Consider the following 57,179-nt stretch of genomic DNA (forward strand, 5'->3'; position numbering starts at 1 on the left):
TACTCCTCGGGCAACGCGCTGGTGCGCGACGCCCGCGAACTGGTCGCCGAGGAGTCCCCGGTGGTGCAGCCGCTGCTCGCCCGGGCGGGCGGGACGGTCGAGGGCATCACCGGCCCGCTGGTCACCGCGGCGGCGAAGGACGGCGACCCGACCGCCATCGAGCTGCTCTACGAGGTCGGCACCTGGCTCGGCGTCGGCATCGCCAACCTGGCGGCGGGGCTGGACCCGGGCCGCTTCGTCATCGGCGGTGGCGTCTCCGAGGCCGGCGACCTGCTGCTCGGCCCGGCCCGGGACACCTTCCGGCGCACCCTCACCGGCCGCGGCTTCCGCCCGGAGGCCGGCATCGTGCACGCCGCCCTCGGCAACGAGGCCGGCCTGGTCGGCGCCGCCGACCTCGCCCGCCAGGTGGCCCGGCGCTTCCGGACCATCAAGCGGCGGCGGGTGGAGCGCACGACGGCCGACGGCTGACGGCTGACGCCTTCAGCGGGCGGGGTTCGGCGGGCGCGGTTCAACAGAGTTCAACAAACAGAGTTCAGCGAACAGATGATGAAATCTGTTCGCTGAACTCTGTTCGCCGTTCCCGGTCCGCCGTTTGCTTCCGCCCTGTCAACTACCCGTCGGTAGCCGGGTGATGAGGTTGTCGGATCATCCCTCCTGTGGAACAACTGAGTTGACGTCGACTCAGGAGGACTCGGATGAGGGCTCTGACCCGCCTGGCACCACCCCTGCTGCTCACCACCGCACTGGTGTGGTCCACCGCACTGCCGGCCGGGGCCGCGGCCCCGCCGCCGAAGGTGCCCGAGGCAGTGGGCTGGGGCGGAGCGGTGGCCACCGTCGACGCCGACGCCACCGCCGCCGGGATCGAGGTGCTGCGCAAGGGTGGCAACGCCGTGGACGCGGCGGTCGCCGCCGCGGCCGCCCTCGGGGTCACCGAGCCGTACTCCTCCGGCATCGGCGGCGGCGGGTACTTCGTCTACTACGACCACGCCACCGGCCGGGTGCACACCATCGACGGCCGCGAGACGGCCGGCCGCGGCGCCGACGCCGGGCTGTTCCTGGAGGGCGGCAAGCCGCTGCCCTTCGCCGACGCCGTCACCAGCGGCCTGTCCGTCGGCGTCCCCGGCACCCCCGCCACCTGGGACGCCGCGCTGCGCAGCTGGGGCACCCGCTCGCTCGCCCAGGTCCTCCAGCCCGCCGAGCGGATCGCCGACCAGGGCTTCGTCGTGGACGACACCTTCCGCGGCCAGACCGCCGACAACCAGGCCAGGTTCAAGGACTTCCCGGCCACCGCCAAGCTCTACCTGCCCGGCGGCAAGCCCCCGGAGACCGGCAGCGTCCTGCGCAACCCGGACCTCGCCGCCACCTACCGGCTGCTCGCCAAGGACGGCGTCAAGGCCTTCTACCAGGGGCAGTTGGCCCAGGACATCGTCAACACCCTGCAGCGGCCGCCGGTCGACCCGGCCTCCGGGCGCAACGCCCGCCCCGGCCAGGTCGACACCGCCGACCTGGCCTCCTACCGGGTCCGCGAACAGGCGCCCACCCACGTCGCCCACGGCGCCTACGACGTCTACTCGATGGCCCCCTCCAGCTCCGGCGGCACCACCGTCGGCGAGGCGCTCAACATCCTGGAGGACGGCGGTGACGTCTCCGGCTACAGCGGCACGCAGTACTACCACCACTTCCTGGAGTCCTCCCGGATCGCCTTCGCCGACCGCAACCGCTGGGTCGGTGACCCGGCCGCCGTCGACGTCCCCACCAAGCAGCTGCTCTCCGAGCGCTACGCCGCCTCCCGGGCCTGCCTGATCAACCCCGACCGCGCGCTCACCAGCCCGCTCGCCCCCGGCGACCCGCGCCACCCGGCCGACTGCGCGGACACCGGCCAGGCCGTCGCCGAGCCGTACGAGGGCCCCAACACCACGCACCTGACCGTCGCCGACCGCTGGGGCAACGTCGTCTCCTACACGCTCACCATCGAGCAGACCGGCGGCAGCGGCATCACCGTCCCCGGCCGCGGCTTCCTGCTCAACAACGAGCTGACCGACTTCGACTTCACCCCGCTCGCCCCCGGCGTCCCCGACCCCAACCTGCCGGGCCCGGGCAAGCGGCCGCGCTCCTCGATGTCCCCGACCGTGGTCCTGCGCGACGGCGAGCCGTTCCTCGCCACCGGCAGCCCCGGCGGCGCGACCATCATCACCACCACCCTGCAGGTGCTGCTCGGACGGCTGGACCGCGGCCTGAGCCTGGAGCAGGCGATCGCCGCGCCGCGCGCCAGCCAGCGCAACACCGCGGCGACCCAGGCCGAGCCCGCCTTCCTGGCACTGCCCGAGCGGGCCGGGCTGGAGGCGTTGGGGCACGCCTTCGCGAGCGTGGCCGAGATCGGCGCCGCCACCGGCGTGGAACGCCTGCCGGACGGTCGCTGGGTGGCCGCGGCGGAGCCGGTGCGCCGCGGCGGCGGGTCGGCGGCGGTGGTCCGCCCGGCGCGCTGACCGGGTCGTCAGGGCGCCGACCGGGGTCGGCCCCGGCGGCCGAACGCCGGGGCCGTCCGGATTGTCAGTGCCGGGCGGTATGTTCGGGGTGGGTCTCCCTCGCGAGGGTGGCCCACCCCGTCCGTGCTCCGCCCGTACCCCGTCCGTACCGAACCACCGGGAAGGCCGCCCGCCGTGACCGTCCGCATCGCCACCTGGAACATCAACTCCGTCACCGCGCGGCTGCCCAAGCTCCTGGAGTGGCTGGAGAGCGCCAAGCCCGACGTGCTCTGCCTCCAGGAGCTCAAGTGCGCGGCCGACGCCTTCCCCTACGACGAGGTCCGCGAGCTCGGCTACGAGACGGCCGCCCACGGCACCGGCCGGTGGAACGGCGTCGCCGTCGTCTCCCGGCTCGGCCTGGAGGACGTCGTGCGCGACCTGCCCGGCCAGCCCGGCTACCTCGCCGACGGCGCCCTGCTGCCCGACGTCGAGCCGCGCGCCATCGCCGCCACCTGCGGCCCGGTCCGGGTCTGGTCGGTGTACGTGCCCAACGGCCGCGAGGTCGGCCACGCGCACTACCACTACAAGCTGGAGTGGCTGGAGGCGCTGCGCAAGGCCGCCGTCGAGGACGCCGCCGGCTCCCGGCCGTTCGCCGTCCTCGGGGACTTCAACATCGCCCCGAGCGACGAGGACGTCTTCGACGTCGCCGCCTTCGAGGGCCTCACCCACGTCACCCCGGTCGAGCGCGCCGCGCTGGAGGCCCTCGGCGAGATCGGCCTGCAGGACGTGGTGCCCCGCCCGCTGAAGTACGACCGCCCCTACACCTACTGGGACTACCGCCAGCTGGCCTTCCCCAAGAACCGGGGCATGCGGATCGACCTCACCTACGCCAACAAGGCCTTCGCGGACGCCGTCACCGACAGCTACGTCGACCGCGAGGCCCGCAAGGGCAAGGGCACCTCGGACCACGCGCCGGTCGTGGTCGACCTCGACCTGTGAGCCCCACGGGGAGTCACTCCGGGTGACGGGCCGTAACCCGAACGGTCCTGAGCGCTGGCCGAGCCCGGGGCGCCTCCCTACCGTCGGTGAATGACCGGGTGCAGTTGATCGACCACGTGGACATGGGAGTCCCCGGCTGTGCCCGAGAATCCCGGAGGTTCCGGCATGCGCCCCATGCGTACGGCCGCCGCCGCGCTGATCGGAGCGACGGCGCTGACCGGCTTGACGGCCCCCCTCGCTTCCGCCAGGGACGGCGCGGCCTCGGTCAGCCCGTCCCAGGCCGCGCCGGGCCAGACCGTGACGGTCACGGTCTCCTGCGAGAAGTCGGACAAGCCCGACGCCAAGACGATCACCGCGCACTCCGCCGCCTTCGAGGGCGGTCCCGCGACCCTCACCCTGGGCTCCGACGGCAAGCACACCGGTTCCGCCCGGCTCGCCTCCCAGCACTCCGGGGACAGCAAGGTCGACGGCACCTGCCCGGACGGCGGTGCCTTCTCCACCAGCGTGACGGTCACCACCGTCTCCGCCACCGCCCCCGACAACGGCCTCGGCGACTGGGGCAAGGCGGCGGGGGAGTGGGCCGGGTCGCTCGGGCAGTCCGGTGCCGGCAGCCAGCAGATCGCCCCGCACGGCGCCGTGCAGACCGGCCTCGGCGGCTCGGTCGCGGAGAACCCGGCGGAGCTGGCCGGCGGCCTCGCGCTGGTCGCGGGCGGAGTCGGCGGTTTCTGGCTGCTGCGGAGGCGTGGTGCCTGAAGGCCCTCGCCTCCAAGGCCCCGCGCCGCCGGACCCCTGACGGGACCGGCGGCGCGGCGGTGTTCCAGGACTGCGGGTGGTGTGCCAGGCCTGCGGCGGCGTGTCAGGCCCTGCGGCGGTGTGTCAGGCCGGCTGGAGCGCGTCCCGCTGTGGGAGGCCGCCCGCCCGCTCGGGCCCGCCCTCCTGCTCGCACCGCTCCTCGTGCGCGAGGATGCCACTGGCCAGCAGGTACTGGGCCAGCACATAGGTCGCCATGATCCAGAACTGATGCCCCGGCAGTTCCCGCCACTTCGCCAGCTTGGTGGCGATCAGCGTGTCGGAGAGCAGGAACAGCGCCCCGCCCAGCCCGGTCCGCCAGCCCAACCCGGCCGAGGTGACGGCCGTCGAGGTGAGCAGCAGGCTGTACCCGGCCACCGGGACCTGGAGGTCCCCGAGGTCAGGCCAGAGCCGGCCGACCAGGACCACCCAGGCCGTCGCGTACGCGGCCGCGACCACCAGGGCCCGGCGGCGGTCGGTGAGCGCCCCGCGCTGGACGAACATCGTCACGTAGCAGACGTGCGCCGCCGCGAAGGAGCCCATCCCGGCGAGGAACGCGGGGTCGTTCTTCAGCTGGAGCAGCACGTCCCCGCCCGTGCTCAGCAGCAGGGCCGGCGCCAGCAGCTTCGGCGCCTCCCGCCCGGCCTCCCTGGCCGCTGCCACGCTGTGCGCGGCCAGCAGTGGCATCAGCGCCGGCTTGGTGGCGTTCTGCGGGACCGGGGCCCCGGACAGGATCGAGCCCAGGTGCGCCGCCGAGGTGGCCGCGAAGCCGCCCAGCAGACCGGAGGCCGAGCGCAGCCGCGCACCGAGGACGGCACGGGTGGTCGTACGAATACTCATGCTGGAGCGTCCTCCGACGGTCGGACAGTGGGGATCCGCGCCGACCCCGGAAGAGGCGGACCGGCGGCGGAAGGACAGGTTACCGGTGCGTAACCCGGCCGGCGCCCGGCGGGTGACGATCGGGTCGGGAGGCGCCCCCCGGCGGCCCGCCCGGGAGCCCGGAGGGGAACCGATCGGGGAGCCCGGCCCGGCGGCTCGCCTGGGAGCGGAGGGCGCGCGGCCGGTTCGAGGGCTCTTGCGGAGACTTCCTCAGGAGGACGGTTGCTGCCACCGGGTGACCCGGGCACCGTCTAGTCTGGACCCCGACATGGATCAGCAGGAGTACGCGGTCGGCGCCACCCGGGTGGCCGTCGGCAGGCCGGACGGACGAACGGGCGGGGCAGGTCGGGGAACCGCCGACGCCGTCCTCGCCGTACGCGGAGCCGCGCGGATCGACGCCGACGCTGCCGACCTCCCCGGCCTGGCCGAGGCTGCTGACGCGGTACCTGGCACCGCCCACGCGGGTGGTGCTGACGGCGCGCAGGCCGTCGCTTCCCCGCACGGCGCTCCTCTGGGCGCCCCCGACGACGCGTTCCCCGGCGCCCCCGACGACGCGCTCCCCGGCGCTTCCCACGACGCGCCCCACGGTGCCGCCCTTTCGCCCGATCCCGGCCTGCTGCGACTGGCGCACTGGTTCGCCGCCGCCACCCCCGCCGCGGCCGACGACCTCTGCGCCGCCTCCTTCGGCCTCTACCCCGCCCGTCACCTCGGCGCGTCCGCCGAACCCGCCGACCCCGATATCAGCTGGTGGCACGGCCCCACCGCGCACGCCGCCGCCTCCCCGCGCTCCCTTGAGGCCCGCGCCGACGGCGGCCCGCGCCGCGCCAAGCGCGATGCGGAGGCGCTGCCCGTCGTCCGGTCAGGGGCCAAGCCGGGCAGGCCCGGCAGGCACCGCAAGCCCGAGCGCAGCCCGGTGGCACTCGGGGAGGCCGGCCCCGTCCGCCCCGATCTCTCCCCGGTCGCGCAGGATCGTTCCGGCCAGGAGCTCCCGGCCGCCGAGCGCCGGATCGCTGCCCGGCTGCTGCTCGCCCACCCGCTGGTCACCGCCTCCGGCCCGCACGCCGACGGCTTCCCGCTGATCCGCCGTCACCGCGACTGGCTCGCCGAACGCTTCGACACCCTGCTCGGCTACCGCCTCGACGTCGGGCCCTGGCACGCCCGCCTCTGCAAGGCCGGCCTCGGCCCCGGCGGCGCCCGTCGCCTCGACCACCCCGTCACCGGCGCGCCCTTCACCCCCGGCGGTTACGCCCAACTCGCCCTCGCACTGGCCCTGTTGGTCGACGCGCCGGAGCAACTCGGGCTCCGGCGGCTGCTCGACGCGATGTGCGCCGCCGCGCCCGAGCTGTCCGCTGACCCGGCCGACCTCGCCATGGCGCTGGCCGTGCTGGCCGAGTGGCAGGTGCTCGGGGACCTCCCGGCCGACCCCGCCGACCCCGTCGACGACACCTTCGTCCTGACCGTGGACCGCGAACTCGCCCGCGCCGTCCCGGCCGGACCGCCCGCCCTGGCCGCCGACGCCGCAGACCTGATCCGCCGCGCCGCCGAGGCCGAACCCGCCACCGCCGTACGCCGCCTCCTCGCCGAGACGCCCGCCGTCCTCGCCGCCGACCTCTCCGAGGAGCGCCGCGCCTGGCTGTCCGAGCACCGGCTCAGCGGCCCCGCCGCGCTGGCCGACTTCCTCGGCCTGGAGACCGAACTGCGGGCCGAGGGCGTCGCCCTGCTCGACCCGGCGGCCGAGCTGACCGACCTGGCCTTCCCCGGTGCCGGCACCCTCGCCCAGGCCACCCTGCTGCTGGTCGAGCGCCTGGTCGAGGAGGTCCGCCCGCTGCCCGGCGAGGCGGCGGAGGGTGACGTCCCGATCCCCGACGCGCTGATAGACGGTGTGCTCGGTGACATCGCCGACGAGTACGGCCTCCCGGCCCGCTACCTCTCCGACCGCACCGCCCTGCGCCGTGACGCCCTGGACCTGCTCCACCGCCTCGGCCTGATCACGCCCACCCCCCAGCCCAAGCGCCCCCCGACCTGGCACCTCCGCCCGCACGCCGCCCGCTTCGCCCCCGCCCCCGACCTGCACCCCACCCCGGGCACCGGCCGCCACTCCCGCCCGGCGCCCTTCATCCCCACGCCGCCCGCCCCCCGCACCGAGCAGCGGGCCTGACGGCGGCTGGGTGGGTCCTGGGCCCTCGGGGGCTCGGGAGGGCGGAGGGCCGGCAGTACCCCAACCCCGGCACTGGCCGTCATTCCCGCCCGGCCCTTTGATTCCCTCCTGCTGCGTGCGGCGGGCGTAACGCTGCCCGGAAAGGCGGAAGCACCGCGTCCGCGGTGCGGGGACGGCGGTGCTGGGGACGGGGTGCGGTTACTTGCTGGCGGTGGCGGCGGCGACGGGGCCGTGTTCGACGGTTTCCACGGTGGCGCCGACGCCGAGGGTGCCGAGGGCGATGGAGGCGAGCACGGCGGTGCACGCGAGGAGGCGGCGGTGCCGCTGCGGGAGGGGGAAGCGCGGTTCCTGGTAGGGCGCCTGAGGGCTGGCGTTCATGACAGGGATGCTTCCAGGGCGTCGTGAACGGTCGGTACGCGCGGGTGAAGTCCGGGCGGGGGTTGGGCGTCGGTTGGAGGCATACGCCCCACTCCTCGCGAGCGGGGCGTCTGCGCAGGTCAGCGCGGTGGGCCCGAATCGCCGACGGTGACCCGTACGGCGTCCCGCAGGCCGTGCCGGGGTGGAGGCGGGAGGGCCCGGCCGCCGGGCCCCCGCGGAGCTCCTTCACCGGTGAGACGCACAGCAGCAGCATCCCGCATCACCACGACGAACGGCAGCGCGACGAGGATGGTGGCGTGAGCGCCGCGAGGGCGCGCCGGTCGGACGCGGGGACGGGGCCTACGTCCCGTCAGGCGGCGTGCTCCTCGATCGGGTCGCGCGCGGTGGCGAGGTACTGGGAGAGCACCCGGCGGCTGCGGCTGAGGTCGTCGATCCGGGCGTCCAGGTCGGCGAGTTCGCCGCGCAGGGTGGCGAGCAGGTCCGGGCAGGCCTCCAGCACGGGGACCGGGCCGGTGGCGCAGGGCAGCAGCTCGGCGATGACCCGGGTGCTCAGCCCGGCCGCGAGCAGGCTGCGGACCTGCCACACCCGGACGGTGTCTTCCTCGCCGTACTCGCGGTAGCCGGCCGTGGTGCGGGCCGGCTGCAGCAGGCCCTGTTCCTCGTAGTAGCGGAGCAGCCGGGTGGACACCCCGGTCAGGCGGGCGAGTTCTCCGATGCGCATGACCGGACGAACGCCGCCGCCTGACGGGGTGTTCCCGAGGGCTCAGTGCTCGTCGAGGCCCTTCAGGAACTCCAGCACCACGTCGCGCAGTTCGGGCAGCGCCTCGACGGTCGGCAGGTGCCCGGAGGGGATCCGGACGAGGCGGGCGCCGGGAATGCCCTCGGCCAGCAGGCGGTGCTGGGACGGCGGCACGAGCATGTCCTCGGCGGTGCTGACCACCAGCGTCGGCACGGCTACCGCGGCCAGCTCGGCGCGGACGTCGGTCTCCCCGGCGAGCCGGAACTGCTGCGCGAGACCGGCCGGCTGCGGGGCCTTGAGCGCCTCGCGCAGCCCCGCGAGCTGATCGGCGGGCAGGGCGTCCACCCAGCTCCCGCCGAAGACGACGCCGAGCATCAGCCGGCTGAGGTCCTCGGGCCGCGACTCCAGGTCGACGATCAGCTCGGAGAGCGTCCGCATCCGCGCGGAGCCGCCGGCCACGCCCGCGAGCAGCAGCAGTGAGCGGACCCGCTCGGGGTGGCGGGTGGCGATCCGGACGGCGACGGCGGCGCCGAGTGAGTAGCCCGCCAGGTCGAAGGTCTCCAGCCCCTCCTCGTCGGCGGCGGCCACCAGGCGCTCGGCCAGCCCGTCCAGGGTGAGCGCGCCGGGCTCGTACGGGCTGTCGCCGGAGCCGGGGTAGTCGGGGGCGACGACGGTGCGGTGGGCGGCGAGGTCGGGCAGCAGCGGGCCCCAGTTGTCGCGGGCGCTGCCGCCGGCGCCGTGCGCGAGCAGGAGGCCGGGGCCGGAGCCCCGGACGGTCCTGGCGAGCGGCGCGGACGGAGCGGTGGCGGACGGCATGACGGTGCTCCTTCGTGGACGGTGGTTCCGCCGGTGCTTCCGGTGGTGCTTCCGGTGGCGCTTCCGGCGGTGGTGCCTTCGACACCGGGGACGGTAGGCGTTCACACTGGTGAGAAGGTCAAGTGCGCGGCTCCGCCCCCGATCCGCGGGCGGCCCGGGCCGGGCGCCCTGGTCACGTTCCGCTCCGGAGCGCCTACGCTGAGGGACGGAGCGCGGTTCGGGCACCGTGCGAACGCTCTCCGCCGCCGGGGCGCTCGCCGTGCCCGCGTCGGCCGCGCCGGTGTTGCCCCGGGCCGGGCGGTCGCCGAGGAGGTGTCCAGGCCCCATGTCCGGAAACGTCCCGCCCCGGATCGTCCCGTCCGACGACGCCCCGCCCGCCGTGGTCCCGTCCGACGGTGCCGCGCCCGCCGTGGTCCCGTCCGACGGCGCCGCGTCCGGGATCGTCAAGCCGCTGCCCGCCGAGTGGTTCGTCCGGCACGGCACCAACGCCGAGATGCGCTGGGAGGCCCTGCGGGACGCCGACGGCGCGGCCACCGTCGGGCGGCACGTGCCGGTGGAGCGCTGGTTCGTCCGCAACCACACCCGCACCCCGCTGATCGACCCCGACACCTGGCGGCTGCGGCTGTTCGGCAGCGGACTGCGCGGCGGCCCGACCGCCGAGCGGCCGGTGGAGTTCGACCTGGCGGGCCTCCGGGCGCTGCCCGCGACCCGGATCAGCGCGGTGATCGAGTGCGCCGGGAACGGCCGCGACTACTTCCGCCGCCAGCAGGGCCTGCGGGTGCCCGGGACGCCGTGGACGCTCGGCGGGATCGGTTCGGCGGTCTGGCGGGGCGTCCGGCTGGCCGAGGTGCTGCGGGTGGCGGGGCTCACCGGGGAGGCGGTGGACCTGCTGCCGACCGGTCTGGACGCGGACTACGTGGTCGACGGCGTCAACCACGGGCCGGTGCGCCGCCCGCTGCCCCTGGCCAAGGCGCTGGACGACGCGCTGCTCGCGTACGAGATGAACGACGAGCCGCTGACGCCCGACCACGGCGCGCCGCTGCGGCTGGTGGTGCCCGGCTGGGTGGGCATCGCCTCGATCAAGTGGGTGGGCAGCATCGAGGTCGCCGACCACCCGTTGCACTCGCCCTGGGACACCGACTTCTACCGGATGTTCGGTCCCGGGTACCCACCCGGGGGAAGCGCGCCGCTCAGCGTGCAGGCGGTCCGGAGCGCCTTCGAGCTGGCGCCGGACGCGGTGCTGGAGGCGGGCCGGGACCACCGGTTGCACGGGCGCTCGTGGTCCGGCGCGGCGGCGGTGCGCCGGGTGGAGGTGAGCACCGACGGCGGCCGGACCTGGCGGCGCGCCGCGCTGCACGGCGGCTCGCACGCGGACGACTGGACGCGCTGGAGCGTCGACTGGCGCCCCGAGCGGCCCGGCCGGTACGAGCTGCGCGCCCGCGCGACGGACCGTCTGGGCAACGGCCAGCCCGAGCGGGCGCAGCCCAACCGGGAGGGCTACCTGTTCGGTGCGGTGGTGGCCCACCCGGTGACGGTGGTCCGAGCCCGCCCCGGGGACGGCCGGCCGGCCGGACCCGCCTGAGGGTCAGCGGCCGGTCCGGACCCCGGGCCGGACGGGGGCTCAGCCGGTGGACTGGACCTCGTACGGGGCCGGGTACCGGGTCTCGTACGGGGTCAGCACCAGCCGGACCACGTCCTCCAGTCGACGGCGGGCGTCCCCGAGGGTGGTGCGGCCGGTCACCCAGGCGGTCAGCTCGCCCTGCCAGGCGTGGGCGACGATGTGCCGCACCAGCTCGCTGGACGCGGCCGGCACGTCGGCCGTCACCGCCTGCAGGGCGGTGCTGTCGGCCCGGGCCATTCCCTGCAGGGCCTCGCTGGCGAAGGGGTCGGTGGAGGCGGCGACGGCCACCCGCAGCCGGGCGAGTTCGGGCTGCCGCTGGTAGGCCCGCATCCCGCCCCGGATGAACCGGACCGCCCGGTCGGTGTCCCCCAGCCCGGCCCGGGGCCCGCGCAGCTCGGCCACCAGGTCCGCCAGCAGGCGGCGGTGCCACTCGGCGATCGCCGCCGCCAGGAGGTGGTCCTTGGACGAGAAGTAGCGGTACGCCGTCCCCAGGGCGACTCCGGACCGCTCGCAGACCTGCTTCATCTGCAGCCGCTCGACGCCGATCTCGTTCACCAGGGCGAGCGCGGCCGCGATCAGGCTTTCGCGGCGTTCGAGCTGACGCGGAGACATCGCCTCCACCGGCCGTGGTGACAGGTCAACCTTGGTCACCCGCACCATGATACGGGGCGGGGCCGCTCAGGAGTATGACGCCGACCGGCCCCCTTGCGTTCGCCCGGCCGTCACCGGGCCGGGCGCGCTACGGCTGGCGGCGGATCAGCGCCTCCTGGACGGCCGAGGCGACCAGCCGGCCGCCCCGGTCGTAGAACTCGCCGAGCGCCAGCCCGCGGCCGTCCGAGGAGGACGGGCTGCGCTGGGCGAACAGCAGCCACTCGTCGGCCCGGAAGGGGCGGTGGAACCACATCGCGTGGTCCAGCGAGGCCATCAGCAGGGTGGGCGGTTCGGTGCGCTGGAAGAAGTTCGGCTGCTCGTCCAGCCCGGCGGTGGAGGCCAGGGTGAGGTCGGACAGGTAGGTGAGCGCGGCGGTGTGCAGCAGCGGGTCGCCGTCGGGCAGCCGGGAGGCGGTGCGCATCCAGACGAACTGCTGGAGCAGCCCGGGGACGGACGGCGGCACCCCCGGGGCGCCCGGCGGGACGAAGCGCACGTCGAGGTCCCGGAAGCCGCCGCTGGCGGCGACCATCCGGCGGACCTCCTCGGGTGCGTGGGCGACGGCGTCCGGCAGGGACTCCGGGGCGGGCAGCGGCGGCATCTCGCGGTGCCGGTCGGCGGCCGGTTCGGGGTGCTTGAGCGAGACGGAGAGCGAGAAGATCTCGTTCCGCCTCTGCACCGCCGTCACCCGGCGGGTGGTGTAGGAGACGCCCTCGCGCACCCGCTCGACCACGTAGTCGATCGGTTGGGCCGGGCTGCCCGGCAGCAGGAAGTAGCCGTGCAGCGAGTGCACCGGGCGGCCGTCCTCGCAGGTGCGCCCGGCGGCGACCAGCGCCTGCGCGGCGACGTGGCCGCCGAAGGTGCGCATCGGGGCACCGGCGTGGCAATGGCCCCGGAACGTGTTCTCGTCCAGCTGCTCCAGCCGCAGCAGCTCGGCGAACGGGGAGGACGCGCCGGTGTCCCGGGCGGTGCGGACGGGCGGTTCGGTCAGGTCGGTCACGAGGCCATAGTGGCAGAAGCCAACCGTGTGGTGGTGTGACGTGGGTAACGCCCGCAGGGTCCGGTGGACCGCGGAGTCACGCCGTAGAACATGTTCCAGTTGGCGGGCGCCTCGGGTGAGTGGCGACTTTCAGCGAACAGATTTCAAAGTCTGTTCGCTGAAAGTTGTCTTCTGAAAGTTGTCAGCTGACCTCCGTCACCTGTTCGCGCGGCTCACTCGCCTCCGCCGCTCCGGCCGCCGCTCCGGCCGCCGTCCCCGTCGCCGTCCCCGCGGCCGGCTCCGGCCGGCCGACCAGCGGCCCGATGCCGCGCGGGGCGGCGGCCACGGCCCGCCACCACAGGCGCAGGGCGGGCGGGGCCGCGGGCTCGAAGGGCTTGCCGGGGCGGGGGACCGCGAGCCGGGCGCCGAGCGCCTGCGCGGCGGCGACCACCCGCTCGGCGGGCTCCTCCCACGGGTGCAGCGCCAGGTTGAAGGTGCACCAGTGGATCGGCAGCAGCAGCTCGCCGCCCAGGTCCAGGTGTGCCCGCACGCCCTCCTCGGGCGTCATGTGCACCTCGGGCCAGAAGTCGCTGTACGCGCCGACCTGCACCATCGTCGCGTCGAACGGGCCGAGCCGGCGGCCGATCTCGGCGAACCCGGGGAAGTAGCCGGTGTCCCCGCTGTGGAAGATCCGGTGCCCGCCGCCGGCCACCACCCAGGACGCCCAGAGGAACAGCGCGCTGGTGCGCGGGCCGCGGCTGCAGTAATGGCGTGCCGGGGTGGCGGTCAGGGTCAGCCCGGCGACCTCCGCCGACTCCCACCAGTCCAGCTCGACGATCCGCTCGGCCGGTACGCCCCAGTGCTCCAGGTGCGCCCCGACCCCGAGCGGCACGGCGAACACCGCGTCCGTCCCGGTCAGCGCCCGGACGGTGGCCATGTCCAGGTGGTCGTAGTGGTCGTGGGAGACCACGACGACGTCCACCGGCCCGAGTTCGGACAGCGGCAGCGGCACCGGGTGCAGCCGCTTGGGGCCGGTCCAGCCGAACGGGGAGCAGCGGTCGCCCCAGACCGGGTCGAGCAGGACGCGCCGCCCCGCGATCTCGGCGAGCACGGTGGCGTGGCCCAGCCAGGTCAGCCGCAGTCCGGACTCCGGCGGTTCGGCCAGGTCGGTCGGGAGCAGCCGGTGCACCGGGACGGCGGCGGTCGGGAGGCGGCGGGTCTTGTCCCCGGCCAGCTGGGCGCGGGTGATCTCCAGCGGGCTGCGCTCGTACACCAGGCGGCGGGTGGGCACCGGGTTGCGGAAGGCGCCGTCGGCGAACTGCGGGGAGCGGCGGATCCGGGCCAGCCGCTCGCCGCGGGGTTCGGCGCCGAAGGCGTCGGTCCGGACCCGGTGCCAGGCGGCCCGGGGCAGCCCGGCCAAGCCGGGGACGGCGCGGTCGGCGGCGGGGCCGGCGGCCGGCGGGGCGAACTGCGAGGCCAGACCGGCGAGGCGGGAGAACCACGGGGCGGGGCGGGGCACGGCTCCTCCAAGGACGGTCACGGCTACCGGGCAGGCCGGGGCGCGCACCGCAGCGGCGGGCGGGGCCGCTGCAAGACGACAACCATCTCGTCGGAGGTTACTCGCCGTGGGCCGTCCGGACCTGGTGGAGGGCCCGGCGCGGTCCAATCGGCGTACCCGGCCGGGCCCCGGCCGGCCGGGACCGGGCCGGGAGAGGGCCGGGCGAGGACCCGGTCGGAGCGCGGTCGGGGCCCGGCGGGGCCGGGCTCGGGGGTGGAACGGGGTCAGGCGTAGAAGCGGGTGATCGTCTCGGCGACGCAGTGCGGCTTGGCGCTCCGCTCGCTGGTGATGGTGAAGCGGACCACGGCCTGGACGCCGCCCGGCACCTCGGTGGCGGAGACCAGCTCGGCGGTGGCCCGGATCGCCGTGCCCACGGGCACCGGCGCCGGGAAGCGCACCTTCTCCGAGCCGTAGTTCAGCGCCATCCGCACGCCCTCGACGGCGTAGCACTCCTTCGCCAGCACCGGGATCATCGACTGGGTCAGGTAGCCGTGCGCGATGGTGGAGCCGAACTGGCTCTCCTTGGCGCGCTCCGGGTCCACGTGGATCCACTGGTGGTCGCCGGTCGCCTCGGCGAACAGGTCGATCTGCCGCTGCTCGATGGTGTGCCACTCGCTGGTGCCCAGCTCGGTGCCGACGGCGGCGGTCAGTTCGGCGAGGGAGGCGAAGCTCGTCACGGTGCGCTCCTGGAGGGGGACGGGCCCCGGGGAGGGGCAGGACGCCGGAAGCGTATGCCTACTGCCCGGTATCTGTCAGGAGTCGGGTGCCGGACGACCGTTCACGGCCGCAGCGCGGCGCGCCCCGGGGTGCCCTGCCCGGTGGGGAACAGCCGGCGGCCGCTCACCAGCTCCGGCACCAGGGCGACGAACAGCGGCTCCGGGTCGCCCACCCACGGCCGCAGCCCGGAGCGCAGCACCCGCCGCACCTGCGCGGCGTCACGGACCAGGTCGGCCCGCCCGTGCACCAGCACGCTCCACCCGGTCCGGGTGACCGGGTCCAGCAGATCGGCCTGGAAGGCCACCACCGTGCCGTCAAGCCCGCGCGCGGTGGTACTTCCCCGGCGCACGGCGAGCACCAACCGCCCGTCCAGGACCTCGAAGGAGACCGGCAGGACGGCCGGCAGTGCGTGCTCGGTGTACACCACGCGTCCGACGGGCACGGTGCTGAGCAGTCGCAGGCACTCGGCCTCGCTCAGGGTCTCCACACGGTCCTCACGCTCCATGCGTCCGATCGTCCTCCGGTCGGCGCGCGCGTCGATAGGGCCCATGGTCCCTGAGCGCACGGGCCGGGAGCCCCGTCGGCGTCCGCCCGGGGCGATAGCCTGCCCGGCGGCGGAACGGTGACGCGGGCCGGAGCGGCGCCGCGGACGGTGGGCCGTCCGCGCACCACCCGGCGGGCGGACCACAGCGGCGGGCGGCCCCGGGTGCGCCGGGGCCGGCCAGGAGGGGGGACCGATGGCGGGCGGGGTCGATCTGGTGGTGGTCGGGGCGGACGGCGGGCCGGACCGCGCCTTCGGCGGTGCGGCGTTCGCGCCGGACGGCGCCCGGCTGCTCGCCGAGGTGCTGCCCGGGATGTGCTTCGACACCGGCGCGGCCGGCTGCCGGGTCACCGCGGTGGCGCCGGACGCGGACGCCAACGCGATGCTGACGGCCGTGCGGGACGCGGCCCAGCACCACGGGCGGTGGCTGGTGGTGTGCCTGGTCGGCCAGGTGGTGGCCGATCCGCGCGGGCGCCGGCTCGCGCTGGTCACCGGCGGCAGCACCCCCGACAACGCCTACCGCCGGGGCCTGGCCTGGGACTGGGTGGTCAGCGCGATGGTGCACGGGGACCAGGAGGAGGCGCTGCTGCTGGTCGACGCGGTGGCCGACCGGGACACCTGGGCGGCTCTGGAGCGCGGCGGCGAGGACAGCGCCGGCGAACTGCTGAGCTACTCGCGCGTCCCGCTGTGGGGCCGGATCGGCCGCTACGCCCCGGGCAGACGCGGCCGGGACGCCGTACTGCCGGGTGGCGAGGGCTCGTTCAGCCGGGCCCTGACCACCGTCCTGCGGCAGGGCGTCCCGGGTGCCCCCGCGGCCGTCGCCCCGCTGGACCTCCAGCCCGCCGTGGCGGCGCTGACGGACGGTGGGGAGTCGGCCGGTAGTTCGGGTGCGCCGGGCGCGCGCCTGCTCGTTCCGCCGCAGGGCGGGCGCCTGTTGATGCGCAATCGGGCCGCGGTTCGGGGCGCATTGGCCGGATTGTCGCTTTCCGAAGAACTGTTGGCCGTTCTGTGGCGGGAAAGTGCCCCGACGGAACCGCCTTCCGCGTAAGGTCAGGGGGCCTGAGGTGTTGCCGTGATGGGGTGGGTTGGCGAAGAATCGATCCCCAGCGGAAAGACCGGCGGGACGGCGGAATTCTTCTGGCGGCCGTGGATCAGGGATCGGGTCGGTCGCGACGAGGTGGGGCCATGCGGCAGCGCGGAAATGTGTTGCGCCCTGGGGCGGTTGGGGTCGGTGGGGCGGTTCTGGTGGTGCTCCTCGGTGCTTGTGCGAGCGGTGGTGCCGACGGTTCCGTCGATCATCTCGGGACGGCTGCGCCCACGGTCGCGGGAGTGGCTCCGGTAACTCCTTCGAGTGGTTCGTCAAACGCCTCGATCGCGCCGACCGAGGGCCCGGAGGGCGCGCTGGGCCGGGTGGCCCTGAAGGCGTATCAGGACTGGTGGCAGGTCCAGGCCGAACTCTTCGGGCGATCGGATTCGGACGGATACGCGCTGGAGCAGTACTCCTCCGGGCGGGCGCTGTCCGACGCCCTCTCCGGTCTCCGCCAACTCCACGACGCCAAAGTGGTGATGACCGGAACACCGCGCAATTCTCCGGTGGTGACCTCCGTCGACGTGAAAGCCGATCCGCAGACCGCCGTGATCGAGGACTGCGTCGATCTGACCGGCTGGCACCGCGTCGACGCCGTCACCGGGGCCGCAAAGGATCCGGCCCAGCGCCTGAACAGGTATGTCGCGACCGCGTCGCTGCGAATGTTCCAAGCACATTGGCTGATCTACGAGTTCAAGCGGGAGGTGGACCGGACATGCTGAACGCGCGGAAACCGGCCCGGCGGTTCGCGGTCGTCGCGTCGCTGTCGGCCGGTGTGCTGCTGTCCTCGGCCGTGACGGCGACGGCGGACGAACCGCCGAGCGGCGGCGCCGAGCAGTGTTTCCCGAACGTGATCTGCACGGACGCCAATTCCGGTGGAAAGACCCCCGGGGGCGGCTCGACGAAACCGGGTGGCGGGGGCGGCGGCGGTTCGGAGAGCGGCCCGCAGCTGTGCAGCTACCACGGTGTCCCGTGGGCCTGCTACGACCCGCAGTGGGGCTGGTTCGACAGCGGCGTCGGCTGCTACTTCCGCCAGCTGGACAACCCGCCGGCGGCGGGCGACCCGGCGTGGGAGGGCCACGACCCGAAGGACGGCGCGCTCTACTCGAAGGTCTGCCCGCAGACCGGCGGCGGCCAGGACGGTGCCCAGGTCGTCTTCCTCGCCAACCCGCCGAACGGCGCGGCGACCATGCTGGACGACGCCAGGGCCGTCGAGCAGGCGAAGGAGATGCTCGTCTTCGGGAAGCCGGTGGCCCGGGTGGCGCCCGGCGGCACCGCGGTGGTCAACTCGCCGGTCTGGCTCTGGGCGGAGAACGCCGCCACACCGGGGCCGAAGACGGCGGCGGTGCACGGCATCTCGGTCACCGTCACCCCCAAGCTGGTCGAGGCGGACTGGAGCTTCGGCAACGGCCTCTCGACCACCTGCGCGACGGCCGGAACGCCGTACGACCCCGCGTACGGCGCCGCCGCGTCCCCGGACTGCGGCTTCGTGTTCAAGGCCGCGTCCGGCACACAGAAGGACGGCGCGTACGCCGCCACGGTGACGATGAAGTGGCAGGTCACGGCGGTCGTCGTCGGCGGACCGAACCCGCGGACCTTCACCATCCCGATGTCCCAGACCAGCGCGGTCTTCGCGCTCAGGGTCGCCGAGGTGCAGGTCCTCAACTGACCGCGCCGAACAGGCGATTCGACCACTGACCAGCCGGCAACGTACGAGCGATTCGAGGGAAGGGCGGAACCCGGTGGAGAACCGTACATTCGCGACGCCGGGATCCGGCACGGCCGCGGGCGCCGGGGCCTCCGTGGCCGTCCCGGAGCAGCAGGACCAGTCCGGCGGCCCGGGTAGGGGCCGGGGCCGCGGCCGGGCGGTGCCGCACGCGCCCGGGCGGACCATGGGCGCGCGGAGACGGCGCCCGGCGGTGCTGGCGATGGCGGTCGCGCTGATCGCGGCCGGCGGGCTGGGCGGGGCCGTCCTCTACAACAGCACCGGCCAGCGGGTCGCGGTGCTGGCCCTCGCCCGGGACGTGCCGTGGGGTCAGGTGATCACCGAGGACGACCTGGTGGTGGCCCGGATCGCGGGGGATCCGGCGCTCCACCCGGTGTCCGCCCAGGACCGGGCGAAGGCGGTCGGCATGCGGGCCGCCACCGACCTCAAGCGCGGTGCCATGCTCACCGGCGGCGACCTCGCCCAGGGCCTGACCGTGCAGCCCGGGCAGATCGTGGTCGGCGTGTCGGCCAAGCGCAGCCAGTTGCCGGCCAGCCGGCTGCAACCCGGGGTGCAGCTGGTCGTGGTGTACACCCCGGACAACGGGCGGGCCGACTCGCTGCCCGCGACGGTGATCACCGTCGGCCGGGTGGACACCGACGGCAGCCAGGTGATCGACGTCGCGGTCGGCACCGCGGACGGTCCCCGGCTGGCGCAGTGGGTGGCGAGCGGGCGGATCCAGGTGCTGCTTGCGCCGCGCGGCGCCTCGGCCGGCGGCACGGGCGGCACCGCGCCCTCGCCCGGAGCGCCCTCGCCCGGAGCGCCGTCGGCCGCCGCGCCGTCGGCGGGGGCGTCCTCGGCGGGGGCGCCCCCGACCGGCGCGTCCGGCGCGTCCGGGGCCCCGAGCGCGACGGGGGGCGCCTGATGGCGGTGATCGCGGTGGTCGGCGGCCCGGGCGCGCCCGGCGCGACCACGACCGCGCTGGCCCTGCTGCTGGCCTGGCCGCTCCAGCCGGGCCGCCGGATCCTGCTGGTCGAGGCCGACCCGGACGGCGGCGCGGTGCTCGCCGGCGCCCTGGAGGGCCGGGTCGAGGCCGTGTACGGGCTGCGCAACCTGGCCGTCGCCGACCGGCGCGGACTGCTCGCGCAGACCATCTGGGAGCAGCTGATCGACCTCTCCCCGGACGGCGAGGCCGACCGGCTGCTGCTGCCCGGGCTCACCGACCCCACCCAGGCCCCCGGCCTCGCCTACACCTGGGAGCCGCTGGCCGAACTGCTGCACGGCATCGAACAGCAGGGCTACGACGTCATCGTGGACCTCGGCCGCTCCGGTGCCACCGGTGCGAGCGCGGCGCTGGCCCGCCGGGCCGACGTGGTGGCGGTGACCGTCCGGACCACCCTGCGCGGGCTGAGCTCGATCCGGCCCCGGCTCGCCGCCCTCACCGAGGACCTGGCCTCCGCCGGTACCGGCGCCGACGCGCTGGGGCTGCTGCTGGTCGCCGAAGGGCCGTACACCCGGGCGGAGGTGGCCCGCGAGCTCGGACTGCCGGTGCTCGGGGTGCTGCCGCACGCGCCCCGGACGGCGAAGGTGCTCTCCGACGGCGGCGACACCGCCGACCGGCGGTTCATCCGCTCCGAGCTGCTGCGCACGGCGCGGTCGGCGGCGGACGAGGTGCAGCTGCTGGTCCGGCGGCGGCGGCAGCGGCTCGCGCCGGGCGCGGACCCGGCGGCTCGGCAGGCGGCGGGCCTGCCGGCGGCCTCGGCGGGCGCTCCCGTGGCGGGCGCCGCGGCGGCGCCGGCGGTGGTGCCGACGCCACCGGCGCCGACCCGGCCGATGCCGACGCCCGCGCCGACCGCGTACGCGCACGAGCCGTACGGGCACGAGCCGTACGCGCACGAGCCGTACGGGCAGTCCGGGGCCGGGCAGACCGCGCACGGGCAGACCGCGCACGGGCAGACCGCGTACGGGCAGGTGTCGTACACCCAGCCCTCGTACGGGCGGGCCCCGTCCGAGCAACCGCCGTACGGACAGGTCGCGCAGGGCCAGGCGCCCTATGGCCAGGAACCGTTCGGTCCGGGCGCCCCCGGCCAGGCCGGCTACCCGCGCTCGCCGTACGGCCCGGTGGAGGCCGAGCCGCCGTCGTACACCCCGCCGCAGCCCGTCCCGCCGGTGATCACCACCGGTCCGGTGGCGCCGCTGGCCGGGCTGGCCCCGCAGCCGGCCGCGCCGGCGCCCTTCCCGGCGCACGTGCAGTCGTCGCAGCAGTCCGGCGGGGACGAACAGAACGACCAGTACCCGCTCCAGGAGCCGAGAGTGACGGACGGTCAGTCAGCGGTGAACGGGCAGCATCCGCACAACCCCGGGGAGGTGCTCCGTGCGCGGTAGCCCCCTGCACCAGCGACCCGCGGTCGACCCGGCCGCGCTGCCCTGGACCACGCCCACCACGCCCACCACGCCCACCACGCCGACCACGCCGACCTCGGTGCCGCTGCCGGCGGCCGCCGCGCCCGCCACCGGCCCGGTCGCGCCCGGCCCGGTCGCACCGGGCCCCGTCGCGCCCACCGCGGTGCCGCCCCAGCTGCCCTCGCTGGACGTGCGCGGCGCCGCGACCCGGCCGGCCGTCGATCCGCAGGTCGCCCGCGAGCTCAAGCGCCAGGTCGCCGCCGAACTGCACCAGCAGATCAGCCGGTTGACCGCCGCCTCGGGGTCCGAGCCGGACCGCGCGACCCGCCGCCAGCGCGGCCGGGCGCTGATCGAGGAGTCCGTCGCCCGTTGGTCCGACGCCTACGCGCAGACCCATGGCATCCCGCCCACCCGGGAGCAGGACCGCGCCCTCGCCGAGGCCGTCTTCGACCTGCTGTTCCGGGCCGGGCGCCTCCAGCCCTACCTGGACGACCCGGAGATCGAGAACATCCTGATCAACGGCTGCGACGACGTCTGGGTCTCCAAGGTGCACCAACCCCTGCGCCAGGTACCGCCGGTGGCCGACAGTGACGCCGAACTCATCGAACTGCTGCAGGACTTGGCCCGCCAGCACGGCGGCGGCGAGCGCAGCCTGTCCACCGCCAGTCCGACCCTGGCGCTGCGGCTGGAGGGCGGCATGCGCCTGCAGGCGCTCACCGAGGTGACGCCCCGCCCGTACGTCGCCATCCGGCGCCACCGGGTGGCCTCCGCGACGCTGCCCGCGATGGTCGAACTCGGCACTCTGGACAGCACCTTGGCCGCCTTCCTGGCCGCCGCGATCCGGGCCCGGAAGAACGTGATGATCACCGGCACCCAGGGCGTCGGCAAGACCAGCCTGCTGCGTGCGATGGCCGCGGAGATCCCGCCGGACGAGCGGATCGGCACCCTGGAGTCGGAGTTCGAGCTCTGGCTGCACACCCTCGGCCACCTGCGCCAGGTCGTCCCGATGGAGGCCCGCGAGGGCAACGGCGAACGCGTCGATGGGCGGCTGGCCGGGGAGTTGAGCATCGGCGACCTCATCCCGGCAGCGCTGCGCATGACGCTGTCCCGGATCATCGTCGGCGAGGTCCGCTCCGGCGAGGTCGTCCCGATGCTGCGGGTGATGACCAACGGCGAGGGCGGGTCGATGTGCACCCTGCACGCCCGCGGCCCGCACATGGTGGTCGACCGGATCGCCGAACTCTGCCTGGAGTACGGCTCGCACATGACCGACTCGCTGGCCTACCGGCTCACCGCCAACGCCCTGGACCTCATCGTGCACGTCGCCATGGTCGACGAGACCGCCGTCGGCGGCCGCCGGCACCGTTTCGTCTCCCACGTCCTGGAGGTCACCGGCCTCGGCGAGAGCGGCCGGCCCGCGCTGAACACCGTCTTCGGCCCGCGGCCGGACCTCGGTGAGCCGCGGGCCGTCCCGCACACCCCGCCGCAGTGCCTGGACGACCTGCGCCGGGCCGGCTTCGACGCCGGCCTGCTCGGCTCCCGGTACGGGAGTTGGGCCACCCCGCTGCAGCTGCGGATCGGCGGTGGCGCGCGGTGATGCTGCTGTTCGCGCTGTGCGGGCTGGCGGTCGCCGGCGGCCTGGTCGCCCTGGTGGCCTGGGCCCGCGGCAGTGAGCCCGTCGACGAGGACGCCGAGGCGCGGCCCAACCCGCTGGCCGGGCGCGCCCACGTGTTCTGGTACGGCGCTCCCGGTGCGGCCGCGCCCCGGATGGTGCGGCTGCGCCGGATCCAGCTGCCGCTCGCGCTCGTCGGCGGGCCGCTGGCCTGGCTGTTCACCGGCATCCCGCTGACCGCGCTGCTGGTGCCGCTGGCCGTCTTCGGCCTGCCCTGGCTGTTCGACACCACCCGCCCGGACACCCACCGGATCGAGCGGCTGGAGGCCCTGTCCGAGTGGACCCAGCGGATCGCCGACGTGCTGCTGCTCGGGGTCGGCCTCAACCAGGCCATCGTCACCAGCCGCCGCACCGCCCCCGCCGCCCTGGAGGACGAGATCGGCGAGCTCGCCGCCCGGCTGCAGGCCCGCTGGCGGCCCGAGGAGGCGCTGCACGCCTTCGCCGACAGCCTGGCTGACGCCACCGCCGACAAGGTGCTCGCCGCACTCGTGCTGCGGGCCGGGGACAGCGGGCCCGGCCTGGCCCGCACGCTGTCCGACATGGCCGACTCGGTGCGCGAGGAGGTCCGCCAGCGCCGCGCCATCGAGGCCGACCGGGCCAAGCACCGCACCACCATCCGCTGGCTGGTCGGCATCATCGTGCTGGTCGTCACGGTCGGCTCGTTCAACACCGAGTACACCCGGCCGTACGGGACCTTCCTGGGCCAGCTCGTCCTCGCCGTGGTCGCCGCCCTCTTCGTGGCGATCATCGCCTGGATGCGGGCGCTGGCCTCGCACCCGCCGGTGCCCCGGCTGCTCACGCCGGACCGGCGCAGCAGGAGCGGGCGGCGGACGGGCGCGCGGACGCCCGCGGCGCGGCCGGCCGAGCAGCTCGGGGAGGTCCGGTGATCTCCCCCTGGTCGGTGCTGGCCGGCGCCGTCGCGGCCGGCGGCCTCGCCCTGCTGGTCACCGAGCTGCGGCCCGCGCCCCCGGACCTGCGCCAGGCGCTCGACCGGCTGCACGCCGTCCCCGCCGACCGCGAACAGGACCCGGACGAGCGGCCCCGCTGGTACGACCGGATCGGCGAGCGCTCCGTCCACCTGCGCGGGGTCTCGATCCCGCGCCGCGAACTCGCCCTGATCGGCCGCAGCCCGGCCCGGTTCATGGTGCACAAGCTGCTGTTCGCCGCGCTCGGCCTGGTGCTGCCCGCCTACCTGGGCGCGATGGCCGTACTGATGGACGTCGGCCTGCCCTTCGCCCTGCCGCTGGTCGCCGGGCCGCTGCTGGCCGGTCTGCTCTGGTTCGTCCCGGACGCCGTCGTGCGCGGCGAGGCCAAGGAGGCGCGCACCGAGTACCTGCACGGCATCGCCGCCTACCTGGAACTCGTCGCGCTGGAACGGGCCGCCGACTGCGGGCCGGCCGAGGCACTGCGCCGGGCCGCCTCGGTCGGGCAGGGCGCGGTGTTCCGGCGGATCCGCGACGCGCTGGAGCGCGCGGCCACCGACCGGCTCCCGCCGTGGGCCGGACTCGACGCGCTGGCCGAGGAGTTGGGCCTCAGCCCGCTGCAGGACGTGGCCGACATCATGCGGCTGTCCGGCACCGACGGCGCCGCCGTCTACGACACCCTGCGGGCCCGCGCCAAGGGGCTGCGCGGCGAACTGCTCGCGGAGGACCTCGCCCGCGCCAACGCCGACAGCGAGCGGATGGTCGCGCCGGGGGCGGCCCTGACCCTGCTGATGACCGTCCTGATCGTCTTCCCCGCGCTCCACCAGATGCTCAACTGACCTCCCTTCCGTACCCGTTGAAGAGCAGCCAGCACCACACCACACCACACCGCAAGTCCCCGGGAGAACCCGATGACCGTACGACTCGTCCACCTGGCCGGCCGGGCGCTGAGGCCCGTCCTGCTGCCGGTGCAGTTCGCCCTGATGCTGTTCACGCTGCGGATCGGGCGGCTGCGGGCCGCCCGAGCGCGCGGCGACCGCGGCGCCATCAGCATCGAACTCGCCCTCGCCATCATCGCGTTGGTGTTCGTCGCGGGCGCCGTGGCGACCGCGCTGTACCTGCTGAAGGACAAGGTCGTCCAGAAGGTGCAGCAGGACCCGAACATGCCGGGCGGCGGTGCCGGCGGCGCCACCAAGTGATGCGCCGTCCTCTCCGCCGCGGGGACGACCGGGGGTCGATGAGCATCAGTCTCGCCATCGTCTTCCCGGTCGTCCTGCTGCTCCTGCTGCTCGTCGTCCAGGCCTCGCTGTGGTGGTACGACCGGCAGGTCGCGCTGAGCGCCGCCCGCGAGGGCGTGGACGCCGGGCGGGTGCAGGGGAACGTGGCGGACGAGGTGAAGAACGAGGCGGCGCGGCGCCAGGCCCGGGACTTCCTCGACCGGCAGGGCGCGCACGGCTACACGGTGCGCACCGACGGCAGCACGGCCCAGACCATCCGGGTCACCGTGGAGCTGACGCCGCCGCTGCTGATACCCGGGCTCTCCGCGCCCACCATCACCCAGTTCGCCGAGGCGCCGCGCGAGCGGTTCGTACCTCCGGTGGTGAAGCCGTGAGCCGGGGACGGCCTTCCGCGCGATCCGGTGCGCGCCCCGGTGCGCGACCCGGCCCGCGCCGGTGGCGACCGCGGCGCCGGGACGGGGGCGGGATCGCGATCGAGGCGGCGATCGTCGTGCCGCCGGTGGTCGGGCTGGTCCTGCTGGCGATCGCCGCCGGGCGGGTGCAGACCACGGCCGGCAGCGTCGAGGCCGCCGCCCGGGCCGGCGCCCGGACCGCCTCGCTGCAGCGCAGCGTCGACGGGATGGACCAGCCGGCCAAGGACTCCGCCGTCGCCTCGCTGCGCCAGCAGGGGGTGTCCTGCCGCAACGGCGACGTCCGGGTGGCCAAGGGGGAGCTGAGCCTGCCGGGCGGTCCGGTCACGACCGTCACGGTCACGGTGGTCTGCGACGTCGAACTGGCCGACCTGCTCGGCGGGCCGTCCGGCGTGCCCGTGACGAAGCACCTCGTCGGCGAGTTCACCTCGGTGGTGGACCGCTACCGGGGCACATGACGGCGCGCGGGGCGCGGGACGGCGCGCGTCACCGGCGGGCGGAAAACGGGGGATTGGACGCGGCCCGCGCGGGGGAGACGCAAGCGGAGAGCGCTCGGGGGATGACACAACGGTACCGAGTGGCGCCCGGTGGGGGCCGGTGGGGAGAGCAGGTTGCGGATCGGGGGGAGGGGATGCGGGTGGTGAGCCGTCTTCGGCGACGGGCGTGGCTGCGGGTGGGCCGGCCGGACGGGGCTCGTTCGTCGTCGGCGGGGGTTCGTCGGTCGGCGGGGACGCGGCGGCCGGCCGGGACGCGACGGGCGGACCGGGGCGCCGTGGCCCTCTTCGTCGCGATCTGCGCGGCCTACGTCGTGCTCGTCATCGCCCTGGTGATCGACGCGGGCGGCCGACTGCGGGTCGCCGAGCGCACCGACGCCTACGCCCAGGAGGCCGCGCGGGTCGGCGGCCAACAGCTCGACCAGGCCGCCGTCCTGCAGGGGGCGGGCTTCAAGGTCGAGGAGAAGTACGTCCGGGACGCCGCCGACGCCTACCTCGGCCTCTACGGCCTGCGGGCGGGCGACATCGCGTTCTCCGGTGACGGCAAGGTCGTCACCGTCACCGTGCAGGCCGACTACCGGCCGGTCCTGCTGGGCGCCCTCGGGGAGCGGAAGGTAACGGGCAAGGGCAGTGCGACCCTCGTCCACGGAGTCGAGAAAGCGGAGACCGACTGATGGCCGCGCCACGTGCCAAGGACCAGGCCCGAACCGCCCAGGCCCGCAACGGCCGGGCCGGAGCCGCGCATCGCGCCGACGGGGGCGGGCGACGGCCCGCCGCCCCGGCCCCCCGACCGCCGCGCGGAGGCCGGGGTGGTGGCCGGGGTGGTGGCCGGGGCGGCGCCGTGATCACCGCGCTCGCCGCGCTGGTCACCCTGCTCGTCCTGCTGTTCGGCGTCCCCGCGCTGCTGCTGTACGGCACCCAGGCGGTCGCCGGGATGGGCGAGGTCGCGCCGGGCGGCGTGGGCGAGGCGCTCACCAGCCCGGACGACGGGCGGCTGTTCCTGTGGGCGCTGGTGGTCGTCGGCTGGCTCGCCTGGGCCTGCTTCGCGCTCTCCGTCCTGCTGGAGGTCCCGGCCCAGCTCCGCGGCCGGATCGCCCGTCGGATCCCGGCCTTCGGCTGGAGCCAGCGGCTCGCGGCCGGTCTGGTGGGCTCGGTGCTCGCCCTGCTGCCGGTGGCCGGCTCGGCCTTCGCCGCCGTCCCGGAGCTCGCCCACGCCCCGGCCGCACAGGCCCAGTTGACCCCGGGCGTGCAGCGCGCCGCGCTGCCCGCCGCGCAGTCCGCGCCGGCCCTGACGCCCGCCGCCGAGCAGCAGCCCAGCTACACCGTGCGGGACAGCCGGCCCGCCGACAGCCTGTGGTCCATCGCCGAGCGCCAACTGGGCTCAGGCGAACGGTGGGTGGAGATCGCCAAGCTCAACGACGGCCGGGTGATGGACGATTCGGGCATCCGCTTCGACGCGGACCGGCCGATCCAGCCCGGTTGGAACCTGCTGATGCCGGCCGACGCCAAGCCGGACGAGGCGAGGGGCCCGGCCCCCGCCCCGGCGCCCGCGCCCTCGGGCGACGCGGCGCAAGGGGCCCCGCAGAGCACCCCGGGGACTCCGCAGGGAACCGCGCCGCAGGCCGGAACGGAACCGGGAGCGGGCGCGGGCGGGCAGCGGACCGTCACCGTCCAGGCCGGGGACAGCCTCTCGGCCATCGCCCAGCGGGAGTTGGGGGACGGGGAGGAGTGGCCGAGGCTGTTCGAGGCGAACAAGGGGGTGCAGGCCCCGGACGGGGAGCGGCTGACGAACCCGGACGTGGTGGTGCCGGGCATGGTGCTCACCGTGCCGGGCGCGGCCGCCACACCTGCCCCGGCTCCTGCACCCGCCCCTGCGCCTGCTCCTGCACCGGCGCCCGCGCCCGCGCCCGCTCCGGCCAACCAGACCCCGGCCAACCAGACCCCGGCGCCCCAGACCCCGGCGCCCCAGGCCCCGGCTCCCGCGCCCTCGCAGGGCGCGCCGCAGTCGGCCCCGGCACCGACGAACGCGCCCACCCACGCGCCGGCCCCCGCCGCGCACGCCGATCCGGCCCCCAGCGACGACTACACCGTCGCCCTCACGGCCTCCACCGTCGGCGTCCTGCTCGCCGCCATCATGGTCGGTACCGTCGCCCACAAACGCGGCACCCAGCAGCGGGCCCGCCGCCCGCGGCACCGCATCGCGATGCCCGCCGCCGAGGCCGCCGCCTTCGAGAACGAGCTGCTGGCCCGGCAGGACCAGGCCGGGCTGGAGCTGCTGGACCGCGCTCTGCGCACCCTGGCCCGCAACACCGTGCGCGGCGGCAAGCGCCTGCCCGCCATCGTCGCCGCCCGGATCACCCCCGGGCACACCATCGAGCTGCACCTGTCCGGCCCGGCCACCCCGATCGCGCCGTTCAAGGCCGCGCACGCCGCCAACGTCTGGTGGTGCGGCCCCGACTCCGGCGACATGCTCAGCGCCGCGCAGGCCCGCAAGACCGCCGCGCCGTACCCCGCGCTGGTCACCCTGGGCACCTCGCCCGACGGTTCGGTGGTCCTCGCCGACCTGGAGGCCGTCCGGCTGCTCCACCTCTCCGGCCACCCGGACGACGCCCGCGACGTGCTGCGCACCCTCGCCATCGAGCTCGCCCACAGCCCGCTCGCCGACCGGCTCCACCTGCACCTCGTGGACCTCGCCGAGGAGGTGCCGATCAGCGGCCCGGCCGCCGAACGCGTGCACCGCCACGCCACCCTGGAGGCCGCGCTCGCCGCCCTCGGCCCGCGCACCGCCAAGGCCCGCGCCACCCTGGTCGCCGCCGAGGCCGCCAGTCCGCGCGACGCCCGCAGCCGCGGCCAGGCCGACGAGTCGTGGACCCCCGAGATCGTGCTCTGCGCCCAGCAGCCCGGCGGCGGCATCCCCGCCGAACTCGGCCGGCTGCTCGACGGGCGCCCGCGCACCTGCGTCGCCGTCATCACCCGCGCCCCCGAGCGCGGCACCGGCCCGGTCGCCCGCTGGACCCTCCCGGCCACCGGCCAGGCCGCCATCCCGGGCCTGCACCTGACCGTCGAGCTGCAACGGCTCAGCGGGCAGCAGTACGACCAGGTGGCCGAACTGCTCCGGGTCGCCGACGACACCACTCAGCACCCCGCCCCGGCCTGGACCCTGGACGGGCCCGAGGACGATTCCGACACCGCCGAACTTCCGTCCGCCGTACCGGTGCTGGCGGGTGTCGGCGCCTCGGTCTCGGTGTCGGCCTCGGCCTCGGGTTCCGTCCCGGCGCCGGGCTCGGCATCGGGCTCGGGGTCGGGCTTGGGCGGTGCGGGCGAGGGCGGGGTGGACGCGGCCGGACCGCGCCTGCTCGCCCGGGTGATCGGCACCGGAGCCAGCCCGTTCGCGGGCACCGACCCGGTGACGCCCGCTCCGGCTCCGGCGCCGACCGGGCCGGCGGCCCTCCCGGGCGGTTCGGCCCCCGTCCCGCCCGGTCCCGCGCGGTACGCGGTCAACGGGCAGGGGCGGCACGCGGCGGGCGACGAGACCACCCGCGACCTGCGCCGGCCGGGCGCACCCGAGGGCGAGGAGCCGACCGTCGGGGACGCGGCCGTCGCGGCGGAGCCGTCCGAGCCGTCCGAGCCGTCCGAGCCGTCCGGGACCGCGGACGCGACGACGCAGGCCGCTCCGACGGCCGTCCTCGCCGTCCAGCCGGTCGTCCCGGTCGTCCCGGTGGCCCCCGCCGTTCCGGTCGTTCCGGTCGTTCCGGCGGTGGAGCCGGCTCCCGGGGCCGAAGCCGGGACCGCCCTGGAGGCCGCTCCCGAGACAGCCCCGGAAGCCGCTCCGGAGGCCGTTACCGGGACCGCTGCCGGGACCGTGGACACCCGGACCGCCACCGGTCCGTCCGCACCGTCCGCCGTCGAGCCCGGCCCCGCCGCCGTGGCACCGGTCGCCCCCGTGGCCCGGACCACGTCCGGCCGCACCGACTGCGAGGACCTGCTCGCCATCCTCCGCTCCCCGGAGGCGCACGCCCCGCGCAACGCTCCCCGGATCCGCCTGCTCGGCCCGGTCGACGTCGCCGGTGTCCTCGGCACCGCCGAGACCGCCGCACTGCCCAGGCTCACCGAACTCGCCGTCTACCTGGCGCTGCGCCCCGGCTCCGACCACCACGCCCTCGACCACGACCTGCACCCCGGCGCTGCGCACCTCGACCCGCACCCCGGAACGGACGCCAAGAGCCCGCTGCCGGGCAAACTCGCCGATCTGGCCGCCTGGTTCGGCAGCTCGGCCGAGGGCCGCGCCTTCCTGTCCACCGAAGGCTCCGACGGCTACTCCTTCGCCCCGACGGTCACCTGCGACTGGGACGAGTTCCGCAGCCTCTACCGGCGCGGCATGCGCAGCACCAGTGCCACCGCCGACGCCGCGCTGGCCCACGCGCTGGCCCTGGTCCGCGGCGCCCCGTTCGCCGAGGCCCCGCCCGCCTCGTACGGCTGGGCCGAGGCCGAGCGCCAGGACATGATCGCGGCGATCGTCGACACCGCGCACGAACTGGCCGCCCGCCGCCTGCAGTACGGCGACCACCGCTGCGCCGAGGCCGCCGTCTTCCGCGGCCTCGCCGTCGCCCCGGACGTCGAACTCCTGCACCGGGACCTGTTCTACGCCTACGCCTCGGCCGGCGCCCGCGACCAGCTCCTGCGCGCCGTCAACCGGCTGGACGCCCTCAGCCGCCGCACCGGCCGCGACCTCGACTCCGACACCGTCGCCCTGCTGCGGGACCTGCTGGCCGGCTCCTGAGCGTCCCGCTCCGGGACGGCACCGTGCCGGGGCCGTGCCGGGGCCGTTCCGGGGCCGTGCCGGGGCCGTTCCGGGGCCGCGCGGCATCCGTCGATGCCGCGCGGCGGGGCGGACCGGTCGGGGTGGTCGGCCGGAGCGGACCGGTCGGGGTGGTCGGCCGGAGCGGACCGGCCGGGTAATCGGCCGGCGTCGGTCGGCCGGTTCGTGGTCAGACGGTCCGCAGCCAGGCGTCCAGGGCGGTGAAGTCCTCCTCGGTGAGCCCGCGTTGCGGATCGACCCGGTGGAGGAGTGCCCGGGCGGGCGAGTGCGCCGCGACCCAGCGGCGGTCCGCTGAGGTGATCTCGTCGTCCACCCAGACGAACGGGCGACCGCCGGCCCGGGCGACCAGCGCACGGGTCTTCCAGTGCACCCCGCCGACTTCGTACTCCTCCTCCAAGGGCCAGTCCACGACGGGCAGTTGCGGCAGTCCGAGCCAGGGCGCGAGGCACTCGTTCGCGTCCTCCAGCCAGGTGGTCGCCCACACCGGCTCGCACGGCAGGCCCAGCAGGCGTGGCCCGAGCGCCGGGTTGACGCGCGTCACCAGGGGGTTCCCACCCGGCACCGCGCCGGGCGCGTACGGGCTGCGGTAGGTGGGGTAGCCGCCCGGGGGAGGGGCGCCGAACGGGATGAGGGGACCGTCGACGTCGAGGAAGAGAAGGGGGCGGTCGGCACCGGTCATGACGGCACGATAGTGGGCACTGCGGGCGGCGTGCCGCGCCGATCGGCGACCCGGCCTGGATCGGGTGCGGCGGGATCTCGTAGGGTGGCGCGCACGGAGTGTGGTGGCAAGCGCCACGCAGTCAAGGGCATCAGACGCCGCGGGAGCGGCGGGGCGGGGCGGTGACCAGGAGATGGCGGAGACGACAGCGGTTTCCGGAGGTCCCGACCCGGCTGCGGACTCGGGACCCTGGGACGCCGTACCGCCGCCCCCGCGTGTCCCGTCCGAGGAGCACCCGCCCGGGCCGGCCGCGCTCTACGAGCCGCCGCCCGCGCCCCCGGCTCCGCCGACCGCCGCGCCGGCCGCCGCGCCACCCACCGCGCCGCCCGTCCCGCCGACCGGTTGGACGCTCACCGGCCTGCCCGCAGCGGGTGCGGCCGCCTCGGCCCCGCCGCCGTTCCCGGCCACGGGCGGGGTGCCGGCGTCCGGCGCACCGGGCGCGGACGCGGCCGGTCCGGGCGGGCTCGGGGCCGCGCCGCGCGGGCGGATCCTGGTGATCGAGGGCGGGTACGGCAACTCCGGCCGCCGCACCTGGGGCCGGGGAGGTCCGACCCAGGCGCCGGTGCTCTCGGCGATGCTCGCCGCCGTCTCGCCGCAGGTCCTGCTCGCCGCCGACGCGGTGGACGCCGTCCACCTCCCCGGCGCCAGTGACCCGCACACCGTCCTCGCCCACCTGCGCGCCGCCTCCCGGCACCCGGGGCCGCTGCTGGTGCACGTGGGCGGGCACGTGTCCGCCGACAAGCGCGGTGGCCAGCTCCAGCTGACCCTGCGCGACGCCAAGCAGGACGGCCTGCCCTGGCAGGCCGTCGCCGCCGAGCTGAGCCACCGTCCGGCGGAGTGGCAGACCCTCGTCATCGCCGACCTGAGCGCCGACCAGAACGCCTGGCCGTACCTCCAGGGCACCGTCTCGCCGCTCAGCGAGGGCATCCCGCTGTGGGCGGTGGTCAGCCCGGACCCGGAGCAGATCGGCACCTTCACCCGCGCCCTGATCGAGGCGCTGCACGGCGGCCGGCCCGGCGCGGGCGAGGTGCTCGCGCCCGAGCAGCTGCGGCAGCAGGTGTACTCGGTGCTGCGGCCGGACGTGGTCATCCTGGCCACGCACGCCCCGGACCGCCCGTTCTTCCGCAACACCGCGCGGCGCGGCGACGGCCCGGTGGCCGACCTGCCGCCGGTGACGGACGCCCCGCCGTTCGCGGACTCCGTGCCCTTCGCGGACGCCCGTCCCGCGGAGTTCCCGCCGCCTCCGGCGCCGATGCTGCCGCGCCCCGCGCAGCCGCGGGACGACGCTGCCGGGTGGCCGGCGCCGGGCGCACCCGCCGCCCCGGCGGCCGTCGGCGGCCCGGTGAGCCTGATCAAGCCGGGCGTACCGCCCACCCCGCCCCGACCGGCCCGCCCGGTCAGCCTGCTCAAGCCGGGCGAGTCCGCCGAGGCCGTGGATGACCCCGCGGCGGCTGCGGGCGTGACCCTGCGCAAGCCCGCCCCGGCCGACGCCCCGGCCGTGGAGGCCACGCCCCCGGCGGGCGTCACGCTCCTCAAGGGTCGGCCCGAGACCGCGGACGCCGTCGCCGAGCCCGAACTCCCGCGGGCGGAGGACGTGGTGGAGGACGCGCTGGCGGTGGAGCCCGTAGCGGCCACGGAGGCCGCAGACGCCACGGAGGCCACGGAGGCCGTCGCGGAGGCCGTAGCCGTCGCGGAGGCCGTCGCGGACGTCACGGAGGCCGTCGAGGAAGCGGCGGAGGTCGCGGAGGAGCCGCAGGACGCCGTCCCGGCCGGGTCCGCCCCGACGAACGAGACACCGGCGGACGAGGTGCCCGCCGACGAGGTGCCCGCCGACGAGGAGCCCGCCGACGAGGTCCCCGTCGGTGAGGTGCCCGCCGACGCGCCCCCCGCTGCGGCCGAGACTCCCGCCGAGACCCCGGCGGACGCTCCCGTTCCGGCCCCGGCCGAGCCCGCCGCCGCGCCGGCCGGTCCGCCCCGCGCGGACTACCGCGAGGTGATCGGACGGATCGTCCGCAGCGCCGACGCCGGGGACCACGCCGCCGCCACCGACCTCGCCTTCGCCCTGGAGCTGGAGGCGATCGCCGAGCACGGCGCCGTCTCGGAGCCCGTCCTGCAGGTGCGTCAGGTCCGGGCGCACGTGTGCCGGCTGGCGGGCCGGCCGGCCGAGGCCGCGGACATCTACCGCGAGGTGGCCCTGACGCTGCTGCGTTCGCAGGGCCCGGACCACCCGGAGACCCAGCAGGCGGCCACCAACGCCGAGGCCTGCTGGCGCTCGATCACCGACCGCGCGGAGGCCATCCGGATCGCCCCGGAGATCATCGAGCTGCGCGCCTACCTCCCGGGCCCCGACGGCCGCAAGCTCCGCGCCGCGGAGCGCTACCTCGCCCAACTGGCCGCCACCGGCTGACGTCCGGCAAGGCGCGACCGAGGGCCGACCACCGACAAACCACGGCCGACAGCCGACAGCCGACAGCCGACGGAAAACAGAAAACAGCGGACAGATAACAGATTTCGAAATCTGTTATCTGTCCGCTGTCATGTGTCAGCCGTCAGCCGTCAGCCGTCAGCCGAGCCCCGATCACCGACCGGCGATCGCGTGGACGAACTTGGTGGCGTCGATGGTGCCCAGGCCGCTGGCCAGGTCGTAGCCGGGGGTGGCGTTGTAGCCGGTGACGCCGTTCCAGCCGTTGTCGCCCTCCTTGACGTCCTTGATGCCGCTCCACTGGCTCGGGAGCAGGCTCAGGCCGTACAGGCGCCAGTTGATCTGGCCGAGGCGGTAGCCGGCGAGCTGGTCGGCGAGCGCGACGACGCCGGAGAAGATCGGCGTGGCCTCGCTGGTGCCGCCGGTGAGGTGCCAGCCGACCGCGGTCGGGTCGTAGGACTCGTAGGTCCAGGCCCCGCCGTCGACGGCCGCGCTCATGCTGATGTCGGGCGTGCCGCGGTGGTTGCCGGTGACGTTGGCGACGCCGGTCTGGTACAGCGGGCGCTCGAAGACGCCGGAGACGCCGCCGCCGCCCGCGCCGTAGTTGTCGTGCCACACCTTGTCGTCCGCGGTGCGCTTGCCGGAGTCGTCCAGGGTGAGCTGGGTGCCGCCGATGGAGGTGACCAGCGGGTCCGAGGAGGGCCAGGAGTTCACCTTGAACGGGTACAGGTCGGTGCCGTTCTCCTTGGCGTCGGTCGCGCCGTTGTCGCCGGAGGCGGCGAGCACGGTGACGTTGCGGTCGGCGGCGGCCTTGAAGGCGTAGCGCAGGTCGGTGATCGACTTGAAGTCGCCCTTGTCGAAGCCCGGGAAGGTGTTCTCGGTGGCGCCGAAGCTCTGCGAGATGACGTCGCCGCGGCCCTGCTTGATGAGGCTCTTCTCGGCGTCCATCATCTCGGGCAGGCCGGTGGTGCCCTCGGTCTCGGCGACGCCGGTCTCGACCAGGATGATGTGCGCGTCGGGGGCGACGGCGTGGGCGTACTCGACGTCCAGGGTGGTCTCGCCGGCCCAGCCGGTGTGGTCGGGGTTCTTCGGGTCGAAGACGGGGACGTTGCCCCACTTGACCACCTCGACCTGGGTGTCCGGGATGCCCCACTGCTTGTCGAAGACCTCCAGGTCGTGCTGGATGGTCGGGGAGCCGAAGGAGTCGACGATGACGATCGTGCGGCCCTTGCCGGTGACGCCCTGGTCGTACAGCGGGTTGAGGTTGTACGCCTCGCGGTACTGCAGCGGCGAGTAGCAGTGGATGCCGATCTGGCTGACGCACTGGGTGGTGGTCAGCGGGGCAGGCCGCGCCTGCATGTTGTGGTGCCCGAAGGAGGCGGGGCGGACGTGGACGCCCGCCAGGTCGTGCGACGGGGCGGCGGTCGCGGTGCCGACGGCCGGTACGGCGACGGTGCCGGCGGTCAGAGCGGTCGCTCCGACGGCGAGCAGAGCCAGGGCGCGGCGGAGGGAAGCGGGGCTGCCCATGGAACTCCTTGGGACGCAGGGCCCGACCAGGTCCGGTCGGGTCGGTTGGGCCATCCCATCGAGAGCCACATGATCATGCCATAGTCATTTGGTGGGGTCACCCGACTGGCACCATGGTCATGCTCGGCCACGAGAAAAGGTAAAGGCCGTCTCAGGTGAAGGTAACCGCGCACCTGAGACGGCCATGTGATGACACGTCAGTCATATTCAATGAATATCAAGCGTATCCACTGCCCAGGCCCGGTTCAACCCCCCGGGCCAGCAGATGACCCGGACGGCCAGGTGAACCCGGGCCGCCGGGTGATCCCGGCCTAGCGCGCCCCGCCGTTGACGTAGAGGGTCTGCCCGCTGACGTAGGAGGCGTCCTCGCTCGCCAGGAAGGCCACCACCGACGCGACCTCCTCCGGCTGCCCGACCCGGCGCAGCGGCGTACGGGCGGCGACCTCGGTCTGGTGCTCCTCGGCCGAGCTGCCGACCCGCTCGGCGGTCGCCGCGGTCATCGCGGTGGCGATGTAGCCGGGGGCGACGGCGTTGACGTTGACGTTGAACGGGCCGAGCTCGATCGCCAGGGTCGCGGTGAGGCCCTGGATGCCGGCCTTGGCGGCCGCGTAGTTGGCCTGGCCCCGGTTGCCGAGGGCGGAGCGCGAGCTGAGCGAGACGATCTTCCCGTACTTCTGCGCCACCATGTACTTCTGCGCGACGTGGCTGCAGTTGTACGCGCTGGTCAGGTTGACCGTCAGCACCGCGTCCCAGTCGGACTTGGGCATCTTGAAGAACAGGTTGTCGCGGGTGATCCCGGCGTTGTTGACGAGGATGTGCAGCCCGCCGAGGTCCGCCGCGATCTGCGCGAACACCGCCTCGACGGCGTCGTAGTCGGCCACGTCGCAGCCGTACCCGCGGGCGGTGCCGCCCTTGGCGGTGATCTCCGCGACCGTCCCGGCCGCCCGCTCGGCGCTGAGGTCGACCACGGCGACCGCCGCGCCCTCCTCCGCCAGCAGACGGGCGGTCGCCGCCCCGATGCCCTGCGCCGCGCCGGTCACCACGGCGACCTTCCCTGCGAAACGTGTCACGTCAGCTCCTTCGAAGAGTGTGGGATGACGGGTAGCAGATGACAGATGATGAAATCTGTCATCTGTTACCCGTCGCCTGTCATCTGTCCGTCGTCAGGCGTTCTCGACCAGCACGGCCGTACCCTGCCCCACGCCCACGCACATCGTGGCCAGGCCGCGCCGGGCGCCGGTACGGCGCATCCGGTGCAGCAGCGTGGTGAGGATGCGGGCACCGGAGCCGCCCAGCGGGTGGCCGAGGGCGATCGCCCCGCCGCTGGGGTTGACCAGTTCGTCGGCCCGCTCCGGGTCGAACCCGATCCCGTCGGCGGAGGCCAGCGCCTGGGCGGCGAAGGCCTCGTTGAGCTCGGCGGTGTCCAGGTCGGCGAGCGACCAGCCGGCCCGTCCGAGCACCTTGGCCGTGGCCGGCACCGGGCCGACGCCCATGACGTCCGGGTGCACCCCGGCCGAGGCGCCCGCCACGTACCGGCCGAGCGGCTGCAGCCCGAGGTCGCGCAGGGCCTCCTCGCTGACCAGGACGAGGCCGGCGGCGCCGTCGTTCATCGGCGAGGCGTTCCCGGCCGTGACGGTGCCCCCGGGCCGGAACACCGGCTTGAGCCCGGAGAGCTTCGCCAGGCTGGTGTCCTCACGGATGCCCTCGTCCTGGCTCACCGTCACCCCGTCCGGCCGCCCGACCGGGATCAGCTCGGCGTCGAAGTGCCCGTCCTTGCGGGCGGCGGCGGCCCGCTGGTGGCTGCGCAGGGCGAAGGCGTCCTGGCGCTCCCGGGAGATGCCGTACCGGCTCGCCACCTCCTCGGCGGTCTCGCCCATGCTGAGCACACCGTGCAGTTCGGCCATCCGGGGGTTGGTGAGCCGCCAGCCGAGCCGGGTGTCGAAGGTCTCCATCCGGTGCGGCAGCGCCTCGTCGGGGCGGGGGAGGACGAAGGGGGCACGGGTCATCGACTCGCAGCCGCCGGCCAGGACCACGTCGGCCTCGCCGGAGCCGATGGCCCGGGCGGCGAGGGTGACGGCCTCCAGCCCGGAGGCGCAGAGCCGGTTGACGGTCGCGCCGGGGACGGTCTCCGGCAGGCCGGCCAGCAGGACGGCCATCCGGGCGGCGTTGCGGTTGTCCTCGCCGGCCTGGTTGGCGGCGCCCCAGTAGACGTCGTCGATCCGGGCCGGGTCGAGGGCCGGTACGTCGGCGAGCAGGGCGCGCAGCACGGTGGCCGAGAGGTCGTCCGGGCGGACGGTGGCGAGCGCGCCGCGCAGCCGGCCGATGGGTGTGCGGCGGGCTGCGGCGAAGTAGACGGGACGCACGTCGTCAGGCTCCTTGTCGAGGGCGGAAGGGGCGGAAGGGGCGGAAGGGGGAAAGGCCGGAAGCGGCGGAAGGGGGCGGACGGGAGGGACGGCCGGAGGTGGCTCAGAAGGCGTTGATGCCGGTGAGGGCACGTCCGATGAGCAGCTGGTGGATCTGGCTGGTGCCCTCGTAGAGGGTCATGACGCGCGCGTCGCGCAGGTACTTGCCGACCGGGTACTCGTCGATGAACCCGTACCCGCCGAACACCTGGAGCGCGTTGTTGGCGGCCCGGACGGCGGCCTCGCTCGCGTGGAGCTTGGCGACGGAGGACTCGGTGGCGAACGGCAGGCCGCGCTCGATGTGGTCGGCGACCTTCCAGGTGAGCAGCCGGGCCGCCTCGACGTCCACGGCGATGCCGGCCAGCAGCTCCTGGACGAGCTGGTGCGAGGCGATCGGCCGGCCGAACTGCTCGCGCTCGCCCGCGTAGCGGACGGCGGCCTCCAGGCAGGCCCGGGCGATGCCGACGCAGCCGGCCGCGACCGACATCCGGCCCTTGGCCAGCGCGGCCATCGCCACCGTGAAGCCCTTGCCGACCTCGCCGAGCCGGGCGCTGTCCGGCACCCGGACGTCCTCGAAGGAGAGCTCGGCGGTGGCCTGGCCGCGCAGGCCGAGCTTGCCGTGGACCTCGGTCCGGGTGAAGCCGGGCAGGTCGGTGGGGACCAGGAAGGCGGTGATGCCCCGGTGGCCCTGCTGCTCGGGCTCGCTGCCGCCGGTGCGGGCGAAGACCAGCGCGACGTCCGCCCAGGTGCCGTTGGTGATGAACATCTTGGCGCCGCTGATCAGCCAGTCCGAACCGTCCCGCACCGCGCGGGTGGTGAGGTTGGCGGCGTCGGAGCCGGTGCCGGGCTCGGTGAGCGCGAAGCAGCCGAGCGACTGGCCGGAGGTGAGCCGGGGCAGCCAGTGCCGCTTCTGCTCCTCGGTGCCGAAGGCGTTGATCGACTTGCCGACCAGGCCGAGCGAGACCGAGACGATCCCGCGCACGGCCGAGTCGCCGCGCCCCAGCTCCTCCAGGACGAGGCAGTACGCGAGGTGGTCGCCGCCGCTGCCGCCGTACTCCTCGGGAATGGTCAGGCCGAGGAAGCCGACCTTCGCCAGCTTGCCGATGATCGCGCGGTCGACGGATTCGGCGCGGTCCCACTCGGCGGCGTGGGGCACGATCTCGCGGTCGGTGAAGGAGGCGGCGAGGTCCCGTACGGCGGCCTGTTCCTCGGACAACTCCAGATTCACGTGCCCACCTCGTTAAACTAGCGCTGCAAGTTTTATGAGGGGACTGTAGCCCTGACCTGCCGCGCTGGGAAGGGGCTCCTGTCAGAATCGGTCCCCACCCACCCGACCGGAGGTAGCGACCCGATGGCCCGCCCGCGCACCCCGCTGCTCAGCCGCGACCGCATCGTCGCCGCTGCTCTGCGGCTGACCGACGACGAGGGGCTGGAGGCCCTCTCCACCCGTCGCCTCGCCGCCGAGCTCTCGGTCAGCGGGCCCTCGCTCTACAACCACTTCGCGACCAAGGACGAACTCCTGGACGCGGTGGTGGACAGCGTCATCGGCGAAGTCGACCTGTCGATGTTCAGCACACCGGGCACCCCCTGGCCGGCGGCGCTGCGGGACTGGGCGCGCTCCTACCGCGCCGCGCTGGCCTCCCACCCCAACATCGTCCCGGTCCTCGCCCAGGGCCCCGGTCGGCGGCCGAACGCGCTGCGCCTGGCCGACGCGGTCTTCGGCCACCTGGTCGAGGCCGGGTGGCCGCGCGGCCAGGCGACCCGGATCGGCGCGCTGATGCGCTACTTCGTCACCGGCTCGGCGCTGGCCTCCTTCGCGGCCGGGTTCCCGGCCGACGCCGAGGTCTACGACGCGGCCGACTACCCGCACCTCGGCGAGGCGCACCGGCTAGCCGGGCACCGGGGGACGGTCGACGAGGGCGCCTTCGAGACCGGCCTGGAGGCGCTGCTGGACGGACTCGCCCTGCGCTTCGAGCGCCTCGCCGCCCGCTCGTGATCCGGCCCGCTCGTGACCCAGCCCGCTCCTGACAGCCGACCTGCTCCTGACGGCCCGCGGTCCGGCCGCGGCCCTACCAGGCCTCGCGCGCGACGAAGGCCGGCCGCAGCTCCGGGTCCACCGGGTCGTAGTACCGGTGGTAGACCGGCGTCAGCCCGCCCGAGACCGGGGGCACGATCCAGCTCCAGTCCGCCGGGGTCGGCCGGCCGAGCCGCTTCTCCTGGGCGACGTGCTTGAGGAAGCGCTCCGACTCGGTGTGGTGGTCGGCGATCGTCACCCCGGCCTCCTGGAAGGAGTGCAGCACCGCCACGTTGAGCTCGACCAGCGCGCGGTCGCGCCAGAGCGTGCGGTCGCTGGAGGTGTCCAGGCCCAGCCGCTCGGCGACGGTGCCGAGCATGTCGTAGCGGTCGGCGTCGGCGAGGTTGCGGGCGCCGATCTCGGTGCCCATGTACCAGCCGTTGAAGGGCGCGGCGGGGTAGCGGACGCCGCCGATCTCCAGCGTCAGGTCGCTGATCGCCGGGACCGCGTACCAGCGCAGCCCGAGCTCGGCGAACCAGTCGTGCTCGGGGTGGCTGAGCGGCACCTCCAGCGTGGTGTCGTCCGGCAGTTCGTACCAGGCGGGGGGTTCGCCGGGCTGCTCCTGGACCAGCAGCGGCAGCGCCTCGAAGCGGTCCTCGGCGCATTTCCAGCCCAGCTCGCGGGCGCGGGCGGCGAGGGCGGCCCCGGCCGGGTCGCCGATCACCTCCCCGTCGACCCGGTGGCCGGCGTAGCGGACCAGCTGCTGGTTCAGGATGCGGGCGGCCGGGCGGTCCGGGCGGTCGGGGGCGAACACCGAGATCACCGGGCGGATCCGCCCGCCGTTGCCCGCCAGCCGCAGGTGCTCGAAGCACTCGGCGGCGATGTCGTCGGCCGAGGAGAGGTGGCGCAGGTCGCGGACCACCAGGCTGCGCCAGTACAGCCGGCCGATGCAGCGGGCGGCGTTGCGCCAGGCGAGCTTGGCGCCGTAGGTGAGTTCGGCGTGCGTGTGGAGGTAGGTGCCGGTGCGCTCGATCTCGTCGAGGACGGCGCGCAGCCGCGGCTCGGGGCTCCCGGCGCCGGGCTGCTCGTGGTGGTACCGCCGGATGAAGTCGGCGGCCTGTTCCGGGTCGGTGAACGGCGGCGGCGCGGGCGGCAGCCGCCGCTCCTCGGGTGACGGCGCCGGCGGCCGGGCCGTGGCGGGTGCCGCCGCGGCCGGCGCGGGCACGGCCGGGGTCGGGGAGTCCAGGCCGCCGTGGTTCTGCGGGTGTGCGTGGGCGTGGGCGTACGGGCAGCCGCCGCTCGGGGCGGCGGGCGCGGTTCTGCGGGTGCGAAGCCGGTTGAAGATCAAGGACTCATCCCTCCTGCCGCCCAGGAGTACCGGAGGTGCCCGGTCCGCCGCAGAGAGTGAACGATTCGGCCCCCGCTCCCGCGCTGATCGCGCTAGGGTGCGGGGGCCGAAGGTCCGACTGTCGGATCAGCCGATTACGGCTGTCCGTCAGCCCATGTCCTCCAGTCGGACGCCCTTGGTCTCCTTCAGGTACTTCGCCACGAAGAGCACGGACAGCGCCGCGAAGGCCGCGTAGACCAGGTACGTCGCGGACAGGTTCCAGCGCGACATCGACGGGAACGACACGGTGATCACCCAGTTGGCGATCCACTGCGCGGAGGCGGCGACGGAGAGCGCGGCGGCGCGGATCCGGTTGGGGAACATCTCGCCGAGCATCACCCAGACGACCACGCCCCAGGACATCGCGAAGAACAGCACGAAGGCGTTGGCGGCGATCAGCGCGACGGTGCCCTGGAGGTCCGGCAGCGTGAGGTTGTCGCCGCTGCCGGTGGCCGAGGAGAACGCCCAGCCGGCCGTGCCGAGCGCGACCGCCATGCCGACCGACCCGATCAGGGCGAGCGGCTTGCGGCCGATCCGGTCGACCAGCACGATCGCGATCACGGTGCCGAGGATGTTGATGACCGAGCCGATGAAGCTGATCAGCAGCGAGTTGCTCTGGTCGATGCCGACCGACTGCCACAGGATCGACGAGTAGTAGAAGATCACGTTGATGCCGACCAGCTGCTGGAAGACCGACAGGCCGATGCCGACCCAGACGATCGGCAGCAGGCCGAAGCGGCCGCCGAGCAGGTCGCGGAAGCGCGGGCGGTGGTCGGAGGCGATCAGCGCCTGGATCTCGGCGATCCGGGCGTCGGTGTCCACGCCCTCGCCCTCGACCTCGGCGAGCACCTTGCGGGCGTCCGCCAGGCGCTCGGCCTGGATCAGGTAGCGCGGGGACTCGGGGATGACCGAGGCGAGCACGAAGTAGACCGCGGCCGGGACGACACAGATGCCGAGCATCCACTGCCAGGCCTCCAGGCCGAGCAGCGCGCCGCGGGTGTCGCCGCCGGCGGCGTCCGCCAGCACCCAGTTGACCAGCTGGGATATCGCGATGCCGAGCACGATCGCGGCCTGCTGGAAGGAGGCGAGCCGGCCGCGGTACTTGGTCGGCGCGACCTCGGCGATGTAGGTCGGGGCGATCACCGAGGCGATGCCGATGGCCGCGCCGCCGAGGACGCGCCACAGGGCGAGGTCCCAGGCGGAGAAGGGCAGCATCGAGCCGACGGCGCTGACCGCGAACAGCAGCGCGCCCGCCTTCATGACCTTGATCCGGCCGTACCGGTCGGCGAACCGGCCGGCCAGCGCGGCGCCGACGGCCGAGCCCAGCAGGGCCGAGGAGACGATCAGGCCGGTCACGCCGTCGCCGACGCCGAACTTCTCCTGGATGCCCGAGACGGCGCCGTTGATCACGGAGCTGTCGTAGCCGAACAGGAAGCCGCCGAGGGCCGCGGCGGCGGTGATGAAGACGACGAAGCCGAGGCGGCCGGGCGCGGGGGCCTCGACCGCCCCGGAGGGCTTCTGGGTGACGCTCACGATCTGACTCCTGGTACTCAACTCTGAGCTCGGTAGCCGCGATCGTAACCCCATTCGTTCAACTCCTGTACATCGGGATGCGCAATCCGGACACCGAGAATTCGTAAGGTGAACAACCAAATTGAGCCACCCAGGGCACGTCCCGGGGTGGGCGCGTGCCCTGGGTGGAGCGCGCCGCTAGACCGGTGCGGAGAGCGAGAGCCCGAAGCGGCCCTCCGGGTCCGTCCACCAGTGGGCGAGCCGCAGCCCGGCCGCCGCCAGCTCCTCGGCCACCCGCTCGCGGCGGAACTTGGCCGAGACCTCGGTGCGCAGCTCCTCGCCGCGGGCGAAGTGCACCGGCAGGTCCAGTGCCGGGATCTTCACGGTCTGCGAGCGCAGCGAGCGCAGCCGCATCTCGATCCACTCCTGCTCGGCGTCCCAGAGCGCGACGTGCTCGAAGGCGTCCGGGTCGAAGTCGGCGCCCAGCTCGCGGTTGAGCACGTTGAGCACGTTCCGGTTGAACTCGGCGGTGACCCCGGCGGAGTCGTCGTACGCGGCGACCAGCACCCTCGGGTCCTTCACCAGGTCGGTGCCGAGCAGCAGGAAGTCGCCCGGGTCGAGGGCGCCGCGCAGCCCGCGCAGGAAGGCCGCGCGCTCCTCGGGCAGCAGGTTGCCGAGGGTGCCGCCGAGGAAGGCGACCAGGCGCGGGCCGCCGGCCGGGGGCAGTCCGAGGCGGGCGGTGAAGTCGGCCAGCACGCCGTGCACCGCCAGCCCGGGGTACTCGGTGGCGAGCGCGGTGCCGGCCGCGGTCAGCGCGCTCTCGCTGACGTCCACCGGGACGTAGGTCTCCAGGGTGTCGAGCGCGCGCAGCGCGTCCAGCAGCAGCCGGGTCTTCTCGGAGGAGCCGGAGCCCAGTTCGACCAGGGTGCGGGCCCGGGTGGCGGCGGCGATCTCGCCGGCCCGGGCGGTCAGGATGGCCCGCTCGGCGCGGGTGGGGTAGTACTCGGGCAGCCGGGTGATCTCCTCGAACAGCTCGCTGCCCCGCGCGTCGTAGAACCACTTCGGCGGCAGCCACTTGGGTTCGGAGGTCAGGCCGTGCTGCACGTCCTGGCGAAGCGTGGTGCTGAAGTGGTCGGCGGGCAGCAGTCGGGTGAGATCGAAGGTGTCCATGACAGGGTGGTTCCTCTGTTCAGAAGATGAAGGGAGAGCTGGTCAGGAGTGGCTGGGGAGCGGGTGGACGCCGACGCTCCGGCCGTCGGCCAGCAGCAGCGAGCCGGCCGGGACGGGCGTCCAGCCCGGGTCGTCGTCGTACGGCTCGGAGGCCACCACCGTGCCGAGGCCCGGCAGGGTGCGGTGGTGCAGGGTGTCGCCCCAGGTGGTCGCGGCGATAGCGGCGCCGTCGGTGAGCAGCAGGTTGAGCCGCCCGGTGGTGTGCGCGGCGACGTCCGCGACGGTGCCCGCCAGGGCCTCGCCGAGCCCGGCACCCGCCCGCAGCCGGTGCAGGGTGAGGGCCCACAGCAGGGCCGAGTCGGTGCGCGCCTCCAGGTCCAGCAGCTCGGCGGGCGGGAGCAGCGCGGCCAGCGCGTCCAGCTTGCCCGGCCAGCCGACCACCGCGCCGTTGTGGCTGAACAGCCAGCGCTCGGCGGCGAACGGCGCGGCCGCGCTCGCGCCCGCCGCGCAGCCCTCGGTGGCCGAGCGCACGGCCGCCAGCAGGGCCCGGGTGCGGACCACCCGGGCGAGGTCGGCGAAGGTCTCGTCCGCCCAGATCGGCCCGGTCCCGCGGTGGCGGGCCGGCACCTCGTCGCCGTCCGCGTACCAGCCGAGGCCGAAGCCGTCCACGTTGACCGTGCCGTACTGCTGCGTCCGGGGCGCCCAGGACTGCCGGTACAGCCCGTACGGCGGGCGCACCAGCAGCTCCCGGGGTGCCAGCGGTTCGCCCAGGTAGGCGAGGTGGCGGCACATCAGGCGTCCGCCAGGTCGCGGGCGGTGCGGAACCCGGCGAAGATCTGCCGCCGGACCGGGTAGTCCCAGTTGCGGAAGGTGCCGCGGCAGGCGACCGGCGCCACCGCGAAGCAGCCGCCGCGCAGCACCTTGTACTCCGGTCCGAAGAAGACCTCCGAGTACTCCTTGTAGGGCCAGGCCCGGAAACCCGGGTACGAGCGGAAGTCGCTGGCCGTCCACTCCCACACGTCGCCGATCAACTGCCGGACGCCGTACGGGGACTCGCCCTGCGGGTAGCTGCCCGCCGGGGCCGGGCGCAGATGGCGCTGGCCGAGGTTGGCGTGCTCGGGGCCGGGGGCGCCGTCACCCCAGGGGTAGCGGCGGGAGCGGCCGGTGGCCGGGTCGTGCCGGGCCGCCTTCTCCCACTCGGCCTCGGTCGGCAGCCGGCGCCCGGCCCACCGGGCGTAGGCGTCCGCCTCGTACCAGCTGACGTGCAGCACCGGCTCGTCCGCGGGGACGGGCTCGACCGTGCCGAAGCGGCGGCGCAGCCACTCGCCGCCCTCGTGCTGCCAGAACAGCGGGGCGCTCAGGCCGGCCTGCTGCCGGTGCTCCCAGCCTTCCGGGGTCCACCAGCGCGGGTCGTCGTAGCCGCCGTCCGCGATGAAGCGCTGGTAGGCGGCGTTGGTGACCGGCGTGGTGTCCAGCAGGAAGGCGGGCAGGTCGACGGTGTGCGCCGGGCGTTCGTTGTCCAGCGCCCAGAGCTCGGTGTCCGTGCCCATGGTGAACGGGCCCGCCGGGACGAGGACCTCGGCCGGCAGGGCGGCCGCGTCGGCGGGTGCGGGCGGCGGCGGGGGAGCGGCCAGCGCCGGCTCGCCCCTGCGCAGCTGATGGGTGATCAGCATCGTTTCGTCGTGCTGCTGTTCGTGCTGCGCGATCATCCCGAACGCGAACCCGGCGTCGAGCAGCGGCGCGCCCTCCAGCGGACTGGCGGCGAGCAGGTCCAGCACCCGGCCGCGCACCTCGTGCGCGTAGGCGCGGGCCTCGGCGGGCGGCAGCAGCGGCAGGCTCGGGCGCTCGGCCCTGGGGTGCTGGAAGGCGTCGTACAGCCCGTCGATCTCCGGGTGCATCGGGTCGTGGCCGCCGACGTTGCGCAGCAGCCAGAGCTCCTCCTGGTTGCCGATGTGCGCGAGGTCCCAGACCAGCGGGGACATCAGCGGGGAGTGCTGGGCGGTGAGGTCGCCGTCCTCGACGCAGTCGGTCAGCGCGGCGGTCCGGGCGCGGGCGGCCAGCAGCTCGGCGGCGATGGTCTCGCGCAGGTCCTCGATGCCGCGGGCCGCCTCGGGGGAACGCGCCGCCCCGTCGTCGCGCGCCGCCCCGTTGCCGCGGGCCGCCGCCGCGATGCCGCCGGCTGATGCGAGGCCGCGAGCCGGTCCGGCCTCCGGGGCGGGGGCCGCGGTCGGGCCGTTCGGTCGGACGTCGGTCATGGTGCGGCCTCCTCCGGAGGAGTGCGTAGGGTGCCGGAACGCAGGGCGTCCAGCTGGTCGTCGGCCGGGCAGCGGCCGCGCGCGGGGTAGCGCTCGGCGTACTGGGCGACGGCGGCGCGCAGCCACCCGGCGCCGGGCAGGCGGCCCAGCGCGGCGTCGGCGGCGGCGAAGCAGGTGAGGGCGGCGCGGCGCAGTTCGGGGTCGGCGACCGCCAGGGTGGCGGCGCGGCGCCAGGCCTCGCTGCGCGGCGCTCGCGGACCGTCGGCGCCCTTGGCCCGGTCGAGGGCGTCCAAGGGCTCCAGCGCGGCCAGCGCGAGGTCGGCGGCCACCGGGTCGTCCAGCAGCGCGGTGACCAGCGCCGCGACCACCATCCAGCCGTCCCCGGGCTGGGCGTCGATCATCCGCAGTTCCAGGTGGCCGCGCGGGCGCACCGGTGGGAACAGCGTGGTGCGGTGGTACTCCAAGTCGGCGAGCGTGGGCGGGCGTTCGCCGGCGCCGCGGATCCAGTCGCGGAAGGTCAGCCCGGGCGGGGCGGTCCACGGCAGGCCCTCCGGCCGTCGTACGCACAACACTTCGGCGTCCAGCACGTACCGGGCCCAGGCCTCGCGCGGGTCGCCGTGGTCCGGCTCCGGGGCCAGCGTGCGGGTCGGGTCCATCCGGGACCAGACCGTCTGCCGGGTCGACCGGTGACCGGTCGGCCGGCCGTCCAGGAGCGGGGAGTTGGCGAAGGCGGCGACCAGCACCGGGCCCAGCCGGTGGACCAGCCGCCAGCGGCGTTCCACCGCGTGCGGGCCCTGCGCCTCGCCGGCGTCCAGGCACACCTGCACCGACGCGGTGCCGGTCATCATGATCCGGCCCCACGGCCCGGCGGAGTCGAAGAACCGCTCCATCGCGAGGTAACGGGGGTGGTCCAGCACCATCCGTCGGGGGCGGGCCAGTGGGTCCGTCCCGGTGCCGGTGAGTCGCAGGCCCTGCGCCGCGAAGGCGGCCCGCAGGGCGGTCAGATCGCGTCGGGTGTCATCGACGCAGGCCAGGAGGCCGGTGGCGGGCGGGGAGCTGAGCTCGACCTGTCCGCCGGGTTCGAGCGTGAGGCGCGAACCGGAGGGGAGCGAGGTGCCGTCGGCGCCGCCGAGGGGCAGCGACTCCAGTGCGGCGTGGAGCAGTTCCGGCCGTACGGGCCGGGTGGGACATCGATCGTCATGGACGAACCACTCGACCTCGACACCCACCAGTCGGGGCGGTCCGATCTTGAAGCAGACGCCCGACACATGGCTGCGCGCCCCCGATTCGGTCAACGGGGTCACCCCCGTCGGGGGCGGTGGTGCGCTCTGCCGGTCGGGCGGAGTGGTGCGGGATATCGGCATCACCGGACTCACCATCCTCGGGATCACGATTGCGGCCCGGTCTACCTTGCCCAGTCTGCTACGGAGCATGCGGCGACGCCCTGCAAAAATCGCGTGAACGTTCGTTTCTGCAGGTCAGGGGCGTGGCGAACGGGTGAGACCGGAGATCCGGGGCCGCCGGTACGCGGGTGTGCACGCGGGGTGCGCGGACCGGCACATGCCGGAGTCACGGGAGGGGGCGCGGGAGGATTGCGGGAGGGGGCGGGAGGATTGCGGGAGGGGGCGGGAGGGCTCACGGCAGGTCGAGCCGTTCCAGGCGCGCCAGCACGGTGTCCAGCACCGAGCCGGGCAGGGCGTAGTTCAACCGCAGCGAACCGCGGCCGCCGGGGCCGAACTCGGCGCCGTCGGAGGCCTCCAGGCCGCAGCGCTCCAGCAGTGCCCGCCGGGCGTCCTCCGGCGGCAGGCCGAGGGCGGCGGCGTCCAGCCAGAGCAGGTACGAGGCCTGGGGGGCCGAGCGGACGGCGGCGCCGAGCCGGTCGGTCAGCCGGGTGCGGGCGGCCGCGAGGTGGGCGAGCAACGCGTCCAGCCAGGGGCCACCCTCGCGCAGCGCCGCCCGCTGCACGGTCTGCTCCAGCAGTCCGCCCTCCCAGAGGCCGTACCCGGCCATGGTGCCGGTGAGCCTCGCGCGCAGCTCCGGATCGGGCACGAGCGCCCAACTACTCGGGATCCCCGAACAGTTGAAGGTCTTCCCGACGGAGTTGAGGGTGACGACGTGCCGCCGGTGCGCCGGATCGGCGGTGGTCACGGCCACCGCGTGGCGCAGGCCCGGGTAGGTGAGGTCACCGTGCACCTCGTCCGAGACCAGCAGCGCGTCCGACTCCGCCGCCCACCCGGCGAGGCCGCTGACCGTACCGGTCGGCCACACTCGGCCGGAGGGGTTGTGCGGGCTGCTCAGCAGCACGGCGGAGGCGGGACGGGGGAGCGGGCCGAGCGGCATCCGGTAGCCGGTCGGGCCGAGCCGCAGCGGCAGCTCCCGGTACGGGACGCCGGCGGCGCGGCAGATCTGGGCGAAGCCGGCCCACTCCGGGGTCATGAGCAGCGCGGGCGCCTGCGGCCGTACGGTCTCCAGCAGCAGGCGCAGGGCGGTGCGCGGGCCGCAGGGCAGCAGCAGGACCCAGTCCGGATCCACCTCGGCGCCGTGCCGGGCGCGGTACCAGTCCGCCACCAGCGCGCGGCCGGCCGGGTCGCACACCGTGTAGCCGTACGCCCGGTGGCCGGCGCGCCGCCGCAGCGCCTCGGCGACGGCGGGCGGGCCGGGGAGGTCCATGTCGGCGAGGCCCATCGGGATCACCCCGGGAGCGTCCGCCCGGGCCCACTTGCTGCTGCCGGTGCCGGAGCGGTCGAAGGGGGAGGTGAAGTCGAAGCCGCCGGCGGGGGCGGTGGGAGCGCTGGGAGCGGTGGGCATGGGCGGGGCCTCCGGTGCATCGGGACGCTCCGGCCACGGTAGGCCCGGCGGGGCCGTCGCGTCCCACGCTTCGGGCACGGGTGGGCGGATAACCGGGCGGCCCGTAGGCTGCGCGGCGGCCCGCGGCCGTGGACGGCGGGGCGGACGAACGGGGACGGCGGAGCGCGGGCCTCCGGGAGAGGGGCACTGGGGAATGGCGGCGACGGTACGGGGGACGGTCGACGAGCCGACCGAGCACGGCGAGGAGGTCACGCTGTTCGTGGCGCGGCGGGTGGAGCCGGGCTACGAGGAGGCCTTCGAGCGGTGGGCGGAGAACATCCTCGCCGCGGCCACGGAGCACGCGGGGAACCTCGGCACCGGGTTGCTGCGGCCGTCCGGTCCGGACGAACCCTGGCACCTGCTGCTGCACTTCCGGGACGCCGGGGCGTTCCGCGCCTGGCAGGACTCCCCGGCGCGGGCGGCCTGCTTCGCCAAGGCGGACGGCCACCACCACGAGGTCCACCGGCACGAGATCCACGGGATGGAGGGCTGGTTCGCCACCACCCCGGGCGCGGCGCAGCGCCGACCGCCGGTGCGCTGGCGGATGGCGGTGGCCTCGACGATCGCCATCGCGCCGCTGGTCGTGGCCTCCACGGTCGCCTTCGGGCCGTACCTGACCGGCCTGCCGGTGGCCGTGCGACCGCTGGTCACCGCGCCGCTGATCAGCGCGCTGATGACGTACGCGGCGCTGCCGGTGGTGACGCGGGCGCTGCGGCGGTGGCTCTTCCCCGGAACGGACTGATGACAGATGACAGCTGACAGATAACAGATTTCAACATCTGTCAGCTGTCATCTGTTGTCTGTTCGCTGAAAGTTGTCAGCCGTCACCCGTCACCCGTCACCCCGTCGCTCGACCGCCGCCAGGTGCGCCGCGAGCCCCAGCCGCCCCCGGCGCATCATCACCGCGTGGTTGGCCCGGAACACCGGGTGCAGCGGCAGTGCGAGCCGGCGCAGCAGCGGCTTGCCGGGCCGGGTCTCCTCCTCGAACAGCACCCGGCTGCCCGCGCCGGCCCCGTCGCCCGCGCCGTCCGGACGCACCGTGAACCGTGACCACCCGTCGAGGTCGCCGCGCATGACCGCCTCCAGCACCCCGGCCGCCGGGTCGCGGCGGCTCGGTGCCAGAGCGATCACGAGCCGGTACGGCAGGAGCGCGCGCACCACCACCTCCCCGGTGTCCTCGCCGGTCGGCCGGACCTCGCGGATCTCCGGCCACCACAGCGGGTAGCTCCGTACGTCCGCCAGCGCCGCGTACACGGCCTCCGCAGGTGCCGCGAGTCGCCACACGCCCCGGAAGCGGTAGTGGTTGGGATCCACGCGCCCACCCTAGCCCCGCACCGCCCCCGCGCCCACGAGTCCGACGAACTCCGACGACTTCCGAAGAACTCCGGCTCGCTCAGGCCGGATCAGGCCGGATCAGGGCGGATCACTCCGGTTCGGCCAGCGCGAAGGCCGTGTTGACCAGCGCCACATGGCTGAACGCCTGCGGGGTGTTGCCGAGTTGGCGCCCGGAGCGCGGATCCCACTCCTCGGAGAGCAGTCCCACGTCGTTGGCGAGCCCGACCGTCCGTACGAACAGGGTGCGCGCCTCGCTCCGGCGCCCGGTCGCGGCGAGCGCGTCGGCGAGCCAGAACGAGCAGGCCAGGAAGGCGCCTTCGCCGCCCGGCAGCCCGTCGCCGTGGTGCCCGGCCCGGTAACGGCGTACCAGTCCGCCGTGTTGGAGCCCGTCCCGGACGGCGTCCACGGTGCGCACCACGCGGGGGTCGTCCGGTGGCAGGAAGCCGCTCTTGAGGACGAACAGGGTCGCCGCGTCCAGTCCGCGTCCGCCGTAGTGCTGGACGAACACGCCGCGCTGACGGTCGTAGCCGTGCTCGCACACGTCGGCGTGGATGTCGTCGCGCAGCGCCCGCCAGCGGTCGACCGGGGCGGGCAGCCCGGTCGCCTCGGCGAGCCGGACGGCGCGGTCGGCGGCCACCCAGCACATGACCTTGGAGTGCACGAAGTGCCTCCGCCCGCCGCGCACCTCCCAGAGGCCGTCGTCGGGTTCGCGCCAGTGCCGCTCCAGGTGGTCCATCAGTGAGCGCAGCAGCGTCCAGACGTGCCGTTCCATCGGCAGTCCGGCCCGCAGCGCGAGGTCGAGGGTGTCCATCACCTCGCCGTAGACGTCGAGTTGGAGCTGGTCCACGGCGGCGTTGCCGAACCGGACCGGCCGCGAGCCCTCGTACCCGGGCAGCCAGTCGGCGACGGTCTCGCCGAGCACCCGCTCCCCGGCGACTCCGTACACGGCCTGGACGTGTCGCGGGCCTCCGGCGATGGCGCGCAGCAGCCACCGGCGCCAGGCGGCGGCCTCCTCGCGGAACCCGCCGCGCAGCAGGGCGGAGAGCGTCATCGAGGAGTCGCGCAGCCAGCAGAAGCGGTAGTCCCAGTTGCGGGCGCCGCCGATCAGCTCGGGCAGGGAGGCGGTGGCCGCCGCGACGATCCCGCCGGTGGGGGCGTAGGCGAGCGCCTTGAGGGTGAGCAGCGAGCGCAGCACGGCCGCGCGCCACTCGCCCCGGTACTGGCAGCCGGACGCCCAGTGCTGCCACTGGGCGACGGTGGCGAGCAGCGCCTGTTCGGGGTCGGTGCGAGGGGCGGAGGCCAGGTGGGAGGGCTGCCAGGTGAGGGCGAAGGGCACCCGGAGTCCGGCGGTGACGGTGAACTCCGAGGTGGTGACGCCGTCCAGGCCGTAGGTGTGGACGCCGGCCGGTACCCGGAGCCAGGCGGAGTCCGGCCCGGCGACGGCGACCCGGTGGTGCCCGGTGCGCCGCACCCACGGGTCGATCCGGCCGTAGTTGAAGCGCAGCCGCAGCGTCCCGCGCATCGCCACCGTGCCCTCCAGGCCCTCGACGATCCGGATCAGCTGCGGTTCGCGCCGCCCGCCCTGACCGCGCTGCGGCATGAAGTCGGTGATCCGCACCCGCCCGCCGGCGGTGTGCCACTCGCTCTCCAGGACCAGGCTGTCGTCGCGGTAGCGGCGGGTGTGGCACTCGGCGGCGCCGTCCGGGGCGATCCGCCAGGCGCCGTGGCGCTGGTCGCCGAGGAGTCCGGCGAAGCAGCTGGGGGAGTCGAAGCGGGGCAGGCACAGCCAGTCGACCGATCCGTCCCGGCCGACCAGGGCGGCGGTCTGCAGGTCGCCGATGAGGGCGTAGTCCTCGATGCCTCCGGCCATCAGGCCCATTGTCGGCCTCACCCCCGCCGTCCCGCACCGCAGGAAGCCGCTGTGGCGTCCCGCACCGCAGGAAGCCGCTGCGGGGAGGGCGCCTGCGCCCGGGAGCGGGCGACGCCACGGAACGGTGACCGCCGCCAGGAGCCGGGCACTCCGCTTGCACCCGTTCGGGGTGCGGGGGAGGATCTTCTGTGCTTGTAGTCTCATCTGTCACAGCGGCATCCCCAGGGTGCTGCTGCCCCAGAACCGGAGTGAAGGAGTCACAGGCATGCGGCGACCGAGCTGGGTACCGGAGGGTACGGACCTGGACAAACCGAACGCCGCGCGGGTCTACGACTACTACCTGGGGGGCTCGCACAACTTCGAGGTCGACCGGGAGATGGCCCGCAAGGCGATGGAGCTGTGGCCGGAGCTGCCGCAGATCATGCGTGCCAACCGGGCCTTCCTGCGCCGCGCCGTGACCTTCCTCGCCGAGCGGGGCGTCACCCGCTTCCTGGACATCGGCTCCGGCATCCCGACCTTCGGCGCGGTGCACGAGATCGCCCGCGCGATCCGTCCCGAGGCGAAGGTCGTCTACGTGGACCGGGACCCGGTCGCCGTCGCGCACAGCCGGCTGCTGATGGCGGACGACCCGGCGAGCTCCGTCGTCCAGGCCGACCTGCGGGACGTCGACGACCTGCTGGCCCGCCCCGAGGTCGCCGAGCTGCTCGCGGAGGGCGAGCCGGTGGGCGTGCTGCTGGTGGCCGTCGCGCACTTCGTCAGCGACGCCGAGGACCCGTGGAAGCTGATCTCCGTGATCCGCGACGTCCTCCCGGCCGGCAGCGCGCTGGTGCTCTCGCACGCCTCCCTGGAAGGCCGCCCCGACCAGGCGGAGGACCACCAGAAGCTCTACCGGATGACGCCGACCCCGCTGACCATGCGCACCCGCGACCAGATCACCGCGATGTTCGACGGCTTCGAGCTGGTCGAGCCCGGTGTGGTCTACCTGCCGCAGTGGCGCCCGGACCAGCCGGAGACGGTCGGTGAGCACCCCGAGCGGATGACCGGGGTGGCGGGCGTGGGGTTCCGCCCTTGAGCGGACGGGACGGACGAGGCACCGACGGCCGCCCGGCCCGCGCGACGGCCGGAAGCCCGGCCCGCGCGACGGCCGCCGGCCGCACGGCCCTCGTCCCCACCACCGGCGCCACCGCCGGCGCCGCGCGAGTCCCCACCACCGGCGCCACTGCCGGCACCGCGCCCGCCCCCACCGGCCGCGCCGTGCCCGCCCCCACCGGCCGCACCGCGCCCGCCCGCGCCGGCAGACCCGGGGCGCGCCCATGACCGTCTCCCCGGTACCCGGCGGCAGCGCCGAGCGGTTCCACGAGGACTGGGCCCGGCTGCTCTCGGCCGACCACGGCATCGTCGTCCACCCCGGCCTGCTCAACCGGCTGGTCTCGCGCACCGCCGCGCTGCTGCACCGCGCCCAGGAGGGCGAGCCCTTCGAGGCGCGGCTGGCCGCGCAGGCCGGCGCCGAGCTGGTCGACGCGCACTTCACCGACCCGGTGCTGCTGGCCCGGGCGGTCGAGCTGCTGCAGTCGCAGCCGCTCGCGGACGGCCGCGGCCCGGCCCTGACCGGCTCCTTCGCGGCCGGCTGGGCGGCCGCCCTGCGCGAGCGCACCCTGCGCGAGCAGGAGGCGATCCGCACCGCCGCCGACGCCGCCCGCAGGGAGGCCGAGCGGGCGCTGCGCGCCTCCGAGGCCCGGTTCCGCGCGCTGTTCGAGAGCGCGGCGATCGGCATCGGGATCGGCGACACCGACGGCAACATCCTGGCCGTCAACAAGGCCCTGCAGGAGCTGTTCGGCGCGGGCCCCGCGGACATGATCGGCCGCCGGGTCGGCGACCTGGTGCACCCCGAGGACACCCAGGGCGTGTGGGAGGCGTACGAGGAGCTGATCAGCGGCAAGCGCGAGTACTTCCAGTTCGACAAGCCGTACTACCGCCAGGACGGCGAGGTGGTCTGGACCCACCTGACCGTCTCGCTGATCCGGGACGACGACGGCTCCCCGCAGTACCAGGTCGCGATGCTGGAGGACGTCACCGACCGTTACCGGCTCCAGGAGCGGCTGCGCCACCAGGCCACCCACGACCCGCTGACCGGCCTGCCCAACCGCGCCGCGTTCTTCGAGCGGTTGGAGGAGCTGTTCGAGGATCCGGAGCCGGGCGCCCGCTTCGGCCTCTGCTACGTCGACCTCGACGGTTTCAAGGTGGTCAACGACAGCCTCGGCCACGACATGGGCGACCAGCTGCTGTCCGCCGTCGCGGCCCGGCTGAAGGCCGCGCTCACCCCGCTCGGGCACCTGGTGGCCCGGCTGGGCGGCGACGAGTTCGTGGTCCTGCTGGAGAAGTGCCGCGGCGAGCAGGAGGCGGTGGCCGCCGCCAAGACCGTGCTCAAGGCGCTGGCCGGGCCGGTGCTGATCGGCGACCACAAGCTCGCCGTGGGCGCCAGCGTCGGCGTGCTGGAGCGCCGGGTGTCCACCACCACGCCGGGCGCCGCCGTCCGGGCCGCCGACCTCACGCTGTACCGCGCCAAGGAGGCCGGCCGCGGCCGCTGGACGCTGTTCGACCCCAAGGAGAACGCCCGTGCGGTCAGCCGCTACGCGGTGTCGGTGCGGATGCCCGCCGCCCTCGACCGCGGCGAGTTCTTCATCGACTACCAGCCGCTGTACCGGCTCGCGGACGGCCGGCTGGCCGCGGTGGAGGCGCTGGTGCGCTGGCGCCACCCGCAGCTCGGGGTGCTCGGTCCGGACGAGTTCGTCACCACCGCCGAGGAGACCGGGCTGATCATGCCGCTCGGCCGCTGGGTGCTGGAGCAGGCCTGCGGCCAGGCCGCGGACTGGATCAAGCGGTTCGGCGACGCCGCGCCGCAACTGAACGTCAACCTGGCCGTCCGTCAGGCCCGCAGTGCCGCGCTGGTCTCCGACCTGGCCCGGATCCTCGACAGCACCGGTCTGGACCCGGCCCGGCTGCAGCTGGAGATCACCGAGTCGACCGTGGTGGGTCCCGAGGACGAGGCGCTGCGCACCCTGCACGGCCTGGTCGACCTCGGGGTGTCGCTGGCCGTGGACGACTTCGGCACCGGCTGGTCCAACCTCGCCTACCTGCGCGACCTGCCGGTCTCCGGGCTGAAGATCGCCGGGTCCTTCGTGGGCGATCTGCACGAGCCGGGGAAGGACGAGTCCACCGGGTGGCGGATCGTCAGCGGCCTGGTGTCGATGGCGCACGCGCTCGGACTGACCGTCACCGCCGAGGGCGTGGAGACCGCCAGGGACGCCGAACGGCTGCGGACCATGGGCTGCGACTGGGCGCAGGGCTGGCACTTCGGCCGCCCGGTGCGGCCGGGCGAGATCGCCCGACGGATCGCGGAGGAGCCGCAGGGCCGCCCCGTCGACGGGTGAGTCGGTGCCGGTCGCGGCGGAGGGCGCGCCGGCATTGGTCGCGACCACGGGTGGCGCCGAAGGGCGGTGACAGTGCGTTATCGCAAGTCATGCGAAGTTACGGTAAAAACCGGACAAAAACCCCTTGACGTGACTGTCCGTGCCGACGGACGATGAGGCCCTGGCATAGCTCGCACCCCCAGGTGCGGTAGACCGTAAGCCAGTTCGCACGACCGGCGCCCGCGGCGCCGGAAGAGCCCGGCGGTGCGCACCCCCACCCGGCCGCCACAGCGCTCTCAACGTTTCCGGCAGCCCTTCGACGGGCTTCCCCGGGCTCGGCCCGCGCGTATCCGTCCGCGCCCGCCGCCCGTTCAGCACACTCCCAGGGGCCGCGCCGTGCCCGGCGCCCGCCCGCCGCCTCCGCCCGAGAGGCCGCTTCCCGATGAGCACCACCCTGCCCTCCGACGTCGCCCGGTACCCGTACGCCGGACGGCCCCCCGAGCACCCCGAGCACAACGGGGACCGTCACCCGCACCGCCGGGCCGGCGACCGCGTCGCCGAGCGCCGTCCGATGCGCCGCGCCGGCGACGGCGTCGTCACCACCCACACCGTCAGCCTGGTCGTCCCCGCGCAGAACGAGGCCCGCAACATCGCCTGGGTCTTCGAGCAGATCCCGCGCTGCGTCGACGAGGTCATCCTGGTCGACGGCGCGTCCAGCGACGCGACCGTCCCGATGGCCAGGCAGTGCCTGCCGACCGTCCGCAGCGTCCAGCAGAGCGGCCCCGGCAAGGGCAACGCCCTGCGCACCGGGTTCGCCGCGGCGACCGGCGAGTACGTCGTCATGATGGACGCCGACGGCTCCATGTGGCCCGGCGAGATCCCCCACTACCTGCACTTCCTCGACCACGGCTTCGACTTCGTGAAGGGCTCCCGCTGCATCGCCGGCGGCGGTTCGCTGGACCTCACCCCGATCCGCGCGCTCGGGAACCGCGCCCTGCTCGCCGTCGTCAACCGCCTCTACGACGCCCGCCTCACCGACCTGTGCTACGGCTACTGCGCCTTCCGCCGCTCCTTCCTGGACGCGCTCGACCTGCGGTCCACCGGCTTCGAGATCGAGGCCGAGATGATCGCGCACGCGCTGCGCTCCGGGCTGCGGATCGCCGAAGTGCCGAGCCTGGAACTCCCCCGCCGCAGCGGTCGGTCCCACCTGCACGCCGTCTCCGACGGCCGCCGGGTGCTGAGGACCTTGATCGCCGAGCGTCCCGGCGCCCGGCCCTCGGCGGCCGCACCCGCAGGGGAGCGCTGATGAATGGCACCGACCGGCGCACCGCAGCAGCCTGCCCGCGCCCCGCCGTCCGCGACTCGCTCCACACCCCCGCCCGCGTCGTCGAACTGGACCTGGACGAATCGAGCGGGCTGCGCTCGCCCGGCGGTCTCGGTGCCGTCGACCCGGTCGGCCGCGTGTTGGCGTTGGTGCGGCTGCACGGACACCCGCTCGGCTTGGTCACGGCCACCGGCGCCGCGGGCGAGAGCGCCGCACTGCGCCGGGCGCTGGTCGACGCCGCCCACCGGGAACTGCGCGTTCCCGCTCTGTCCACCGCGACACCCGCGGCGCGGCCCGGTCGGGTCGGCCGCGCCCGGGTGCCCGCGGGCCCGGTCACGGTCAGCGTGGTCGTCGCCACCCACAACCGGGTGGGCTTGCTGCGGTCCTGCCTCGACTCCCTGCTGCGGAACGGCTATCCGCGCGTCGAGGTCATCGTCGTGGACAACGCCCCCGCCGACGACTCCGCCGAACGACTGGTCCGTGACCGGTACGAGGGCCGGGTCCGCTACCTGCGCGAGCCGGTGGCGGGCCTGGCCCGGGCCCACAACACCGGTCTCGCCGCGGCCACCGGCGGGATCACCGCCTTCACCGACGACGACACCCTCGTCGACCCCGGCTGGATCGAGGCCCTGGTCCAGACCTTCGCCGAGGACGAGCTGATCGGCTGCGTCACCGGACTGATCCTGCCCGCCGAGCTGGACACCCCCGCCCAGGTCGCGCTGGAGCACCACGGCGGCTTCGCCAAGGGGTTCGCCGCCCGCACCTGGACCCTCGACGACCGGCAGGCCGACCCGCTCTTCCCGTTCGCCGCCGGCCGGTTCGGCTCCGGGGCCAACATGGCCTTCCGCACCGCCCGGCTGCGCGCCCTCGGTGGCTTCGACCCCGCCACCGGCACCGGCACCCCGGCCCGCGGTGGCGACGACCTGCTCGCCTTCTTCCGCATCCTGG

Annotated in this window: 49 protein-coding genes (2 of these 49 running past the window's edge); 26 read left to right on the forward strand and 23 right to left on the reverse strand. The window is 75.1% G+C overall.

Annotation, left to right across the window (positions count from 1 at the left end):
* The 4 genes from ACIRD3_RS02420 to ACIRD3_RS02435 all read left to right on the forward strand — a co-directional run.
* Positions 1-468, forward strand: the end of a protein-coding gene (locus ACIRD3_RS02420; protein ID WP_402210302.1) for an ROK family glucokinase. The gene continues 645 nt to the left of window position 1, outside the view; the window shows 468 of its 1,113 coding nt (coding positions 646-1,113); the start codon falls outside the window, past its left edge; it ends in the stop codon at positions 466-468.
* A gap of 227 nt (positions 469-695) precedes the next feature.
* The gene (ggt, locus tag ACIRD3_RS02425; RefSeq protein WP_402210304.1) at positions 696-2,486 is read left to right on the forward strand and encodes a gamma-glutamyltransferase; all 1,791 of its coding nucleotides are present in this window, start codon (positions 696-698) and stop codon (positions 2,484-2,486) included.
* 174 nt (positions 2,487-2,660) lie between these two features.
* Positions 2,661-3,464, forward strand: coding sequence for an exodeoxyribonuclease III (locus ACIRD3_RS02430; protein WP_402210307.1), 804 nt, complete (start codon positions 2,661-2,663; stop codon positions 3,462-3,464).
* A 165-nt stretch (positions 3,465-3,629) separates the two neighbouring features.
* Positions 3,630-4,217, forward strand: a complete 588-nt coding sequence (locus tag ACIRD3_RS02435; protein ID WP_402210310.1) for a hypothetical protein — start codon at positions 3,630-3,632, stop codon at positions 4,215-4,217.
* A 123-nt stretch (positions 4,218-4,340) separates the two neighbouring features.
* Here the strand turns inward: ACIRD3_RS02435 and ACIRD3_RS02440 are convergent, their stop codons facing one another.
* A complete protein-coding gene (locus tag ACIRD3_RS02440; protein ID WP_402210313.1) occupies positions 4,341-5,093 on the reverse strand; it encodes a lysoplasmalogenase in 753 nt (250 codons plus the stop codon).
* A 307-nt stretch (positions 5,094-5,400) separates the two neighbouring features.
* Between ACIRD3_RS02440 and ACIRD3_RS02445 the strand changes: the two genes are divergently transcribed.
* Positions 5,401-7,290 carry a DUF2398 family protein gene (locus tag ACIRD3_RS02445; RefSeq protein WP_402210316.1) on the forward strand — a complete coding sequence of 630 codons (1,890 nt, stop codon included), beginning with the start codon at positions 5,401-5,403 and terminating at the stop codon, positions 7,288-7,290.
* Positions 7,291-7,488: 198 nt separating this feature from the next.
* On the opposite strand, the gene ACIRD3_RS02450 is transcribed toward ACIRD3_RS02445, so the two are convergent.
* The 3 genes from ACIRD3_RS02450 to ACIRD3_RS02460 all read right to left on the reverse strand — a co-directional run bounded on the left by ACIRD3_RS02450 (position 7,489) and on the right by ACIRD3_RS02460 (position 9,223).
* Entirely contained in the window at positions 7,489-7,668 is a 180-nt protein-coding gene (locus tag ACIRD3_RS02450; protein ID WP_402210319.1) for a hypothetical protein, read from the reverse strand.
* Between the two features lie 349 nt (positions 7,669-8,017).
* The gene (locus ACIRD3_RS02455; RefSeq protein ID WP_402210322.1) at positions 8,018-8,389 is read right to left on the reverse strand and encodes a MerR family transcriptional regulator; all 372 of its coding nucleotides are present in this window, start codon (positions 8,387-8,389) and stop codon (positions 8,018-8,020) included.
* A 42-nt stretch (positions 8,390-8,431) separates the two neighbouring features.
* Positions 8,432-9,223 (reverse strand): alpha/beta fold hydrolase, encoded by a 792-nt coding sequence (locus ACIRD3_RS02460; RefSeq protein ID WP_402210324.1) that lies wholly within the window; start codon positions 9,221-9,223, stop codon positions 8,432-8,434.
* A 325-nt stretch (positions 9,224-9,548) separates the two neighbouring features.
* Between ACIRD3_RS02460 and ACIRD3_RS02465 the strand changes: the two genes are divergently transcribed.
* Positions 9,549-10,805 (forward strand): sulfite oxidase, encoded by a 1,257-nt coding sequence (locus ACIRD3_RS02465; protein WP_402210327.1) that lies wholly within the window; start codon positions 9,549-9,551, stop codon positions 10,803-10,805.
* A 39-nt stretch (positions 10,806-10,844) separates the two neighbouring features.
* Here ACIRD3_RS02465 and ACIRD3_RS02470 read toward each other — a convergent pair whose 3' ends face one another.
* The 5 genes from ACIRD3_RS02470 to ACIRD3_RS02490 form a co-directional block, all read right to left on the reverse strand.
* On the reverse strand, positions 10,845-11,495 hold the full coding sequence (locus ACIRD3_RS02470) for a TetR/AcrR family transcriptional regulator (RefSeq protein ID WP_402210330.1): 651 nt from the start codon (positions 11,493-11,495) through the stop codon (positions 10,845-10,847).
* 88 nt (positions 11,496-11,583) lie between these two features.
* Positions 11,584-12,492: an acyl-CoA thioesterase gene (locus ACIRD3_RS02475; protein WP_402210332.1), complete on the reverse strand. Its 909-nt coding sequence runs from the start codon at positions 12,490-12,492 to the stop codon at positions 11,584-11,586.
* Between the two features lie 181 nt (positions 12,493-12,673).
* Entirely contained in the window at positions 12,674-13,891 is a 1,218-nt protein-coding gene (locus tag ACIRD3_RS02480; protein WP_402210788.1) for an MBL fold metallo-hydrolase, read from the reverse strand.
* 362 nt (positions 13,892-14,253) lie between these two features.
* The gene (locus ACIRD3_RS02485) at positions 14,254-14,706 is read right to left on the reverse strand and encodes a MaoC family dehydratase (RefSeq protein WP_402210335.1); all 453 of its coding nucleotides are present in this window, start codon (positions 14,704-14,706) and stop codon (positions 14,254-14,256) included.
* A 101-nt stretch (positions 14,707-14,807) separates the two neighbouring features.
* Positions 14,808-15,251 (reverse strand): pyridoxamine 5'-phosphate oxidase family protein, encoded by a 444-nt coding sequence (locus ACIRD3_RS02490; protein ID WP_402210338.1) that lies wholly within the window; start codon positions 15,249-15,251, stop codon positions 14,808-14,810.
* Positions 15,252-15,483: 232 nt separating this feature from the next.
* Here ACIRD3_RS02490 and ACIRD3_RS02495 point away from each other — a divergent pair, with 232 nt between their 5' ends.
* The 13 genes from ACIRD3_RS02495 (at position 15,484) to ACIRD3_RS02555 (ending at position 29,999) form a co-directional block, all read left to right on the forward strand.
* Positions 15,484-16,335, forward strand: a complete 852-nt coding sequence (locus ACIRD3_RS02495) for a hypothetical protein (protein ID WP_402210341.1) — start codon at positions 15,484-15,486, stop codon at positions 16,333-16,335.
* Positions 16,336-16,472: 137 nt separating this feature from the next.
* Complete coding sequence (locus ACIRD3_RS02500; protein WP_402210344.1) at positions 16,473-17,096, forward strand: hypothetical protein; 624 nt, start codon at positions 16,473-16,475, stop codon at positions 17,094-17,096.
* Positions 17,090-18,043, forward strand: a complete 954-nt coding sequence (locus tag ACIRD3_RS02505; RefSeq protein ID WP_402210347.1) for a hypothetical protein — start codon at positions 17,090-17,092, stop codon at positions 18,041-18,043. The genes ACIRD3_RS02500 and ACIRD3_RS02505 overlap by 7 nt, the downstream gene beginning before the upstream one ends.
* A 73-nt stretch (positions 18,044-18,116) precedes the next feature.
* Entirely contained in the window at positions 18,117-19,004 is an 888-nt protein-coding gene (locus ACIRD3_RS02510; protein WP_402210350.1) for an SAF domain-containing protein, read from the forward strand.
* Positions 19,004-20,464 (forward strand): hypothetical protein, encoded by a 1,461-nt coding sequence (locus ACIRD3_RS02515; protein ID WP_402210352.1) that lies wholly within the window; start codon positions 19,004-19,006, stop codon positions 20,462-20,464. The genes ACIRD3_RS02510 and ACIRD3_RS02515 overlap by 1 nt, the downstream gene beginning before the upstream one ends.
* Positions 20,454-22,079, forward strand: a complete 1,626-nt coding sequence (locus tag ACIRD3_RS02520; RefSeq protein WP_402210354.1) for a CpaF family protein — start codon at positions 20,454-20,456, stop codon at positions 22,077-22,079. The genes ACIRD3_RS02515 and ACIRD3_RS02520 overlap by 11 nt, the downstream gene beginning before the upstream one ends.
* A complete protein-coding gene (locus ACIRD3_RS02525) occupies positions 22,079-23,041 on the forward strand; it encodes a type II secretion system F family protein (RefSeq protein WP_402210791.1) in 963 nt (320 codons plus the stop codon). Before ACIRD3_RS02520 ends, ACIRD3_RS02525 begins: the two co-directional genes overlap by 1 nt.
* Positions 23,038-23,916 carry a hypothetical protein gene (locus ACIRD3_RS02530; protein ID WP_402210356.1) on the forward strand — a complete coding sequence of 293 codons (879 nt, stop codon included), beginning with the start codon at positions 23,038-23,040 and terminating at the stop codon, positions 23,914-23,916. The genes ACIRD3_RS02525 and ACIRD3_RS02530 overlap by 4 nt, the downstream gene beginning before the upstream one ends.
* Before the next feature lie 72 nt (positions 23,917-23,988).
* Positions 23,989-24,276, forward strand: a complete 288-nt coding sequence (locus ACIRD3_RS02535; RefSeq protein WP_402210359.1) for a hypothetical protein — start codon at positions 23,989-23,991, stop codon at positions 24,274-24,276.
* A 38-nt stretch (positions 24,277-24,314) separates the two neighbouring features.
* Complete coding sequence (locus ACIRD3_RS02540) at positions 24,315-24,689, forward strand: TadE/TadG family type IV pilus assembly protein (RefSeq protein ID WP_402210362.1); 375 nt, start codon at positions 24,315-24,317, stop codon at positions 24,687-24,689.
* Positions 24,686-25,183: a TadE/TadG family type IV pilus assembly protein gene (locus ACIRD3_RS02545; protein WP_402210365.1), complete on the forward strand. Its 498-nt coding sequence runs from the start codon at positions 24,686-24,688 to the stop codon at positions 25,181-25,183. The genes ACIRD3_RS02540 and ACIRD3_RS02545 overlap by 4 nt, the downstream gene beginning before the upstream one ends.
* Before the next feature lie 314 nt (positions 25,184-25,497).
* Positions 25,498-25,893 (forward strand): hypothetical protein, encoded by a 396-nt coding sequence (locus tag ACIRD3_RS02550; protein WP_402210368.1) that lies wholly within the window; start codon positions 25,498-25,500, stop codon positions 25,891-25,893.
* A 167-nt stretch (positions 25,894-26,060) separates the two neighbouring features.
* Entirely contained in the window at positions 26,061-29,999 is a 3,939-nt protein-coding gene (locus ACIRD3_RS02555; RefSeq protein WP_402210370.1) for a LysM peptidoglycan-binding domain-containing protein, read from the forward strand.
* A gap of 208 nt (positions 30,000-30,207) precedes the next feature.
* Here ACIRD3_RS02555 and ACIRD3_RS02560 read toward each other — a convergent pair whose 3' ends face one another.
* Positions 30,208-30,717, reverse strand: a complete 510-nt coding sequence (locus ACIRD3_RS02560; RefSeq protein ID WP_402210373.1) for an HAD domain-containing protein — start codon at positions 30,715-30,717, stop codon at positions 30,208-30,210.
* Between the two features lie 172 nt (positions 30,718-30,889).
* Here ACIRD3_RS02560 and ACIRD3_RS02565 point away from each other — a divergent pair, with 172 nt between their 5' ends.
* Entirely contained in the window at positions 30,890-33,163 is a 2,274-nt protein-coding gene (locus ACIRD3_RS02565; protein ID WP_402210376.1) for a hypothetical protein, read from the forward strand.
* Positions 33,164-33,334: 171 nt separating this feature from the next.
* On the opposite strand, the gene ACIRD3_RS02570 is transcribed toward ACIRD3_RS02565, so the two are convergent.
* The 4 genes from ACIRD3_RS02570 to ACIRD3_RS02585 all read right to left on the reverse strand — a co-directional run bounded on the left by ACIRD3_RS02570 (position 33,335) and on the right by ACIRD3_RS02585 (position 38,335).
* On the reverse strand, positions 33,335-34,705 hold the full coding sequence (locus tag ACIRD3_RS02570; protein WP_402210379.1) for a S8 family serine peptidase: 1,371 nt from the start codon (positions 34,703-34,705) through the stop codon (positions 33,335-33,337).
* Between the two features lie 311 nt (positions 34,706-35,016).
* Positions 35,017-35,775, reverse strand: a complete 759-nt coding sequence (fabG, locus tag ACIRD3_RS02575; RefSeq protein WP_402210382.1) for a 3-oxoacyl-ACP reductase FabG — start codon at positions 35,773-35,775, stop codon at positions 35,017-35,019.
* Between the two features lie 93 nt (positions 35,776-35,868).
* A complete protein-coding gene (locus ACIRD3_RS02580) occupies positions 35,869-37,068 on the reverse strand; it encodes a thiolase family protein (RefSeq protein WP_402210385.1) in 1,200 nt (399 codons plus the stop codon).
* A gap of 103 nt (positions 37,069-37,171) precedes the next feature.
* Entirely contained in the window at positions 37,172-38,335 is a 1,164-nt protein-coding gene (locus ACIRD3_RS02585; protein ID WP_402210388.1) for an acyl-CoA dehydrogenase family protein, read from the reverse strand.
* A gap of 123 nt (positions 38,336-38,458) precedes the next feature.
* On the opposite strand from ACIRD3_RS02585, the gene ACIRD3_RS02590 reads away from it, so the two are divergent.
* Entirely contained in the window at positions 38,459-39,103 is a 645-nt protein-coding gene (locus ACIRD3_RS02590; RefSeq protein ID WP_402210391.1) for a TetR/AcrR family transcriptional regulator, read from the forward strand.
* A gap of 73 nt (positions 39,104-39,176) precedes the next feature.
* Here the strand turns inward: ACIRD3_RS02590 and ACIRD3_RS02595 are convergent, their stop codons facing one another.
* From ACIRD3_RS02595 to ACIRD3_RS02625, 7 genes are all read right to left on the reverse strand, one after another.
* On the reverse strand, positions 39,177-40,469 hold the full coding sequence (locus ACIRD3_RS02595; RefSeq protein WP_402210394.1) for a nitric oxide synthase oxygenase: 1,293 nt from the start codon (positions 40,467-40,469) through the stop codon (positions 39,177-39,179).
* Between the two features lie 147 nt (positions 40,470-40,616).
* Positions 40,617-42,095, reverse strand: coding sequence for a sugar porter family MFS transporter (locus ACIRD3_RS02600; protein ID WP_402210396.1), 1,479 nt, complete (start codon positions 42,093-42,095; stop codon positions 40,617-40,619).
* Positions 42,096-42,218: 123 nt separating this feature from the next.
* Complete coding sequence (gene egtD / locus ACIRD3_RS02605) at positions 42,219-43,190, reverse strand: L-histidine N(alpha)-methyltransferase (protein ID WP_402210399.1); 972 nt, start codon at positions 43,188-43,190, stop codon at positions 42,219-42,221.
* A gap of 42 nt (positions 43,191-43,232) precedes the next feature.
* Entirely contained in the window at positions 43,233-43,982 is a 750-nt protein-coding gene (gene egtC / locus ACIRD3_RS02610) for an ergothioneine biosynthesis protein EgtC (protein ID WP_402210402.1), read from the reverse strand.
* Positions 43,982-45,445 carry an ergothioneine biosynthesis protein EgtB gene (gene egtB / locus ACIRD3_RS02615; protein WP_402210405.1) on the reverse strand — a complete coding sequence of 488 codons (1,464 nt, stop codon included), beginning with the start codon at positions 45,443-45,445 and terminating at the stop codon, positions 43,982-43,984. Before egtB ends, egtC begins: the two co-directional genes overlap by 1 nt.
* Positions 45,442-46,749 (reverse strand): ergothioneine biosynthesis glutamate--cysteine ligase EgtA, encoded by a 1,308-nt coding sequence (gene egtA, locus ACIRD3_RS02620; protein WP_402210794.1) that lies wholly within the window; start codon positions 46,747-46,749, stop codon positions 45,442-45,444. Before egtA ends, egtB begins: the two co-directional genes overlap by 4 nt.
* Positions 46,750-47,080: 331 nt before the next feature.
* Positions 47,081-48,253, reverse strand: coding sequence for an aminotransferase class I/II-fold pyridoxal phosphate-dependent enzyme (locus tag ACIRD3_RS02625; protein ID WP_402210408.1), 1,173 nt, complete (start codon positions 48,251-48,253; stop codon positions 47,081-47,083).
* 193 nt (positions 48,254-48,446) lie between these two features.
* Here ACIRD3_RS02625 and ACIRD3_RS02630 point away from each other — a divergent pair, with 193 nt between their 5' ends.
* Entirely contained in the window at positions 48,447-49,034 is a 588-nt protein-coding gene (locus ACIRD3_RS02630) for an antibiotic biosynthesis monooxygenase (protein ID WP_402210411.1), read from the forward strand.
* Positions 49,035-49,123: 89 nt separating this feature from the next.
* On the opposite strand, the gene ACIRD3_RS02635 is transcribed toward ACIRD3_RS02630, so the two are convergent.
* Entirely contained in the window at positions 49,124-49,606 is a 483-nt protein-coding gene (locus tag ACIRD3_RS02635; protein ID WP_402210414.1) for an SRPBCC family protein, read from the reverse strand.
* Between the two features lie 109 nt (positions 49,607-49,715).
* Positions 49,716-51,497 carry a glycoside hydrolase family 15 protein gene (locus ACIRD3_RS02640; protein ID WP_402210416.1) on the reverse strand — a complete coding sequence of 594 codons (1,782 nt, stop codon included), beginning with the start codon at positions 51,495-51,497 and terminating at the stop codon, positions 49,716-49,718.
* Between the two features lie 265 nt (positions 51,498-51,762).
* Between ACIRD3_RS02640 and ACIRD3_RS02645 the strand changes: the two genes are divergently transcribed.
* The 4 genes from ACIRD3_RS02645 to ACIRD3_RS02660 form a co-directional block, all read left to right on the forward strand.
* Positions 51,763-52,569 (forward strand): SAM-dependent methyltransferase, encoded by an 807-nt coding sequence (locus ACIRD3_RS02645; protein WP_402210419.1) that lies wholly within the window; start codon positions 51,763-51,765, stop codon positions 52,567-52,569.
* Positions 52,570-52,810: 241 nt separating this feature from the next.
* A complete protein-coding gene (locus ACIRD3_RS02650; protein WP_402210422.1) occupies positions 52,811-54,928 on the forward strand; it encodes a putative bifunctional diguanylate cyclase/phosphodiesterase in 2,118 nt (705 codons plus the stop codon).
* A gap of 421 nt (positions 54,929-55,349) precedes the next feature.
* A complete protein-coding gene (locus ACIRD3_RS02655) occupies positions 55,350-56,213 on the forward strand; it encodes a glycosyltransferase family 2 protein (protein ID WP_402210425.1) in 864 nt (287 codons plus the stop codon).
* A protein-coding gene (locus ACIRD3_RS02660) for a glycosyltransferase family 2 protein (protein ID WP_402210428.1) crosses the window boundary here: on the forward strand, positions 56,213-57,179 show its 5' portion. Its footprint extends 353 nt past the window's final position; the window shows 967 of its 1,320 coding nt (coding positions 1-967); it begins with the start codon at positions 56,213-56,215; the stop codon falls past the right edge of the window. The genes ACIRD3_RS02655 and ACIRD3_RS02660 overlap by 1 nt, the downstream gene beginning before the upstream one ends.

This window comes from Kitasatospora sp. NPDC093550 (genome assembly GCF_044764985.1).
Lineage (GTDB): Bacteria > Actinomycetota > Actinomycetes > Streptomycetales > Streptomycetaceae > Kitasatospora.

Coding starts and splice junctions, on each gene's coding strand:
- ggt (WP_402210304.1), top strand. CDS start 696: ATGAGGGCTCTGACCCGCCTGGCACCACCCCTGCTGCTCACCACCGCA.
- ACIRD3_RS02435 (WP_402210310.1), top strand. CDS start 3,630: ATGCGCCCCATGCGTACGGCCGCCGCCGCGCTGATCGGAGCGACGGCG.
- ACIRD3_RS02440 (WP_402210313.1), bottom strand. CDS start 5,093: ATGAGTATTCGTACGACCACCCGTGCCGTCCTCGGTGCGCGGCTGCGC.
- ACIRD3_RS02445 (WP_402210316.1), top strand. CDS start 5,401: ATGGATCAGCAGGAGTACGCGGTCGGCGCCACCCGGGTGGCCGTCGGC.
- ACIRD3_RS02450 (WP_402210319.1), bottom strand. CDS start 7,668: ATGAACGCCAGCCCTCAGGCGCCCTACCAGGAACCGCGCTTCCCCCTC.
- ACIRD3_RS02455 (WP_402210322.1), bottom strand. CDS start 8,389: ATGCGCATCGGAGAACTCGCCCGCCTGACCGGGGTGTCCACCCGGCTG.
- ACIRD3_RS02460 (WP_402210324.1), bottom strand. CDS start 9,223: ATGCCGTCCGCCACCGCTCCGTCCGCGCCGCTCGCCAGGACCGTCCGG.
- ACIRD3_RS02465 (WP_402210327.1), top strand. CDS start 9,549: ATGTCCGGAAACGTCCCGCCCCGGATCGTCCCGTCCGACGACGCCCCG.
- ACIRD3_RS02490 (WP_402210338.1), bottom strand. CDS start 15,251: ATGGAGCGTGAGGACCGTGTGGAGACCCTGAGCGAGGCCGAGTGCCTG.
- ACIRD3_RS02495 (WP_402210341.1), top strand. CDS start 15,484: ATGGCGGGCGGGGTCGATCTGGTGGTGGTCGGGGCGGACGGCGGGCCG.
- ACIRD3_RS02500 (WP_402210344.1), top strand. CDS start 16,473: ATGCGGCAGCGCGGAAATGTGTTGCGCCCTGGGGCGGTTGGGGTCGGT.
- ACIRD3_RS02505 (WP_402210347.1), top strand. CDS start 17,090: ATGCTGAACGCGCGGAAACCGGCCCGGCGGTTCGCGGTCGTCGCGTCG.
- ACIRD3_RS02515 (WP_402210352.1), top strand. CDS start 19,004: ATGGCGGTGATCGCGGTGGTCGGCGGCCCGGGCGCGCCCGGCGCGACC.
- ACIRD3_RS02525 (WP_402210791.1), top strand. CDS start 22,079: ATGCTGCTGTTCGCGCTGTGCGGGCTGGCGGTCGCCGGCGGCCTGGTC.
- ACIRD3_RS02535 (WP_402210359.1), top strand. CDS start 23,989: ATGACCGTACGACTCGTCCACCTGGCCGGCCGGGCGCTGAGGCCCGTC.
- ACIRD3_RS02540 (WP_402210362.1), top strand. CDS start 24,315: ATGAGCATCAGTCTCGCCATCGTCTTCCCGGTCGTCCTGCTGCTCCTG.
- ACIRD3_RS02560 (WP_402210373.1), bottom strand. CDS start 30,717: ATGACCGGTGCCGACCGCCCCCTTCTCTTCCTCGACGTCGACGGTCCC.
- ACIRD3_RS02565 (WP_402210376.1), top strand. CDS start 30,890: ATGGCGGAGACGACAGCGGTTTCCGGAGGTCCCGACCCGGCTGCGGAC.
- ACIRD3_RS02570 (WP_402210379.1), bottom strand. CDS start 34,705: ATGGGCAGCCCCGCTTCCCTCCGCCGCGCCCTGGCTCTGCTCGCCGTC.
- ACIRD3_RS02590 (WP_402210391.1), top strand. CDS start 38,459: ATGGCCCGCCCGCGCACCCCGCTGCTCAGCCGCGACCGCATCGTCGCC.
- ACIRD3_RS02600 (WP_402210396.1), bottom strand. CDS start 42,095: ATGGGGTTACGATCGCGGCTACCGAGCTCAGAGTTGAGTACCAGGAGT.
- egtD (WP_402210399.1), bottom strand. CDS start 43,190: ATGGACACCTTCGATCTCACCCGACTGCTGCCCGCCGACCACTTCAGC.
- egtC (WP_402210402.1), bottom strand. CDS start 43,982: ATGTGCCGCCACCTCGCCTACCTGGGCGAACCGCTGGCACCCCGGGAG.
- egtB (WP_402210405.1), bottom strand. CDS start 45,445: ATGACCGACGTCCGACCGAACGGCCCGACCGCGGCCCCCGCCCCGGAG.
- ACIRD3_RS02625 (WP_402210408.1), bottom strand. CDS start 48,253: ATGCCCACCGCTCCCAGCGCTCCCACCGCCCCCGCCGGCGGCTTCGAC.
- ACIRD3_RS02630 (WP_402210411.1), top strand. CDS start 48,447: ATGGCGGCGACGGTACGGGGGACGGTCGACGAGCCGACCGAGCACGGC.
- ACIRD3_RS02640 (WP_402210416.1), bottom strand. CDS start 51,497: ATGGCCGGAGGCATCGAGGACTACGCCCTCATCGGCGACCTGCAGACC.
- ACIRD3_RS02645 (WP_402210419.1), top strand. CDS start 51,763: ATGCGGCGACCGAGCTGGGTACCGGAGGGTACGGACCTGGACAAACCG.
- ACIRD3_RS02650 (WP_402210422.1), top strand. CDS start 52,811: ATGACCGTCTCCCCGGTACCCGGCGGCAGCGCCGAGCGGTTCCACGAG.
- ACIRD3_RS02655 (WP_402210425.1), top strand. CDS start 55,350: ATGAGCACCACCCTGCCCTCCGACGTCGCCCGGTACCCGTACGCCGGA.